The sequence below is a fragment of the Micromonospora sp. NPDC005257 genome, from assembly GCF_042872445.1.
Lineage (GTDB): Bacteria > Actinomycetota > Actinomycetes > Mycobacteriales > Micromonosporaceae > Micromonospora.
This window is the reverse complement of the sequence record NZ_JBIAKL010000002.1, coordinates 222,897-278,790: the sequence shown is the minus strand read 5'-3', so window position 1 is coordinate 278,790 and position 55,894 is coordinate 222,897. Positions and strand designations below refer to the sequence as shown.

Annotated in this window: 51 protein-coding genes and 1 pseudogene (2 of these 52 only partly in view); 35 read left to right on the top strand and 17 right to left on the bottom strand. The window is 73.4% G+C overall.

Features of this window, described 5'->3' with window-relative positions:
• Together ACFYO8_RS04850 and ACFYO8_RS04845 are read left to right on the top strand one after the other, a co-directional pair.
• On the top strand, window positions 1–1,483 hold the 3' portion of the coding sequence (locus ACFYO8_RS04850; RefSeq protein WP_387256821.1) for a fused MFS/spermidine synthase. Its footprint begins 74 nt before the window's first position; the window shows 1,483 of its 1,557 coding nt (coding positions 75–1,557); its start codon lies beyond the left edge, outside the window; it ends in the stop codon at window positions 1,481–1,483.
• Window positions 1,484–1,554: 71 nt separating this feature from the next.
• On the top strand, window positions 1,555–3,165 hold the full coding sequence (locus ACFYO8_RS04845; RefSeq protein WP_357707230.1) for a serine/threonine-protein kinase: 1,611 nt from the start codon (window positions 1,555–1,557) through the stop codon (window positions 3,163–3,165).
• 73 nt (window positions 3,166–3,238) lie between these two features.
• On the opposite strand, the gene ACFYO8_RS04840 is transcribed toward ACFYO8_RS04845, so the two are convergent.
• Both ACFYO8_RS04840 and ACFYO8_RS04835 read right to left on the bottom strand, forming a co-directional pair.
• A complete protein-coding gene (locus ACFYO8_RS04840) occupies window positions 3,239–3,907 on the bottom strand; it encodes a TrkA family potassium uptake protein (RefSeq protein ID WP_357707232.1) in 669 nt (222 codons plus the stop codon).
• Window positions 3,897–5,231 carry a potassium transporter TrkG gene (locus ACFYO8_RS04835; protein WP_357707234.1) on the bottom strand — a complete coding sequence of 445 codons (1,335 nt, stop codon included), beginning with the start codon at window positions 5,229–5,231 and terminating at the stop codon, window positions 3,897–3,899. Before ACFYO8_RS04835 ends, ACFYO8_RS04840 begins: the two co-directional genes overlap by 11 nt.
• A 106-nt stretch (window positions 5,232–5,337) precedes the next feature.
• Here ACFYO8_RS04835 and ACFYO8_RS04830 point away from each other — a divergent pair, with 106 nt between their 5' ends.
• Complete coding sequence (locus ACFYO8_RS04830; RefSeq protein ID WP_357707237.1) at window positions 5,338–6,456, top strand: glycerophosphodiester phosphodiesterase; 1,119 nt, start codon at window positions 5,338–5,340, stop codon at window positions 6,454–6,456.
• 241 nt (window positions 6,457–6,697) lie between these two features.
• The gene (locus ACFYO8_RS04825; protein WP_357707238.1) at window positions 6,698–7,453 is read left to right on the top strand and encodes a phage Gp37/Gp68 family protein; all 756 of its coding nucleotides are present in this window, start codon (window positions 6,698–6,700) and stop codon (window positions 7,451–7,453) included.
• Window positions 7,454–7,477: 24 nt separating this feature from the next.
• Here the strand turns inward: ACFYO8_RS04825 and tcmP are convergent, their stop codons facing one another.
• Both tcmP and ACFYO8_RS04815 read right to left on the bottom strand, forming a co-directional pair.
• Window positions 7,478–8,653 carry a three-Cys-motif partner protein TcmP gene (tcmP, locus tag ACFYO8_RS04820; protein ID WP_387256819.1) on the bottom strand — a complete coding sequence of 392 codons (1,176 nt, stop codon included), beginning with the start codon at window positions 8,651–8,653 and terminating at the stop codon, window positions 7,478–7,480.
• Window positions 8,654–8,880: 227 nt separating this feature from the next.
• A complete protein-coding gene (locus ACFYO8_RS04815; RefSeq protein WP_357707243.1) occupies window positions 8,881–9,111 on the bottom strand; it encodes a winged helix-turn-helix domain-containing protein in 231 nt (76 codons plus the stop codon).
• A 283-nt stretch (window positions 9,112–9,394) separates the two neighbouring features.
• Here ACFYO8_RS04815 and ACFYO8_RS04810 point away from each other — a divergent pair, with 283 nt between their 5' ends.
• The 7 genes from ACFYO8_RS04810 to ACFYO8_RS04780 all read left to right on the top strand — a co-directional run bounded on the left by ACFYO8_RS04810 (window position 9,395) and on the right by ACFYO8_RS04780 (window position 15,551).
• Entirely contained in the window at window positions 9,395–9,697 is a 303-nt protein-coding gene (locus ACFYO8_RS04810) for a DivIVA domain-containing protein (protein WP_354874235.1), read from the top strand.
• Window positions 9,698–10,020: 323 nt separating this feature from the next.
• A complete protein-coding gene (locus ACFYO8_RS04805; RefSeq protein WP_354874237.1) occupies window positions 10,021–11,223 on the top strand; it encodes a substrate-binding domain-containing protein in 1,203 nt (400 codons plus the stop codon).
• Between the two features lie 4 nt (window positions 11,224–11,227).
• A complete protein-coding gene (locus tag ACFYO8_RS04800; protein WP_184688734.1) occupies window positions 11,228–11,971 on the top strand; it encodes an ABC transporter ATP-binding protein in 744 nt (247 codons plus the stop codon).
• Complete coding sequence (locus ACFYO8_RS04795) at window positions 11,971–12,606, top strand: ABC transporter ATP-binding protein (RefSeq protein ID WP_387256817.1); 636 nt, start codon at window positions 11,971–11,973, stop codon at window positions 12,604–12,606. The genes ACFYO8_RS04800 and ACFYO8_RS04795 overlap by 1 nt, the downstream gene beginning before the upstream one ends.
• A 58-nt stretch (window positions 12,607–12,664) precedes the next feature.
• Window positions 12,665–13,555 carry a branched-chain amino acid ABC transporter permease gene (locus tag ACFYO8_RS04790; protein WP_302905485.1) on the top strand — a complete coding sequence of 297 codons (891 nt, stop codon included), beginning with the start codon at window positions 12,665–12,667 and terminating at the stop codon, window positions 13,553–13,555.
• Window positions 13,552–14,670: a branched-chain amino acid ABC transporter permease gene (locus tag ACFYO8_RS04785; protein ID WP_354874242.1), complete on the top strand. Its 1,119-nt coding sequence runs from the start codon at window positions 13,552–13,554 to the stop codon at window positions 14,668–14,670. The genes ACFYO8_RS04790 and ACFYO8_RS04785 overlap by 4 nt, the downstream gene beginning before the upstream one ends.
• 131 nt (window positions 14,671–14,801) lie before the next feature.
• The gene (locus ACFYO8_RS04780; RefSeq protein WP_354874244.1) at window positions 14,802–15,551 is read left to right on the top strand and encodes an SDR family oxidoreductase; all 750 of its coding nucleotides are present in this window, start codon (window positions 14,802–14,804) and stop codon (window positions 15,549–15,551) included.
• Between the two features lie 53 nt (window positions 15,552–15,604).
• Here the strand turns inward: ACFYO8_RS04780 and ACFYO8_RS04775 are convergent, their stop codons facing one another.
• Complete coding sequence (locus ACFYO8_RS04775) at window positions 15,605–15,949, bottom strand: hypothetical protein (RefSeq protein ID WP_387256815.1); 345 nt, start codon at window positions 15,947–15,949, stop codon at window positions 15,605–15,607.
• Between ACFYO8_RS04775 and ACFYO8_RS04770 the strand changes: the two genes are divergently transcribed.
• The 4 genes from ACFYO8_RS04770 to ACFYO8_RS04755 all read left to right on the top strand — a co-directional run bounded on the left by ACFYO8_RS04770 (window position 15,936) and on the right by ACFYO8_RS04755 (window position 20,826).
• Entirely contained in the window at window positions 15,936–17,231 is a 1,296-nt protein-coding gene (locus tag ACFYO8_RS04770; RefSeq protein ID WP_387256813.1) for a BTAD domain-containing putative transcriptional regulator, read from the top strand. The two genes, ACFYO8_RS04775 and ACFYO8_RS04770, sit on opposite strands and share 14 nt — an antisense overlap.
• A complete protein-coding gene (locus ACFYO8_RS04765; RefSeq protein ID WP_354874250.1) occupies window positions 17,228–19,348 on the top strand; it encodes a DEAD/DEAH box helicase in 2,121 nt (706 codons plus the stop codon). The genes ACFYO8_RS04770 and ACFYO8_RS04765 overlap by 4 nt, the downstream gene beginning before the upstream one ends.
• Before the next feature lie 133 nt (window positions 19,349–19,481).
• Window positions 19,482–19,712, top strand: coding sequence for a heavy metal-associated domain-containing protein (locus ACFYO8_RS04760; RefSeq protein ID WP_354874252.1), 231 nt, complete (start codon window positions 19,482–19,484; stop codon window positions 19,710–19,712).
• On the top strand, window positions 19,705–20,826 hold the full coding sequence (locus ACFYO8_RS04755; RefSeq protein ID WP_387256811.1) for a hypothetical protein: 1,122 nt from the start codon (window positions 19,705–19,707) through the stop codon (window positions 20,824–20,826). The genes ACFYO8_RS04760 and ACFYO8_RS04755 overlap by 8 nt, the downstream gene beginning before the upstream one ends.
• Window positions 20,827–20,851: 25 nt before the next feature.
• On the opposite strand, the gene ACFYO8_RS04750 is transcribed toward ACFYO8_RS04755, so the two are convergent.
• The gene (locus ACFYO8_RS04750; RefSeq protein ID WP_026268433.1) at window positions 20,852–21,271 is read right to left on the bottom strand and encodes a helix-turn-helix transcriptional regulator; all 420 of its coding nucleotides are present in this window, start codon (window positions 21,269–21,271) and stop codon (window positions 20,852–20,854) included.
• A 232-nt stretch (window positions 21,272–21,503) separates the two neighbouring features.
• Between ACFYO8_RS04750 and ACFYO8_RS04745 the strand changes: the two genes are divergently transcribed.
• On the top strand, window positions 21,504–21,893 hold the full coding sequence (locus tag ACFYO8_RS04745) for a hypothetical protein (RefSeq protein WP_354874256.1): 390 nt from the start codon (window positions 21,504–21,506) through the stop codon (window positions 21,891–21,893).
• A gap of 8 nt (window positions 21,894–21,901) precedes the next feature.
• Here the strand turns inward: ACFYO8_RS04745 and ACFYO8_RS04740 are convergent, their stop codons facing one another.
• The 4 genes from ACFYO8_RS04740 to ACFYO8_RS04725 all read right to left on the bottom strand — a co-directional run bounded on the left by ACFYO8_RS04740 (window position 21,902) and on the right by ACFYO8_RS04725 (window position 26,435).
• A complete protein-coding gene (locus ACFYO8_RS04740; protein WP_354874258.1) occupies window positions 21,902–23,050 on the bottom strand; it encodes an SAM-dependent methyltransferase in 1,149 nt (382 codons plus the stop codon).
• Between the two features lie 181 nt (window positions 23,051–23,231).
• Entirely contained in the window at window positions 23,232–24,908 is a 1,677-nt protein-coding gene (locus ACFYO8_RS04735; RefSeq protein WP_354874260.1) for a DEAD/DEAH box helicase, read from the bottom strand.
• A 595-nt stretch (window positions 24,909–25,503) separates the two neighbouring features.
• Window positions 25,504–25,731, bottom strand: a complete 228-nt coding sequence (locus ACFYO8_RS04730; protein ID WP_013288692.1) for a DUF3107 domain-containing protein — start codon at window positions 25,729–25,731, stop codon at window positions 25,504–25,506.
• A gap of 65 nt (window positions 25,732–25,796) precedes the next feature.
• Window positions 25,797–26,435 (bottom strand): TetR/AcrR family transcriptional regulator, encoded by a 639-nt coding sequence (locus ACFYO8_RS04725; protein ID WP_354874265.1) that lies wholly within the window; start codon window positions 26,433–26,435, stop codon window positions 25,797–25,799.
• A gap of 149 nt (window positions 26,436–26,584) precedes the next feature.
• On the opposite strand from ACFYO8_RS04725, the gene ACFYO8_RS04720 reads away from it, so the two are divergent.
• The 6 genes and pseudogenes from ACFYO8_RS04720 to ACFYO8_RS04695 form a co-directional block, all read left to right on the top strand.
• Window positions 26,585–29,494, top strand: a complete 2,910-nt coding sequence (locus ACFYO8_RS04720) for a hypothetical protein (protein WP_355014796.1) — start codon at window positions 26,585–26,587, stop codon at window positions 29,492–29,494.
• 41 nt (window positions 29,495–29,535) lie between these two features.
• The gene (locus ACFYO8_RS04715; protein ID WP_354874269.1) at window positions 29,536–30,537 is read left to right on the top strand and encodes an alpha/beta hydrolase; all 1,002 of its coding nucleotides are present in this window, start codon (window positions 29,536–29,538) and stop codon (window positions 30,535–30,537) included.
• A 5-nt stretch (window positions 30,538–30,542) separates the two neighbouring features.
• Window positions 30,543–31,382, top strand: coding sequence for a DUF3152 domain-containing protein (locus ACFYO8_RS04710; RefSeq protein WP_354874271.1), 840 nt, complete (start codon window positions 30,543–30,545; stop codon window positions 31,380–31,382).
• Between the two features lie 78 nt (window positions 31,383–31,460).
• Complete coding sequence (locus tag ACFYO8_RS04705) at window positions 31,461–32,285, top strand: DUF3152 domain-containing protein (RefSeq protein ID WP_354874273.1); 825 nt, start codon at window positions 31,461–31,463, stop codon at window positions 32,283–32,285.
• A gap of 41 nt (window positions 32,286–32,326) precedes the next feature.
• Window positions 32,327–33,574 (top strand): adenylyltransferase/sulfurtransferase MoeZ, encoded by a 1,248-nt coding sequence (moeZ, locus tag ACFYO8_RS04700; RefSeq protein ID WP_354874275.1) that lies wholly within the window; start codon window positions 32,327–32,329, stop codon window positions 33,572–33,574.
• A 119-nt stretch (window positions 33,575–33,693) separates the two neighbouring features.
• Window positions 33,694–34,563 (top strand): annotated as a pseudogene (locus tag ACFYO8_RS04695) (hypothetical protein); the annotation flags it as partial.
• Between the two features lie 560 nt (window positions 34,564–35,123).
• Here ACFYO8_RS04695 and ACFYO8_RS04690 read toward each other — a convergent pair.
• Together ACFYO8_RS04690 and proB are read right to left on the bottom strand one after the other, a co-directional pair.
• Window positions 35,124–36,365 (bottom strand): glutamate-5-semialdehyde dehydrogenase, encoded by a 1,242-nt coding sequence (locus ACFYO8_RS04690; protein WP_387188792.1) that lies wholly within the window; start codon window positions 36,363–36,365, stop codon window positions 35,124–35,126.
• A gap of 42 nt (window positions 36,366–36,407) precedes the next feature.
• Window positions 36,408–37,565, bottom strand: coding sequence for a glutamate 5-kinase (gene proB / locus ACFYO8_RS04685; protein WP_354874279.1), 1,158 nt, complete (start codon window positions 37,563–37,565; stop codon window positions 36,408–36,410).
• 13 nt (window positions 37,566–37,578) lie between these two features.
• Between proB and ACFYO8_RS04680 the strand changes: the two genes are divergently transcribed.
• From ACFYO8_RS04680 to ACFYO8_RS04670, 3 genes are read left to right on the top strand one after another with little or no spacing between them, the layout of a single operon-like run.
• Window positions 37,579–37,890, top strand: a complete 312-nt coding sequence (locus ACFYO8_RS04680) for an MGMT family protein (protein ID WP_354874281.1) — start codon at window positions 37,579–37,581, stop codon at window positions 37,888–37,890.
• Between the two features lie 32 nt (window positions 37,891–37,922).
• Window positions 37,923–39,296 carry an MFS transporter gene (locus tag ACFYO8_RS04675; RefSeq protein WP_357707264.1) on the top strand — a complete coding sequence of 458 codons (1,374 nt, stop codon included), beginning with the start codon at window positions 37,923–37,925 and terminating at the stop codon, window positions 39,294–39,296.
• Between the two features lie 31 nt (window positions 39,297–39,327).
• On the top strand, window positions 39,328–40,806 hold the full coding sequence (locus tag ACFYO8_RS04670) for an aminotransferase class V-fold PLP-dependent enzyme (protein ID WP_357707266.1): 1,479 nt from the start codon (window positions 39,328–39,330) through the stop codon (window positions 40,804–40,806).
• Window positions 40,807–40,854: 48 nt separating this feature from the next.
• Here ACFYO8_RS04670 and ACFYO8_RS04665 read toward each other — a convergent pair whose 3' ends face one another.
• The 3 genes from ACFYO8_RS04665 to ACFYO8_RS04655 all read right to left on the bottom strand — a co-directional run bounded on the left by ACFYO8_RS04665 (window position 40,855) and on the right by ACFYO8_RS04655 (window position 43,637).
• On the bottom strand, window positions 40,855–41,796 hold the full coding sequence (locus ACFYO8_RS04665; RefSeq protein WP_355014801.1) for a hypothetical protein: 942 nt from the start codon (window positions 41,794–41,796) through the stop codon (window positions 40,855–40,857).
• A 100-nt stretch (window positions 41,797–41,896) separates the two neighbouring features.
• Window positions 41,897–43,087 (bottom strand): hypothetical protein, encoded by a 1,191-nt coding sequence (locus tag ACFYO8_RS04660; protein ID WP_355014802.1) that lies wholly within the window; start codon window positions 43,085–43,087, stop codon window positions 41,897–41,899.
• Window positions 43,080–43,637, bottom strand: a complete 558-nt coding sequence (locus ACFYO8_RS04655) for a SigE family RNA polymerase sigma factor (RefSeq protein WP_354874291.1) — start codon at window positions 43,635–43,637, stop codon at window positions 43,080–43,082. The genes ACFYO8_RS04660 and ACFYO8_RS04655 overlap by 8 nt, the downstream gene beginning before the upstream one ends.
• Before the next feature lie 135 nt (window positions 43,638–43,772).
• Here ACFYO8_RS04655 and ACFYO8_RS04650 point away from each other — a divergent pair, with 135 nt between their 5' ends.
• From ACFYO8_RS04650 to ACFYO8_RS04640, 3 genes are all read left to right on the top strand, one after another.
• Complete coding sequence (locus ACFYO8_RS04650; protein WP_354874293.1) at window positions 43,773–44,330, top strand: NADH-quinone oxidoreductase subunit B family protein; 558 nt, start codon at window positions 43,773–43,775, stop codon at window positions 44,328–44,330.
• 85 nt (window positions 44,331–44,415) lie between these two features.
• Complete coding sequence (locus tag ACFYO8_RS04645; RefSeq protein ID WP_355014803.1) at window positions 44,416–46,329, top strand: carboxypeptidase-like regulatory domain-containing protein; 1,914 nt, start codon at window positions 44,416–44,418, stop codon at window positions 46,327–46,329.
• A 101-nt stretch (window positions 46,330–46,430) separates the two neighbouring features.
• A complete protein-coding gene (locus ACFYO8_RS04640; RefSeq protein WP_354874297.1) occupies window positions 46,431–47,747 on the top strand; it encodes a DUF2252 domain-containing protein in 1,317 nt (438 codons plus the stop codon).
• Between the two features lie 32 nt (window positions 47,748–47,779).
• Here ACFYO8_RS04640 and ACFYO8_RS04635 read toward each other — a convergent pair whose 3' ends face one another.
• On the bottom strand, window positions 47,780–48,826 hold the full coding sequence (locus ACFYO8_RS04635) for a glucose 1-dehydrogenase (protein WP_355014804.1): 1,047 nt from the start codon (window positions 48,824–48,826) through the stop codon (window positions 47,780–47,782).
• Between the two features lie 103 nt (window positions 48,827–48,929).
• Between ACFYO8_RS04635 and ACFYO8_RS04630 the strand changes: the two genes are divergently transcribed.
• Entirely contained in the window at window positions 48,930–49,811 is an 882-nt protein-coding gene (locus ACFYO8_RS04630; protein WP_387188789.1) for an NADH-quinone oxidoreductase subunit C, read from the top strand.
• The gene (nuoH, locus tag ACFYO8_RS04625) at window positions 49,811–50,773 is read left to right on the top strand and encodes an NADH-quinone oxidoreductase subunit NuoH (RefSeq protein WP_354874301.1); all 963 of its coding nucleotides are present in this window, start codon (window positions 49,811–49,813) and stop codon (window positions 50,771–50,773) included. The genes ACFYO8_RS04630 and nuoH overlap by 1 nt, the downstream gene beginning before the upstream one ends.
• Before the next feature lie 131 nt (window positions 50,774–50,904).
• On the opposite strand, the gene ACFYO8_RS04620 is transcribed toward nuoH, so the two are convergent.
• Window positions 50,905–51,948 carry a glutathione S-transferase family protein gene (locus tag ACFYO8_RS04620; protein WP_387256808.1) on the bottom strand — a complete coding sequence of 348 codons (1,044 nt, stop codon included), beginning with the start codon at window positions 51,946–51,948 and terminating at the stop codon, window positions 50,905–50,907.
• Window positions 51,949–52,042: 94 nt separating this feature from the next.
• Between ACFYO8_RS04620 and ACFYO8_RS04615 the strand changes: the two genes are divergently transcribed.
• The 5 genes from ACFYO8_RS04615 to ACFYO8_RS04595 form a co-directional block, all read left to right on the top strand.
• A complete protein-coding gene (locus tag ACFYO8_RS04615; RefSeq protein ID WP_354874305.1) occupies window positions 52,043–52,465 on the top strand; it encodes an ester cyclase in 423 nt (140 codons plus the stop codon).
• A gap of 70 nt (window positions 52,466–52,535) precedes the next feature.
• Window positions 52,536–53,126 carry a NuoI/complex I 23 kDa subunit family protein gene (locus ACFYO8_RS04610; RefSeq protein ID WP_387256807.1) on the top strand — a complete coding sequence of 197 codons (591 nt, stop codon included), beginning with the start codon at window positions 52,536–52,538 and terminating at the stop codon, window positions 53,124–53,126.
• Complete coding sequence (locus ACFYO8_RS04605; RefSeq protein ID WP_354874309.1) at window positions 53,123–53,647, top strand: NADH-quinone oxidoreductase subunit J; 525 nt, start codon at window positions 53,123–53,125, stop codon at window positions 53,645–53,647. The genes ACFYO8_RS04610 and ACFYO8_RS04605 overlap by 4 nt, the downstream gene beginning before the upstream one ends.
• Window positions 53,644–54,024 carry an NADH-quinone oxidoreductase subunit NuoK gene (gene nuoK, locus ACFYO8_RS04600; RefSeq protein WP_354874311.1) on the top strand — a complete coding sequence of 127 codons (381 nt, stop codon included), beginning with the start codon at window positions 53,644–53,646 and terminating at the stop codon, window positions 54,022–54,024. The genes ACFYO8_RS04605 and nuoK overlap by 4 nt, the downstream gene beginning before the upstream one ends.
• Window positions 54,021–55,894 carry the 5' portion of an NADH-quinone oxidoreductase subunit L gene (locus ACFYO8_RS04595; RefSeq protein WP_387256805.1) on the top strand. 52 nt of this gene lie beyond the right edge of the window, so only the first 1,874 of its 1,926 coding nucleotides appear in the window; the start codon lies at window positions 54,021–54,023; its stop codon lies beyond the right edge, outside the window. Before nuoK ends, ACFYO8_RS04595 begins: the two co-directional genes overlap by 4 nt.

The following is a 55,894-nucleotide window of genomic DNA, read 5'->3' as shown; positions in this document are numbered from 1 at the left end:
CGGGCTCGCCGCGTTCCTCGTCTTCCTCTCCAGCGGCGCGGTGCTGGTGCTGGAGACCGTCTCGTTGCGCCTGGTCGGCCCGTACGTCGGGGTGACCCTCCAGGTGACCAGCTCGGTGATCGGCATGGCGCTCGCCGCCATCGCGTACGGGGCGTGGTTCGGCGGGTGGCTCGCCGACCGGCGTGACCCGCGCACGCTGCTCGCCCCGGCGCTGGTGCTGGCCGGCATCGCCACCGCCGTGACGCTGCCGATCGTCAGGTACGCCGGCGAGGTGCTGCGCGGCGGCGCGGCGAGCGCGGTGCTCCTGCTGACCGCGGTGACCGTCCTGCTGCCGGCCGCGTTGCTGGCCGGGATCACGCCGCTCGTGGTGAAACTCCAGCTCGCCGACCTGCGCCGGACCGGGCAGGTGGTGGGCAAGTTGTCCGGCATCGGCACGCTCGGCGGCATCACCGCCACGCTCGGCACCGGTTTCGTGCTGGTGGCCGCGCTGTCCAGCACCGTCATCGTGCTGGGGCTTGCCGCCGTGCTCGGGGTGACCGGGCTGGCGCTCGGCTTCTGGCTGCGCCGGCAGGCGGGTGCCGCGAAGCTGTCCGCGCCGGGCCGGGTCAAGGCCGCGCTGGCGTTGCTCGGCCTCGCCGCCGCCGGGCTCACGGCCGCGGCGCCGAACCCGTGCGACGTGGAGACCGCGTACCACTGCGCCCGGGCCGAGGTGGACCCGTCGTGGCCGCAGGGGCGCACGCTCTACCTCAACTCGGCGGAGCACTCGTACGTCGACCTGAACGAGCCCACCCACCTGAAGTACGCGTACACGCAGTGGATCGGCCTGGTCGCGGACGCGGCGCGGCCGGCGAAGCAGCCGATGGACGCGCTGCACCTGGGCGGTGGCGGCTTCACCGTGCCGCACTACCTGGCCGCGACCCGGCCCGGCACCGACAACCTGGTGTTCGAGCTGGACGGCGGCCTGGTCGAGCTGGACCGCCGGGAACTGGGCCTGCGTACCGGCCCGCTGATGCGCGCCGAGGTGGGCGACGCGCGGGTGCTGCTGCGCGGCGAGCCGACCGACAGCCGGGACTTCATCGTCGGTGACGCGTTCGGCCACCTCGTGGTGCCGTGGCACCTGGCGACCCGGGAGATGGCCGCCGACATCCGGCGGGTGCTGCGCCCGGACGGCATCTACGTGCAGAACGTCATCGACTACCCGCCGGGCCGGTTCATCCGCGCCGAGCTGGCCACCGTGAAGGCCGAGTTCGCGCACGTCGCGCTGATCGCCCCGCCCGGCGCGATCGACGGGAGACAGGGCGCCAACTTCGTGATCGTCGCCTCGGACGCGCCACTGCCGCTGGCCGCGATCCCGCCCGGGCTGAAGCTGCTGCCCGAGCCGGCCGAGTTGCTGGACGAGGCGAAGGTGACCGAATGGGTCGGGGACGCGATGGTGCTCACCGACGACTACGCGCCGGTGGACCAACTGCTGGCGACCGCCTGAACGGGTGACTTTCCTGACCGATTCCGACCGTTGAGGTGTACCGGAGCCCACATCGGGCAACAGGACCGACCATGGGTGGACCGGTCAGGAACGGCGTACAACTGCTCGGCGAGCGATATCGCTTGGTCGAGCAGTTGGGTGCGGGCGGCATGTCGGTCGTCTGGCGCGGCTACGACGAGGTGCTGGGCCGGCAGGTGGCGGTCAAGGTGCTGGCCTCGCGGCTGGCCAGCGACAAGGCGTTCCGGCACCGGATCCGGGTGGAGGCGCAGGCGGCCGCGCGGCTGTGCCACCCCAACATCACGAACGTGTACGACTACGGCGAGTCCGTGCAGGTCGGCCTGACCGTGCCGTACGTCGTCATGGAGCTGGTCGACGGCGGCCCGCTCAGCGGCCGGCTCGGCCGCGACGGGCAGCTCCCCTGGCGGGAGGCCATGACCATCGGCGCGGAGGTCGCCTCGGCGCTGGCCGCCGCGCACGCGCGGGGCGTGGTGCACCGGGACGTGACCCCGGGCAACGTGATGCTGACCCCGACCGGGGTGAAGGTCGTCGACTTCGGCATCTCGGCGCTGGTGGGGGAGAGCGACAAGGGGCCGGACGGCGCGCTGCTCGGCACGCCCGCCTACCTCGCTCCGGAGCGGCTGGACAACGGCCACGTCTCCCCGGCCACCGACGTGTACGCGGTCGGGCTGCTGCTCTACCGCATGCTGACCGGCCGCCTGCCGTGGCAGGCCAGCACCACCACCGAGATGCTGCGCGCGCACATGTACCGCGACCCGGACCCGATGCCCGCCGTGCCGGGGCTGCCCGAGCCGGTCGCCGCACTGGTGCAGCGGTGCCTGGCCAAGCGGCCCGAGGACCGCCCGGCCACCGCCGAGGTGGCCCGTACGCTCGCCGAGGCGGCCGGCATCGCGGCGATCGTGCCGGTGTCACCGGCGTTCGGCCGGATGGACCCGGCGCTCGCCGAGAACGCCGGCACCACCATCCTGCCGTGGTCGGCGGAGACCGACGCGCTGCCGTTCTCGGTGGTGCGTACCCGCACGAGGCGGGCGGTGGTGCGGCGGCGCAAGGTGGAGGCGGGCGTGGCCGCCGTCGGCTTGATCGCGGTGACCGCCACCCTGTGGGGGCTGACGTCGCGCAGCCCCGCGAGCGGCGGGGTGGAGCCGACCGAGGCGCGGATGAGCATGCCCGAGTCGATCCCCTGCGCAGTCGACTACTCGCTGCGCCGCGACACCGGCAAGGACTTCGCCGCCGAGCTGACGCTCACCAACACCAGCGACCGGGAACTGCGCGGCTGGACCATGAACTTCACGTTCCCCGGGAAGCAGACGGTCACCACGGCTCAGCCCACGGCACGTCAGGTGGGGCGTATCGTCTCGATCGCCGCACCGGCGGCGGACCCGGCGCTGGCCCCCGGCGCGTCGACGAAGCTGACGCTGGCCGGCCGCTACACCGGGAGCAACACGCTGCCCGTGGAGTTCCGCGTCGGGGACAGCTCCTGCGGGGTGCAGGTCTCCGGCATCGCCGGCTCGGCGCCGACCACCGCGCCGGCGGTGAAGACGCCGGTCAAGCCGGCCACCAAGACCACCACCAAGAGTGGGCCGGCGAAGGCCAAGCCGAAGCCGCCCAAGGCCGCGCCGAAGCCGCCCAAGGGCAAGGAGGGCCCCAAGGGAAAAGCAAGGTAGACCGGCCGAAGGGGGGTGGGCCCGGCAAGGGCAAGGGTCCGAAGAAGGGCTGACGGTCAGGCCAGCGCGGCGGTCAGGTCAGCGCGGAGAAGCGCTGCACCTGGATGATGCCGCCCTCCACGATGAGCACGCTGTCCGACTCCAGCACCGTGTCCGGCCCGGCGTACCGGAACGGCTCCCCGGACTGCTTCGCGCCCACCACCATCACGCCGTACCGGTCCTGCGGGGCGATGTCGCGCAGTGAGCGCCCGACCAGCGGCGCGGGCACCTTGATCTTGGCGATGGCGAAGTCGTCGTCGAACTCGATGAAGTCGAGCATCCGGCTGACGATCAGGTGTGCCACCCGCTCCCCGGTCTCCGCCTCGGGGAAGACCACATGGTGCGCGCCGACCGAGTGCAGGATCTTGGCGTGCTTCTCCGAGACGGCCCGCGCCCAGATCTGCTCGATGCCCAACTCCGCCAGGGCCAGCACGGTGAGCACGCTCGCCTCCAGCGACGCGCCGATCGCGACCACGACCCGGCGGAAGTCCGCCATTCCGAGCTGGCGCAGCACCGCCTCCTCGGTGCTGTCCGCCTGCACCACCCGGTCGAGGTCGGACGACCAGTGCTGGACCCGGGCCGGGTCACGGTCGACCGCCAGCACCTCGTGACCGAGGCGCGACAGGGAGTTCGCCAGGCGCGAGCCGAACCGGCCCAGGCCGATCACCGCGATGCCCGTCTCGTCCGGATGCCTAGCCGACAATGGGTTGCTCCTCCGGATAGCGGTACAGCCGCCGACGGGTGTTCAACGCGATGGCGGAGCCGAGGGTGAGCGGCCCGACCCGGCCGATGTACATGAGCGCGGTCAGCACGTACTGGCCCGGTGGGGAGAGCTGCCCGGCCACCCCGACGGTCAGGCCGGTGGTGCTGAACGCGGAGGTGACCTCGAACAGCGCGGCCGAGAACGATACGTGCGAGGTCATCGCGATCAGGCCGACCGTACCGCCGGCCACCAGCGCCACGCTCAGCAGCGCCACCGTCAGCGCCTGCCGCTGGCTGGCCGCAGCCACCCGGCGGCGCCCGACCGTGGTGTCCCGCTCGCCCCGCAGCTCGGCCCAGATGGCGAAAGCGAGCAGGAAGAACGTGGAGACCTTGATGCCACCGGCGGTGCTGGCGCTGCCGCCGCCGATGAACATCAGTCCGATCAGCATGGGGTAGCTCTCGTCGGTGAGCCGCCCGACGTGGATCACGTCGAAGCCGCCGGTACGGCTCAGCGCGATCTGGGTGAACGACGCCAGCAGCTTGCCCGGCACGTCGTAGGCGCCGATCGTGAACGGGTTGGCCCATTCGGCCAGCAGCAGGTAGGCGACGCCGAAGACGATCAGCACCAGGCTGCCCCAGACGGTCAGCTTCGTGGCGACCGCCCAGCGCGCCGGCCGCCGCCACTCGCGTACCGCCTCGAACAGCGCCGGGAAGCCGAGCCCGCCGATGATCGCGCCGAGGCTGAGCGGCAACGCCACCCAACCGTCGCGGGAGAACGCGATCAGCCCGTCGGAGTAGAGCGCGAACCCGCCGTTGTTGAACGCCTGGACCGAGTGGAACACCGCCGACCAGAGCGCCCGGCCCGGCCGGTAGTCGTACGCCAGGAACAAGCGCGCGGCGATCACCGCCGTCATCAGGGCCTCGGTGGCGAACACGGTCGCCGCGATGCGCACCAGCAGCCGGCGTACGTCGCCGAGACCGAACTCGGCGGTCTCCGCCTGCACCAGCAGCCGGTTGCGCAGGCCGAGCTGGCGGGAGACCGCCAGGATCACCAGCGACGCCCCGGTCAGGATGCCCAGACCGCCGAGCTGGGTCAGCACGGTGATCATGACGAGCCCGAAGCTGTTCCAGTAGTTCGGCGTGTCGGTCACCGCCATCCCGGTCACCGACACCGCCGACGCGGACGTGAACAGCGCGGTGACGAACGGCGTGTAGCGCTGCTCGCTGGCTGCCCAGGGCAGCATGAGCAGGCCCGTGCCGGCCAGGATCACCGCCAGGAACCCCAACGGCACCAGCCGTACGGGCTTCCGGAGCAGGCGGCGCACCCCGTCATCTTCCGTCCGGAGATTCACCGGCAGGTCAGGAACCGACCAACTGGCGGTCAACCACACCCGGTCTGCTGTGCGTACCCATCGACGACAGGAGACGGCGTTGCGACGTACCCTTTCCACCCTCGGCGTGGCCGGCGCGCTGCTCGCGGCGGCGGCAGTGGTGGTGCCGGCAGTGGCCGCCCAGGCCGGCCCGGACCACCATGCCGAGCGTGCCCACGCGCCCCAGCGGCCGATCGTGATCGGCCACCGCGGGGCGAGCGGCTACCGCCCGGAGCACACCATCGAGGCCTACCGGCTCGCCATCCGCCAGGGCGCCGACTTCATCGAGCCGGACCTGGTCTCGACGAAGGACGGCGTCCTCGTCGCGCGGCACGAGAACGAGATCTCCGGTACGACCGACGTGGCCGCCCGCACCGAGTTCGCCGCCCGCAAGGCGACGAAGACCATCGACGGGGTGACGGTCACCGGCTGGTTCACCGAGGACTTCACGCTGGCCGAGCTGAAGACGCTGCGGGCCAAGGAACGCCTGCCGCAGGTGCGGGTCGCCAACACCGCGTTCGACGGCAGGTTCGAGATCCCGACGTTCCAGGAGGTCATCGACCTGGCGCGGGCCGAGTCGAAGGCGCGGGGCCGGACCATCGGGGTCTACCCGGAGACCAAGCACCCGAGCTACTTCGCGGCGATCGGCCGCCCGCTGGAGGAGCCGCTGGTCGCGGTGCTGCGCCGCAACCGGCTCACCCACCGCGCCGACCCGGTGTTCGTGCAGAGCTTCGAGACCGCCAACCTGCGCAAGCTCGACAAGATGATCGACGTGCGGCTGGTGCAGCTCATGGACGCGACCGGCGCCCCCTACGACTTCGTCGCGGGGGGCGACAAGCGGACCTACGCGGACCTGGCCACGCCCGCCGGACTGGCCTGGATCTCCCGGTACGCCGACGGCGTCGGCCTGAACAAGAACCTGATCGTGCCCCGCGACTCCGCCGGCCGGCTGCTCGCGCCGACCCCGGTGATCCGCGACGCGCACCGGCAGAAGCTCGCGGTGCACGCGTGGACGTTCCGGGCCGAGAACCAGTTCCTGCCGGTGGACTTCCGCATCGGCACCGACCCGAACGCGCGTGGTGACATCACGTCCGAGTACGAGCTGTTCCTCGACCTGGGTCTGGACGGCGTGTTCAGCGACCACCCCGACACGGCGGTGGCCGCCCGAGCCGGCCGCTGACCACCGCGTCCGTGCGGGAGATTCGCTGATCCGGTGACTCGAAGGGGTGAGGGTGTCCGGAAGTGTCCGGGCACCCTCACTGCTTCTCCTCTCGGCAATCACGCCCAGCGCCCCCGCGACCCGGCCACCGGGAATTCGTTCAGCACAATGAAGGCGAGAGATCGGTCGGAAAGCTGCCGCGCCCTTCCCATGCGTACGGATGTTCGACAGGATGGGCACTTCGCGACCGGAAGGAGGGCGCATGGCCGACAAGAGCGCCATCGAATGGACGGAAGCAACCTGGAATCCCACCACCGGTTGTGACCGCATCTCCGACGGCTGCGACAACTGTTACGCGTTGACGCTCGCGAAGCGCCTCAAGGCCATGGGCTCCACGAAATACCAGACCGACGGCGATCCGCGCACCTCTGGTCCCGGGTTCGGTGTCGCCCTGCACGCCGATGCCCTGGACATTCCTCGCCGCTGGCGTGACCCGCGCACCGTTTTCGTCAATTCCATGTCAGACCTTTTTCATGCCCGGGTCCCCCTCGACTATGTGCAACAGGTGTTCGCCGTGATGCGCGAGACGCCACGGCACACCTTCCAGGTGCTCACCAAGCGCGCTGCGCGACTGGCGAAGGTCAGCCACCACCTCGACTGGCCGGCGAATGTCTGGATGGGTGTGAGCGTCGAGAACGGCACGTACCGAGAGCGAGTCGATCAGCTGCGGGAGGTGCCGGCTGCGGTGCGCTTTATCTCGGCGGAGCCGTTGCTCGGTCCGTTGTCAAACCTAGATCTCGACGGCATCGACTGGTTGATCGCAGGAGGAGAGTCCGGGCAGGGCTGCCGCCCGATGGATCCGGCGTGGGTCCGTGACCTACGGGACCAATGCAGGTCCGCCGGCACTGCCTTCTTCTTCAAGCAATGGGGCGGGCGCACGCCGAAGGTTGGGGGTCGGTTGCTGGACGGCCGCACCTGGGATGAGATGCCATTGCCCCGCACGCTCGCGTCAGCCTAGGGGCGCAGAGGCCGGGCCACCACGTCACGGGCGCCAGACGACTTCTTTCCAAAAGTCGCCCGTGCCAGGGCAGCTGATCTGTTCTCGCCGGTACAGCGCCTTGACGGCTTGCCGCACGTGAGGGGCCCAGGCCTGTCCGAGCACCTCACCGTAGACCTCAGGCACGTGATCAACGATCTTGCAAGACCTATGCCGTTCCAGCAGTTTCATGAGGTTCCGCTCGATCGTCCCGGACCAGCGCTGGGCGTTCTCGGCCTTGTACTGCTCGGCATCGAAGACGGGGCCGTCGCCGAACAAGGTGTCAGCCAGGTGATCGTTTCGGCGTAGCTGTTCCTTCACCCAGGCCTCCTCCCACTCGACGCCGGCCTTACCCAGGGTGTCGGCAAAATGCCAGGCTCCTTCGCCGTGCCTTGTGAACAGGGTGAGGACGTACTTCGGCGCGAGGCCGGGCCGTGGCCGCACGGGCATCCGCACCGCCTGATAGTCCGATCCCTCGGCGAGGTTTCGGGCGTACCTGTCCGCGACCCGCAATGCGACGTCCGTGGCGCGCTCGTCATCTTGCGAGTCGGACACCTGGGCGAAGTAGCTGCGCCACCAAGCCCCGCCGAGGAACCGATCCAGTCGCGCGGCGGTCTTCGGCTCGCTCCCCGACAGGCCGCCCGGCCTTTGACCTGCGACGTGGACGGCACGCCCCATGCGCGCCACCGTGGAGACGCTGAAATGGAGCAATACCTCGGTGGGGGGCCAACTGGGCCGACCGAGCAGCCGGGTGCGAATCAGGTCGAAGTCGAGGGCTGGGCCGAAGGGATCGAGAAAGGCGAAGAGTGAGGCGCCCTTGGCCCGAGCCAACAACTCGGGGAGGTGCTGGTCGAGGCTGCCCTGACGCAGTTCACGTTGGACCGGGCCACCCTTCTCGCGGAGGACCTGCTCCAGGTTCGCGTAGCTGTCCGGGTCTTGCTCTACAAAGAATCCCAGTACGTCGCGGAAGCCCTGAACGAACTCGGCACACCGGGACAGGAGCAGGGGTGAACCCGGCTCCCCGCCGTCGTACTCGCCCCTGCCGGCGTAGCCGTCCAGGAAGACGATCGGGTTGCCCTGGCCCGTCTTGGACGCGAACACCACTGGATAGCGCTTGAGGATGCCGTGCTTGAGGACGGCGGCTGCCTTCTTGGAGCGGAAGAATTCGTCGTTTGCGGACAAGAGCCCTCCCCGCAGCACTCGCTTTCAGTGATGCGAAGATAGCGCTACGTAACTGCTCTCGTGGGCCGTGCTTTGGTCGCTCGAGGGTGCTCGAACCGCCAAGCATGCCCAGTGAGCAGCCGTGATGTCCTTGGCCGGATGCGCAAGGCGGCGGGACGGAGTCCATGATCTGACTAAACGGTGGTCGGCTGCCCCGGTGGTGCGAGATTCAAGATCCGGTGCGAGGCCTAGCGGGTAGGCGGCTCGGCTACATACGTGCCGCGGCCGGGCTGGCCGGTGATCAGCTCGCGATCGTGCAGCAACGACATCGCGCGGTAGGCCGTGTTCATGTGGACGCCGTAGGTCTCGGCCAACTCACGGGTTGAGGGCAGCCTGTCGCCCGGCTTCAGCTCGCCGCTTTTGATCTTCGCGGCGATGTCGTTGGCGATGCGGCGGAACGGTGCTTCTGCTGTGGGCATGGTGGGGACTCCGGTTGGTTCGGCGAATCCGATCCTGCCCTACCTGCACAAGTAACTGCAACAAGTTGCCCAGCGCATCGACAGTGGAGTCTCGCGCATAACCAGATACTGGTGTAGGTTGAGTCGCGTCCGGCTCCGGTTGGTTCGGCAAACCTCGGGAGCCGGACCCGGATTGGGCTCCGGGGCCGTACCGCCGGACGGGCTGCGGTCTCGGGGTCGGCGGCCCGCCCGCGTCCCCTGTCTGCGGGCGGGCCGCCTCCACGGCTCGGTGAGGAGGATCGGCGTGCGTAACGTGCTCAACCTGTTCCAGCCAACCCGGCGACGCGGCAAGGGCGGGCTGCCCAACCACGGCTGGTACCGCTCGGAGTCGTGCCGGCCGCTGAGCGTCGGGCAGATCCGCGAGCGGAGATTCCGCACCGTGCGGCACGGGCTCGACCCGGCCGAGGTGCACGCCTTCCTCTATCGGGTGGCGGGCGACCTGGCGCTGGCCCGGCGTGACGCGTCCCGGTACGCCGAGGAGAACACGCGGATCAAACAGGCCCTCAAGAACTGGCAGTCCCGGTTCACTCCCGGCGCACAGCGGTGAGCCGGGAGCGATTCGTCGTACACCTGCCGGTTCTCGCGGCCGACCTCGACGGCGCGCGGGGGTTCGCGCGGGCGGCCGACCATGACGGGGCGTGCGGCGGGCGGTGACCGGGGCGCGATGGCGTGGGCCGACACTGCCGGCGGTGTGTGCGTGGTGAGTGCGGCCATCCGGGGTCGGCGCGGTTACGTGGCGATGTCCGGCGTTGTAACGAGCGGCCATCCCGTCACGGGTACTTGTGTGCGCCGACCACATAGCCCGTGGGTGACGTCACTTCTAGCGTGAGCCGACAACTGACATTCCCCCTGTCCTCACCTGGAGTCGCTATGACGATCCGGCACACGCGACGGGTGTTCCTTACCGCAGCCACCTCGGTGGCGGTCGCTCTGGCCGCCACCGCCTGTGGCAGCCCGCAGGACACCGCATCCGGCGGCGGCGACGCCGCCCCGGTCAAGGTCGGTCTGGTCTACTCCCAGTCCGGGCCGCTCGCCAGCTACGGCAAGCAGTACATCGAGGGTTTCAAGGCCGGCCTCGACTTCGCCACCAAGGGCACCGGCAAGGTCGGTGACCGCACGATCGAGGTGACCGAGGCCGACGACGCGGGCGACCCGGCCAAGGCCGTGTCCGCCGCGAAGGACCTGATCGGCAAGGGTACGAAGATCATCGCCGGGTCCACCTCGTCCGGGGTGGCGCTCCAGGTGGCGCCGATCGCCGCGCAGAACAAGGTGCTGTTCATCTCCGGCCCGGCCGCCACCGACGCGGTGACGGGCGCGAACAAGTACACGTTCCGTTCCGGCCGCCAGTCCTGGCAGGACGTGGTGACCGCCCGGTCGTTCATCGGCGACGCGGGCGGCAGGAAGGTTGTCGTGTTCGCGCAGGACGGCGCGTTCGGCGACGCGAACGAGGCCGCCGTCAAGGCCGTCATCGGCGGCGCCGGCGCGAACGTGAGCAGCGTCCGGGCCCCGGCCAGCGCCACCGAGTTCACGCCGTTCGCCAGCCAGATCAAGGCCGCCAAGCCGGACCTGCTCTTCGTCGCCTGGGCCGGCACCACCGCCGGCGCCATGTGGCAGACGCTCGACCAGCAGGGCGTCCTCGCGTCCACCACTGTCGTCACCGGCCTGGACATCCGCGCCTCCTGGCCGACGTTCGGCGCGGCCGGCAGCAAGATCTCGTTCCTGTCGCACTACTTCGACGGGGCCAGCGACACCGAGGCCGCCAAGGCCGCGAAGGCGAAGGTGCCGGGTGGCACGCTCGACCTGTTCCACCCGGACGGGTTCGCCGCCGCGCAGATGGTCGTCCGCGCGGTGCAGGAGGGCGGCGACGACGTGGAGAAGATGGTGAAGGCGCTCGAAGGCTGGGAGTTCGAGGGCGTCAAGGGCACCATGAAGATCCGCGCCGAGGACCACGCCCTGCTCCAGCCGATGTACCAGGCGAAGCTCTCCGGCAGCGGCACCACCTTCACGGCGACCGCGCAGAAGTCGCTCACCGGTGACGAGAGCGCGCCGCCGGTCGCGCAGATGAAGGGCTGAGGAGGTGCTCGCCACCCGCGGTCTGACCTGGCGGATCGGTGAGGTCGCCATCGTCGACTCCGTCTACCTCGATCTGGCGCCGGGGGAGTTCCTCGGCGTGATCGGGCCCAACGGCGCCGGCAAGACCTCCCTGTTCAACCTGATCACCGGCCTGCGCCGGCCCACCGAGGGCACGGTCCTGCTGGACGGCGCGGACATCACCGCGCTTGCGCCGCACCGGCGGGCCCGGCTCGGCCTGGGGCGTACCTTCCAGGCGTCCTCGGTCTTCGGCTCGCTGACCGTGCGGGAGAACGTCCGGCTCGCCGTACAGGCACACCGGGGTGGCTCGATGAAGCTGTGGCGGCGGGCGGCGGCCGACCGGGAGGTGGCCGCCGCCGCCGACGCGGCGCTCGACCGGGTCGGCCTGCACCACAGGGGTACGGCGCTCGCCGGCACCCTGGCCCACGGCGAGAAGCGCAAGCTGGAGATCGCGCTGCTGCTCGCCGGTGAACCCCGGGTGATGCTCCTGGACGAGCCGATGGCCGGGGTGAGCGCCGAGGACGTGCCCGAGCTGGTCAGCGTGATCAAGTCGTTGACCGGCGACAGCGGCCGGGCGGTGCTCATGGTGGAACACCACATGGACGTGATCCTGGAGCTGGCCGACCGGATCGCCGTGATGCACCACGGCGCGCTGCTGGCGTGCGACACCCCGGAGACGGTGATGGCGAACGCCACCGTGCAGGAGGCGTACCTGGGGGAGGCCCTCTGATGGTGGAACCTGTCCTGTCCGTCGAGGGCCTGTCCGTGCGGATCGCCGGACTGCACATCCTCCAAGGGGTGTCGTTCGAGGTCGCGCCCACCGGCGTCACGGTGCTGCTCGGCCGCAACGGCGTCGGCAAGACCACCACGCTGCGCGCGATCGTCGGGCTGACGCCGCGCGGCGGCGAGGTGCGCGGGACCGTGCGGATGGGCGCGCGGAGCCTGCTCGCCCGCCCCACCCACCGGCTGGTCCGCGACGGCCTCGGCTACGTGCCGGAGGACCGCTGCGTCTTCGCCGCGCTCACCGTCGCGGAGAACCTGCGGCTCGCCGAACGGCGGGGCGTCGCGCCCGCGTACGACAAGGTCTTCGCGCTCTTCCCGGAGCTGGAGCGGCGCGGACGGCAACGGGCCGGCTCGCTGTCGGGCGGGCAGCAGCAGATGCTCGCGATCGGCCGGGTGCTGCTGAACGACAACCGGCTGCTGCTCGTCGAGCAGAACCTGGCGGTGGTTCGGCGGCTGGCGACCGACGCGGTGGTGCTCTCCGCCGGGAAGGTCGCCTGGACCGGCGACGCCCAGGAGTTGCTGCTGGAGACGGCGCTGACGAAGTCGCTGCTCGGTGTCGGTTCGGCGGAGGTGCATCGGTGAGCGCGAGGAGTGAGCCGGGTTTGCGAGCCCCGCAGTCGCGAACGAAAGGTGGCACAGCGTGAACACAGTCGTCCTGCTGACGCTGACCGGGCTGGGACTGGCGGCGCTGTACTTCCTGGTCGCCTCCGGCCTGTCCCTGGTGTTCGGCCTCGCCGACGTGCTCAACTTCGCGCACGGGCTGTTCCTCGGCGTGGGCGCGTACGCGACGTGGTGGGCGGCGGGCAACCTGCCCGGCGCCGGGCCGGACGGGCTCGGGTTCGTGCTGGCAGTCGTCTTCGGCGTGCTGGCCGGTTCGCTCGTCGCGGTGCTGGTGGAGCTGGTGCTGATCCGGCCGCTCTACTCCCGCACCATCGAACAGGTGCTGGTCACCGTCGGCCTGTCGCTGGCCGGTGTGGCGCTGCTCCAGGCCACCTGGGGCGCCGATCCGCGGCCGTTCCCGCGCCCGGACTGGAGCCGGGGCGTCACATCGGTGCTCGGCGCCCAGGTGCCGAACGCCGGACTGCTGCTGATCGTCGCCGCCGCGGTGGTGCTCGGCGCGCTGCTGGCGTTCCTGCGCTGGACCCGGTACGGCCTGATCATCCGGGCCGGCGTGGAGAACCGGGAGATGGTCACCGCGCTCGGCATCGACGTGCGCAAGGCGTTCACGCTGGTCTTCGCGATCGGCGGGGCCGCCGCCGCGCTGGCCGGTGCGCTCGGCGGCGTCTACTTCGGCACGGTCTCGCCGGGGCAGGGCGGCTCGCTGCTGATCTTCGCCTTCATCGTGGTGGTGATCGGCGGGATGGGCTCGGTGGTCGGGTCCGCGTACGCGGCGGTCGCGGTGGGGCTGCTGCAACAGTTCGTCAACTACTACGGCACGTCCGGCCTGGGCGACCTGTGCGTGGTCGGTCTGCTCGCCGTGGTGCTGCTGCTGCGTCCGCAGGGCCTGGCCGGAAAGGTGGCTCACGCATGACCGAGGTCAAGAGCGCCGATGCGCCGGCACCCCCGGCGGCGGTGCCGGACGAGCTGACCCCCGGCCACGCCCGCTGGCACGGACTGCGCCCGTACCTGCCGCTGGTGGCGCTGGTGGTGGCGGCGATCCTGCCGTACTCCACACTGCACCTGCCCGGGATCTTCGAGGGGCCGCTGAACTCGCCGGGCACGCTGCAACTGCTCGCCATCTGCCTGGTCTTCGGTGGGCTCGCGGCCGGCTACGACCTGCTGTTCGGGCGTACCGGGATGCTCTCCTTCGGCCACGCGCTCTACTTCGCCGCCGGGGTGTACGGCACGGACATCCTGGTCACCAAGGCCGGGCTGCCGCTGTGGCAGGCCGGCGTGCTGACGGTGACCGGCGGCACCACGCTCGCCGCGCTGCTCGGCGCGGTGGCCCTGCGTACCGTGGGCATCGCGTTCGCCATGGTGACGCTGGCGTTCGCGCAGGTCGGGGCGATCCTGGTGGCCCGCGACTTCGGCGGCCTCACCGGCGGCGAGGAAGGGCTGCCGCTGGACGTGTCCGGGCTGCCGTCTGCGCTGGTGGGCGTGACGAACACGGTGAACCTGTACTGGCTGGCGCTGGCGTACCTGGTGATCGTGGTCCTCGTGGTGCACCGGGTCAGCGCCTCGCCGACCGGGCGGGTGCTGGCCGGGCTGCGCGACGACGAGCGGCGCATCGGGGTGCTCGGGCTCGATCCGTACCGGTTCAAGCTGGTCGCGTTCACGCTCGCCGGTGGTCTCGCGTCCGCCGGTGGGGTGGTGTACGTGCTGATCGTCGGCGGCGCCAGCCCGCACATCACCTCGTCGGAGCTGACGCTGTCGCTGCTGGTCATGGTGGTGCTCGGCGGACCCGGCACGCGGTGGGGGCCGGTGCTGGGCGGTGTCCTCTACATGTACCTGGATCACCGGCTCACCGCGTTCGGCAGCAGCGACGCGGTGAACAGCCTGCCCGCGTTCCTCAGCCAGCCGCTGAGCCAGCCGCTGTTCGTCCTGGGCACCGTCTTCATCCTGGCCGTCTACTTCTTCCCCGGCGGCCTGGCCAGCCTGCGCTCCCGCCTGACCCCCCTCCTGACCGCCCTCCGCCGCCCCCGCTGACCCCTCCCGCCTCTGCCCCACCCCTGCCCCGGCGATCATGAAGTTAACGCCGCGACACGCCGTGCCCGATGGCGCTAACTTCATGATCGCCCGGGGTAGGGCCGGGACGGGACGCGGGAAGGGGAGACCTCATGGGGGATCGGCGGCTTGCGGTTGTCAGTGGGGGTGGGACCGGGATCGGGGCTGCTGTGGCGCATGGGCTCGTCGGGGACGGGTTCGACGTTCTTGTCGTGGGGCGGCGGGCCGGCGTGCTCGAATCGGCTGCGCGGCGGATCTGTGACGAGAGCGGGCGGGACGGGGCGGTCACCGCTGTCGCTGCCGATCTGACCGAACCGGGGCAGGTCGGTGCGGTGGTGGAGGCCGTGGGGGAGCGCGCGGTGGACGCCGTGGTCAACAACGCCGGGGGCTACCTCGGCGGGGCGACCGACTCGCTCGGCGGGGTGGCGGACTGGTGGCGGGCCAACCTGGACGCCAACGTGCTGACCGCCGTGCTGCTCACCGAGGCGCTGCTGCCCGCCCTGCGCCGTCCCGGCGGCCGGGTGGTCCTGCTCAGCTCGATCGCCGCGCAGCGCGGTGGCGCCGGGCCGTACTCGGCCGCGAAGGCCGCGCTGCACGGCTGGGCGTACGACCTCGCCGCCCAGCTCGGCCCGGAACAGATCACTGTGAACGTGGTCAGCCCCGGCTACGTGGCCGAGACCGAGTTCTTCGGCGACCGGATGACGCCGGAGGGGCACGCCAAACGGGTCGCCGCCACGCTCGTCGGCCGGGCCGGTGTGCCGGACGACATCGCGGCGGCCGTCCGTTACCTGGTCGGCCCGTCCGCCGGGTACGTCACCGGGCAGGTGCTCGGCGTCAACGGCGGCTCGGTGCTCGGCCGCTGACACGCCGAAGGGGCGGCGGCCCCCCGTGTGGCCACCGCCCTCGTCCGTCGTCGTCAGCCGTTGAGCATCTCGTACGCCGTCGCCGGCGCCTTCTGCACCTGCGCGCCGGTCGGCGCGCTGATCTTCGGCGCCTTGCCGAAGTCGTAGTACTTGGCGACCAGCTTCATCGCCTTCTTCTTGCCCGCGGCCGGCACGTTCAGGGTCAGCGAGGTGAGGTTCCCGTCCGGCCCGACCACTGCCGTGAACGGCACCTTCTTGGCCGCGTCACCGAGCGCGTCCACATCCACTGTGGTGAAGCTCTCGCGGATGTCGGCGTTCGCGGTCAGGTCGGCGAGCCCGGTGTACTTCCCGTCGCCCTGGTCCTCGACCGTCTCCGCGGTCCGGATGACCGCGGCCATGTTGGCCGGGTCGGCGGTCGCGCTGGAGACGCGTACCGACCTGGAACTGGCCGCCGGCCGGCACGGCGAGCTGGTCGGCCGCCTGGTCGAGCTGGTCGCCGAGTTCCCGGTCCGGGAGCGGCTGCGTCAGCAGCTCATGCTGGCGCTGCACCGCAGCGGGCGGCAGGCCGAGGCGCTGGCCGCCTACCGCGACTACGCGGGGCTGCTCCGCGACGAGTACGGCATCGAGCCGGGCGAACCGCTTCAGGATCTGCACCGGCGGATCCTGCGCGCCGACCCGGACCTTCTGGCGCGTCCGGAGCGGGCCGGACCGGGCGGGCGGTGGTCGGGCGGCCCGGAGCCGCCTCCGGCCGCCGCCGATCACCCGGCGGGCGCACCGGCCCAGCTCACCGTTCCGGCTCAGCTCACCGTTCCGGTGCAGTTCACCGTCTCGGCGCAGCCGGGCGGTCCGCTCCCCCCGGCACCCTCAGCCGAGTCGCCGACCGGCCTGCCGGCCTGGGTCTCGCCCCCTGTCGCACCGCTGTTCGGCGCCGTCCCGCAGTCCAGGCGTCCCACCGGTGTGCCCGGGTGGCTGAGCGTCGCCGCGACGGTGGGTGGCGCGCTCACCGCCCTGTTCTCGTTCGGCATGCTCACCTGGCTGGTGGTGCTGCTGTACGGCTTCTGGCGACGCGGCTGGGGCAGCGTCGTCGCCGCGGTCTGCTACCTGACCGTGGCCGTGACGTTCCTGGTGGTCGTCGGTGGCAGCGAGTCGGAGGAGGTCACCGCGCCCGAGGGCACCATGATCGCGATCTGGCTGAGCGCCTGGGTGGCGGGCGTCCCGCACGTGGTGCTGCTCAACGGTCGGCTGCTCGCCTGGGTGCGTGGCCTCTGGCGCGGGCGGCCGTACGCCGACCGCAACCGGCTGCGCCGGGAGTACGCCCGTTACCTGCTCTACCAGTACCCGTCGGCCCGCAACGACCTGCGCATCGGGCGTCCCGACCTGCCCCGCGCGTACGACGACGGCGGACTGGTGGACATCAACTCGGTGCCGGATCCGGTGATCGCCGGGCTGCCGGGACTGACCCGGTCGCAGGCACAGCACGTGGTGGTCGACCGGCGGATGCGGGGCCCGTACACGTCGATGGAGGAGCTGGCCTCGCGGTGCCTGCTGCCGGCGGCGGCGACGGACTCGTTGCGCGAGCTGCTGATCTTCCTGCCGCCCGCACCGGCGCCCGCTTCGCCGCCCACGCCGCCGCCCGGTCCGCCGGTGGCGTCGGCCGTCCCTGGTAGAAATGCCGGATGAGTCAGGATCGGATGGCCGTCCGGGAGCGCGCCGAGGCGGTGCTGCGGCGGCTGGCGGGTGACCACGCCCGGCTGCGCGAGGACCAGTGGCGAGCAATCGAGGCGCTCGTTGTCGACCGGCGGCGGGTGCTCTGCGTGCAGCGCACCGGCTGGGGCAAGTCGGCCGTCTACTTCGTGGCCACCGCGCTGCTGCGTGAGAACGGCGAGCACGGGCCGACGGTGATCGTCTCGCCGCTGCTGGCGCTGATGCGCAACCAGGTCGAGTCCGCCGCCCGGGCCGGCATCCGGGCGCGCACCATCAACTCGGCGAACCTCGACGAGTGGGACGAGATCACCGCCGAGATCCACGCCGGGGCGGTCGACGTGCTGCTGATCAGCCCGGAGCGCCTGAACAACCCGGACTTCCGCGACGGTGTGCTGCCGAAGCTGGCGGCCACCACCGGGCTGCTCGTGGTGGACGAGGCGCACTGCGTCTCCGACTGGGGACACGACTTCCGTCCCGACTACCGGCGGCTGCGCACGTTCCTGGCCAACTTGCCCGAGCGCACGCCGGTGCTCGCCACCACCGCCACCGCCAACGCCCGGGTCACGCAGGATGTGGCCGAGCAGTTGGGTGACGCGCTGGTGCTGCGGGGCACACTCGACCGGGAGTCGCTGCGCCTCGGCGTACTCGATCTGCCGAGTCCGGCCCACCGCCTGGCCTGGCTGGCCGACCACCTGGACCGGCTCCCCGGCTCGGGGATCGTCTACACGCTCACCGTGGCGGCGGCCACCGAGACGGCCGAGTTCCTGCGCGGCCGGGGCTGGCCGGTCGCCTCCTACACGGGGCAGGCCGAGGACGCCGACCGGCGGGCCGCCGAGCAGGACCTGCTGGACAACAAGATCAAGGCGCTGGTCGCCACGAGCGCGCTCGGCATGGGCTTCGACAAGCCCGACCTCGGCTTCGTGGTGCACCTGGGTGCGCCGCCCTCGCCGATCGCCTACTACCAGCAGGTCGGCCGCGCGGGCCGGGCCGTCGAGCACGCCGAGGTGCTGCTGCTGCCCGGCGTGGAGGACGCGGCGATCTGGCGGTACTTCGCCTCGCTCGCCTTCCCGCCCGAGGAGCAGGTCCGCGCCGTGCTCGCCGCGCTGGACACCGCGCGGCCGATCTCCACGCAGGCCCTGGAACCGGTGGTCGACCTGCGCCGGACCCGGCTGGAGCTGATGCTCAAGGTGCTCGACGTGGACGGCGCGGTCCGCCGGGTGCGCGGCGGCTGGCTCGCCACCGGCGAGCCGTGGGTCTACGACGAGGCCCGGTTGCGGCGCGTCGCCGACGCGCGCGCCGCCGAGCAGCGGGCCATGCGGGAGTACGCCTCGACGTCCGGCTGCCGGATGCGTTACCTGCGGGAAGGGCTGGACGACACCGGTGCGCAGGACTGCGGGCGGTGCGACAACTGCGCCGGCCCGCTGTTCGACGCCGCCGTCTCCGAGCCGGCGCTGACCGCCGCGCAGACCTTCCTCGGGCGTCCCGGCGTGCCGATCCCGCCGAAGAAGCTCTGGCCGACCGGGTTGGAGGCGGTCGGCGTACCCCTGAAGGGCCGCATTCCCCCGGCGGAGCAGGCGCTGGCCGGCCGGGCCGTGGGACGCCTGTCCGACCTGGGGTGGGGCGGGCGGCTGCGTGGGCTGGTCGGGCCGGAGGCGCCGGACGGCCCGGTGCCCGACGACGTGGTGGCCGCGGTGGTCGAGGTGCTGAAGGCGTGGGCGCACGGCGACGACCCGTGGCCCCGGCGGCCGGCGGGCGTGGTCGCGGTCGGCTCCCGGACGCGACCGCTGCTGGTGGGCTCGCTGGCCGAGCGGATCGCCGCCGTGGGCCGGCTGCCGCTGCTCGGCCAGGTCGTCCCGGCCGGTCCGGCGGGCGGCGGCGGGCCGCGCGGCAACAGCGCCCAGCGGGTACGCGCGCTGCACGGCGCCTTCCACCTGCCGGACGAGCTGGCCGGCGCGCTGCCGGGGCTGGACGGTCCGGTGCTGCTGGTGGACGACCTGGTCGACTCGGGCTGGACGATGGCGATGGTGGCGCGGCTGCTGCGCCGGGCCGGCGCCCCGGACGTGCTGCCGCTGGCGCTCGCGGTGGCCGGCTGACCCGTCGCGGCCGTGCGCGGTCCCCGCGGTTCGCCGGTCGCGTGGAAAGTTCCCGGGCCGGGCGGAATGCGAGCGTCACCACCGTCGGCGGACCGTCGTCCGGCCTGCGTCCGGGCGGCGGTACCGTGGGGCCATGACCGAGCAGCGACCCGTCGTCGAGACGTACACCGTGACCGGGATGACCTGCGAACACTGCGTCAAGGCGGTGACCGAGGAGCTGTCCGCGCTGCCCGGCGTCGACGAGGTCCGGATCGATCTGACGAGCGGCACCGCCACTGTCACCAGCGAGGCGCCGTTGTCCGTCGAGTCCGTTCGCGCCGCGGTGGACGAGGCGGGTTACGAGCTGGTCGGCGGCGGTGCCTGAGTCGTCGTCGGTCACGTCCGGCACCGGCGTCGTCCCCGACGACTCCCGGGCCGGTTCCGACGCTCCCGCGGCAGGGCCCGGTGACGCGGCTCGGTCCGGGGACGCGGCTCGGTCCGGGGACGCGGCTCGGTCCGGGGACGGCACGGACGGCCGGGCCGGGGCGGCTGCGGCCGGTCCCGTGGCGGTGGACCGGGAGACGCTGCGGCTGGCCCTGGTGGTGGGCGGCCTGGTGCTCGCCGTACTGCTCGGTTTCGGCCTCGGGCGGATGAACGCGCCGGCCGACCCGGCCCGGCCGGCGGGCGCGACGACAGGCGGGGTCGCCACCGGCGCCGACGGCGGCGCGCACGCCCACTCACCCGGGACCGGCGCGCACACGCACGACGGCGCCACTGTCACCCAGGGCGGCGGCGACGGCGCGACCGGGCTGTCGATCACCTCGGCCGGCTACACGCTCGTGCCGTCGACCGAGCTGGTCGCGGGCCGCGCCGGTGAGCTGCGCTTCCAGATCCGCGACGACCAGCGCCGGGCGGTCACCCGGTACGCCGTCGTGCACGACAAGCCGATGCACGTGATCATGGTCCGGCGTGACCTCAGCGGCTACCGGCACCTGCACCCGACGATGGCCGCCGACGGCACCTGGTCGGTGCCGGTCACGCCGCCGGAGGCGGGCCCCTGGCGGATGTACGCCGACTTCACCACCGTCGCCGACGACGGCCGCCAGGTCGCCGTGGTGCTCGGCGCCGACCTGACCGCGTCCGGCGCGTACCAGCCCCGGCCGCTGTCCGCCGCCGCCACGTCGGCCACCGTCGACGGGTTCACCGTCGCCTACACCGGCACGCCGGAGGTGGGGAAGGCGGTGCCACTGCGGTTCCGGGTCACCGGCACCGACGGCGCGGCGGCGTCGCTGGAGCCGTACCTCGGGGCGTACGGGCACCTGGTTGCGTTGCGTAAGGGCGATCTCGGCTACCTGCACGTCCACCCGGAGCCGGTGCGCGACGGCGATGACGTGACGTTCTGGCTGACCGCGCCGGGGCCGGGAAGCTACCGGATGTTCCTGGACTTCCAGGTCGGCGGCGTGGTGCGGACCGCCGAGTTCACGCTGACCGTGACCTGAGCCGCAGGCCGTCGCGCCTGAGCGGTCAGCCGGCCCGGCGGACCGGGCGGCGGGCCAGATAGCGGAGCAGATCGCGGATGTGGTGCTTCTCCTCGGCGGGCACGTTCGGGTCGGCGAGCCGGTCCAGGATGACCCGCACATCGGCCTCCACCGGGCCGTCCTCGGCGCCCCGGCGGCGGGGCACCGGCCCGGCGTCGGGCAGGCCCAGCGCGCGGAACGCCGCCGCCACCGGCAGGTCGAGGGCGGCGCAGAAGCCGCGCACCTTGGCGAGTTCGGGATAGTCCTGCCAGTCTCCGGCCAGCCAGCGGAACACAGTGGAACGGCCCACGCCGGTGTGGGTGGCGAGGTCGGTCACCGTCCAGCCGCGTTCCTCGCGCGCGGCATCGATGGCCCGGCGTACGAAGCGCGCGAAGGCCATCTGCGGCGAAACGTCTGCAGAACCCATTCCTGGTGGATCTGTCCCCTTCCTCCGGTGGCCCGGCTCGCCCATCGAGCGTAGCCCGCCCGGCGTGAGAAGTAACCGCCTGATCGGCCCGGAGGGCACGCTGGCAGGACGATCAAATGCCGAACTGCCGTTCGGGTAATACACTTCGGGCAACAGGCTGAGGGACCCTGAGAAGCGATGGAGGAGAAGTATGGCCGAGCCGGACCGTTCCGTACCGCATCGCCCTGGCGCGGTGAGTCTCTTCTTCGTTGCCAAGGCCGCGGTGTTCGCGCTCGGCTTCTGGCTCTGGCTACTGGTGCTGGCGGTACGCGGCGGCGAGGCGACAGGCGTACACCTGATCGCCGCGACCGGCGCGATCTGCACCACGCTGGTCTCGGTGGTGCTCGGCGCGCGGATGGCGTTGCAGCGCAACGCCGCCGTCCGGCACGCCGAGCTGAAGCGGCTGCTCGTCGACATCTCGTGGAACGCCTTCGCCGCCGCCGGGAACGGCGAGCAGCGCGGGAAGGTGGTGCCGTTCCCGAGCGCCGCACACGACGTCGAGCACGCCCCGAACCGCGGTTCCGGCGAGCGGGTGTCGGTGCTGGACCGGGGTGACCGCAACCGGGGTGACCTGGGACGGTAGGCCGCCGGTCAGCGCGCCTCGGCCAGCAGCGTCTCCAGCCGGGGCGTGACGCCCCACTGGTCGACCAGTTCGCGATACTCGGCCCGCTGCCCGTCGGTCGGGGCGCCGGCCGTCCGCCGCGCCCGGATCAGCAGGTTGCGCGGCGTGTGCTGGGAGTCGACGAACTCCACCACCTCGGCGCGGTAGCCGTGCAGGCGCAGCAGCGCGGCCCGCACCGCGTCGGTGAGCACGTCGGCGAACCGTTCCCGCAGGATGCCCTGCCGGGTCAGCAGCTCGTACGGCGCGGGCGCCTGCCCGGCCCGCAACTGCGCGGCCAGGTCGTGGTGGCAGCAGGGCGCGGCGAGCACCCAGCGAGCCTCCCAGCGCACCGCCCGGGCCAGCGCCTCGTCGGTGGCGGTGTCGCAGGCGTGCAGCGCCAGCACCAGATCGGGCACCGGTTCGACTGCCGCCTCGGCGATGGTGCCGGCCACGAAACCGACCCGGTCGGACCAGCCCAGGCGCTCGGCCAGCTCGGTGTTGCGGCGGCGCTGGTCCTCGCGTACGTCCACCCCGACCAGTGTCACGTCCAGGCCGCGCTGGTCGAGGTAGCGGTAGGCGGCGAAGGTCAGGTACGCGTTGCCGCAGCCCAGGTCCACCACCCGCAGTGGGCCGGTGAGGTCGTCGGGCAGCGTGGCCGCGAGCGCGCGCAGGAAGGCGTCGACCTGGCGGCGCTTGGCCGCCGAGCCGCCGATCTCGCGGAACAGGGGATCACCGGGGTCGAGCAGCCATTCCTTGGCCCGGTCGTGCCCGCCCGGCTCGGCGGCCGGACGGCTGGCCGCCGCGCGGTGCACCTGCGCCTCGCCGGACTTGGTGACCCGGAGCTGGAGCGTGGTGTCGGCGGTCTCGACGTGCCAGTTGCCGAACGGCTCGGCGAGCAGCTCGTCGACCGCCCCGCCGGCCTCCGTGCCAGGCGCCACGTTGCGGGTGTGCGGTCGTGAGCCGTCGGTGACGGCGATCTGCAACCGGGGGCCGGCCTTCAGCGTGACCGGGCGCAGTTCCGCGCGGGCCACCGAGGGACGCTGCCCACGGCGGCGCCCGGCGGCGACCGCGCGGGTCAGCCCCGGCGCGAGCAGCAGCGCCCGCACCTCAGCCAGCGCCGACTCCAACGCCTCAGCCATCTGTACCTACCTCTCCTGGCCCTCGCCCCACCCGCCGACAGCCCGGCGATCATGAAGTTGGCCGGTGGCGCGCACGGCGTGTCGCGCCGTCAACTTCATGATCGTCGGATGATCCGGACGGTGCCGGGACGGGGACGGCCTCCCGGGACCGGGGTCCGGGAGGCCGTTTCCGTTGCGTTCGTCAGTCGGCGTTCGTCGCCTCGGCGGGCACGCCGGTGCCGCCGCCACGGCGCCGACGCCGGCGACGCGGCTTGCTCGCCGCCTCGCCCTCCGCGGGCTGCGGTGCGTCAGCGGCGGTCTCGGTCGCGCCCTCGGTGCCGATCACCGCGGTCGGCTCACCGGCCGTCGTCTCGCCGGCCCGGCGACGGCGCCGCCGACGCGGCGTACGCGAGGTCTCGTCGTCCCCGGCGTCGGCCTGCGGGGCGGACGAACCGGCGGACGAACCGCCCTCGCCGCCCCGGCCACGGCCGCGGTCACGGTCGCGGTCCGGGCCCTCGCCGCGGTCGCGACCCCGGCTGTCGCCGCGTCGCGCGCCCCGGCGCGACCGGCCACCGCCGCCCAGGTCCTCCTCGACCTCGGCGGACAGGCCGGCGCGGGTGCGCTCGGCGGTCGGCAGCGTGCTGCTGACCTCCGTCGGGATGTCCAGGTCCGTGTAGAGGTGCGCGGAGGTGTGGTACGTCTCCGGCGGCTCGGGCATGTCCAGCCCGAGCGTCTTGTCGACGATCCGCCAGCGAGGCATGTCGTCCCAGTCGACGAAGGTCACAGCGACACCCGTGGCCCCGGCCCGGCCGGTACGGCCGATGCGGTGGGTGTAGGTGTCCTGGTCCTCCGGGCAGTCGTAATTGATCACGTGCGTGACGCCGGTGACGTCGATGCCCCGGGCCGCGACGTCGGTGGCGACGAGCGTGTCGATCTTGCCGGCCCGGAACGCCCGCAGCGCCCGCTCGCGCGCGCCCTGCCCGAGGTCACCGTGCACGGCGGCGACGGCGAAGCCACGGAAGTCGAGATCCTCGGCGACCCGGTCGGCGGCCCGCTTGGTACGGGTGAAGATCATGGTCAGCCCGCGGCCCTCGGCCTGAAGGATGCGCGCCACGATCTCGACCTTGTTCATCGAGTGCGTGCGGTACGCGAGCTGCTTGGTCTGCGGCGAGGGGCCGGTCTCGGCGGTGTGCCCGGCGTGGATGGTCACCGGGCGGCGCAGGAAGCGCCGGGACAGCGCGACGATCGGGTCCGGCATGGTGGCCGAGAACAGCATGGTCTGCCGGTCCTCCGGCAGCATCGCCAGAATCTTCTCGACGTCGTCCAGGAAGCCCAGGTCGAGCATGCGGTCGGCCTCGTCGAGGACGAGCGCGCGGACCCGGTCGAGGCGCAGGTGCTTCTGCTTCTGCAGGTCCAGCAGGCGGCCCGGGGTGCCGACCAGGACCTCGACGCCCTTGCGCAGCGCCTCGATCTGCGGCTCGTACGCCACGCCGCCGTAGATCGGCAGCACCCGGACGCCCCGGGTGCGGCCGGCGGCGTCGAGGTCCTTGGCGACCTGGATGCCCAGCTCACGGGTGGGTACGACGACCAGCGCCTGCGGGACGCCGTCGCTGCCCTCGGACGGGGCGAAGACCCGCTCCAGCAGCGGGATGCCGAAGCCGAGCGTCTTGCCGGTGCCGGTCGGCGCCTGACCGATCAGGTCGACGCCGCGCAGCGCGATCGGCAGCGCGTACTCCTGGATGGCGAAGGCGCGGGTGATGCCGGCGGCGGCCAGCGCCTCGACGGTCTCCTGCCGCGCGCCGAGCGCGGCGAACGTGGGTGCCTCCGGGGGGACCGGAGCGGTGGGGGCCAGTGGCTGGCCGGAAATCTGCTCGCTCATATGGATCTGGGGGTGCCCTCTCGTGGTGCGCCCCTCAGGTCCTCAGGGCGCGATCGGTGTGGCGCGGGCCACGCGGTCAGGGGCGAATTCGCCGAGCCGGACCGGGCCGCACGCGCGTCGGGGACCGGCGTCGGTCAGCAAGTGACCGAATCGGTGCCCACGGCAATTATCTCATCCTACCTGAACGGTCACTGAGTCGTCCCGATTCCCAGGTGGTGGCCGTGCGCGCGGGGCATCCCGTTGTGACCTGAGTCACAGATGTGGCGCCCATGACCTGCGCTCGTGCCGGCGGCGAGCCCACCGCCCCCGACCTGCGTCGCCGCGCCGCGCTCGGCGAGATGGCCGCCGCGAGATCGCGCACCACCGGCGGCTCACCGGTCGGCTCCGCCGGCGACCGGGGCGCGCTCGTCGCGGTCATACGGGCGGACCGGTGGGGGGATGTGCCGGGGCTGCTGCGCCGGCTACCCGGGCGCATACCGGGATCTGCTCGGCGTGCGGGTTGACCGAGGCGCACACCGCGCGGACGGCAACCGCCGGGTAGAACAACTGAGCCGCCGTGGCGGGAGGCCCGCCACGGCGGCCGGTGCCGCGGGAATCAGCGAACGGTGAACCCGACGGCGCGGGGCGACGCCTCGGCGATCTCGACGTAGGCGACCTTGCCGACCGGCACGATCACGCGCCGGCCCTTCTCGTCGGTCAGGGAGAGGGTGCCCTCACTCTTGGCGAAGGCGTCGGTCACGATCTGCTCGATCTCGGCCGGCGACTGCGCGCTTTCCAGGACCAGCTCCCGCGGCGCGTACTGCACGCCGATCTTGACCTCCACTGTGCCTCCTCAACTGGGGCGAAAAAGCCACCGTGGGAAGGCTATCCGATCCGGTGGGCCGATGTTCAGGCTGACTCACCTTGCAGCGGGAAGCTGGCGATGCCACGCCAGGACAGGGCCGCGACCAGCGCCTCGGCCTCTCCCTTGGGCACCTGCCGGCCACCGGCCAGCCAGAACTGGGCGGCCGTCTCGGCGGCGCCGACCAGGCCCGAGGCGAGCAGTTCGGCGCGCGAGCGGCTGACCCCGGTGTCCGAGATGATCGTGTCGGTGATGGCCGCGATGCAGCCCTGCTCGACCCGCTCCACCCGCTGCCGCACCCCCGGGTCGTTGCGCAGGTCCGACTCGAAGACCAGCCGGAACGCCTCGCTCTCGTGGTCGACGAAGTCGAAGTACGCGCGCACCGCGGCGCCGACCCGCTCCTTGTTGTCGTTGGTGCCGCTCATCGCGGCCTGCACGTTGGCGACTATCGCGTCACAGTGCGTGTCCAGCAGTGCCAGGTACAGCTCCATCTTCCCGGGAAAGTGCTGGTAGAGCACCGGCTTGGAGACACCGGCCCGCTCGGCGATGTCGTCCATCGCGGCGGCGTGGTAGCCCTGCGCGACGAACACCTCCTGGGCGGCGGCGAGCAGCTGCTTACGGCGCGCCGAGCGGGGCAGGCGGGTGGGCCGACCGGCGGTCTGTGCACCGTTCCCCACTGCGGTCATCGGATCCTCCGAGTATCTGCGTACGAGCCGGCACGTATCACCCGAACCGGTCCGGGTCCGTGAACCCGTCGCGGAATTGGCCCGCCGCTGTAACTTATCGCCACTGTCACCACACGGTAGCCTCAGCGGGGGCGACCAAGGAGCGCGCGGTGAGTGAAACAGGGCAACCCGGAGCCGCCACCCCGGGAGAGCACGGCGACGGGACGGGCCAGCAGGACGACCCGGCCCGTACCGGCGGCGGTTGGGCGCCCCCGCCGAACGGCTGGTCCCGCGGCGCTCCGGCGCCCGGCGGCTGGCCCTACGGCGACCTCGGCGGCTGGGCCGCCTCCTCGCCCCGGCACGGCGACCTGCCCGCCCCGCTGCCCGGCCACTCCGCGCCGGAACCGGGCCGCGCCAACGGCCGCCACGTCAACGGCGTGCACCACGCCGGTGAGGAGTCACCAGTGACCCGCCAGGCGCCGGTCAGTGCCCCGCCCGCGGACGAGCCGCCCCGGCCCGTCGACGGCGAACGGCTGGCCGTCCCGGCCCCACGCCCGGCGCCGACGATCGAGCAGCAGACCGACCCGGGCGACGTCGCCGGCTCCCGGCACGCCGCCGACGACCCGGCCACCCGGACGCCGCGCTGGGCCGACAGCGGGCCGACCTCCGCGCCCCCGGCCCTCCAGGTCCCGCCGGTCGGCGCCGCCGCCTCCGGTTTCGAGGTGCCGCCGGGCTTCCACGCGCCGAACACCGAATCCACCCCGTCGCTGTCCCGGGGCTGGGCCGACCGGCCGGTCACCCCGCTGCCGGCCGCGAACCGGCCGGAGGACGTACCGGGCGAGGTCCACCCGTCCGAGGGCCGGGAGGCCGCCGAGCCGCGGGCCGCCGCCGACCCTCCGGTGGCGGACGACCCGAGGGCCGCCGAACCGGACTGGTCGGGGCCGTCCTGGAACCGCCCGAGCTGGGGTGACGGCTGGGCCCCGCCCTGGGCCCGCACCGAGGAGCCGCCGGCCCACCGGTCCGAGGAGCCGCCGGTCCGAGGCGCCGAGGAGCCGCCGGCCCGCCGCGCCGAGGAGCCCGCCGAGCGGCGGGAGTGGGCGGACGACAGCGCCGCCCAGCGCACCGTCCGCGGCGACCGCGCGGCCGAGTGGGCGCCCGAGCCGGTGCGGCCGTACGAGCCGGCCCGCGTCGAGCCGCCCGCCGCCTACGAGCCACCCCGGCCCGAGCCGGTACGGGCGTACGAGCCGTTGCGCGTCGAGCCGGCCGCCGCGCCCGAGGCGGCGCGGCAGTACCAGCAGTCCGCCGGTCCCGATGCGGCGCGGTCGTACCAGCCGTTCGCCGAGTCCGAGGGGCCCCGGCAGCACGAGCCGGGTACCGGGCCGGAGCCGGCGCGCGGGTTCGAGCCGCCGGCCGGGCCGGAGCCGACGCTCGAGGCGACTCGGCCGTTCCGGCTGGCCCGGGGCGACGCCGAGCCGCCGCGCGGCTACGAGCGCCCCTCCTGGGCCGCACCGCCGGTGCCGGTTCCCCCGCTGATCACGCCCCCCGGTCCCGGGCCGGCGAGTGCCCCGCCCGCGCCCGGTGCGCCACCCGTGCCCGGTGCCCCGACCCTGCCGGCCGGTGGATACGCCCCGGCGCCCCCCGCCGAAGCGGCTACCCCCGCCCCGCCGGTCTCCGGCGCTCCCGCCGCGAGCGGCACGCCGCGCCCCGACCACACACCCGCGCCCCACCCGACGAGCGCCCCTCCCTACGCGGCCCGCCGGTCCGCACCGGAACCGGTGCCGGCCGCCGACGCGGTCGCCGAGCCCTCACCGGAGGAACCGTTCCCCGTGCTGCCGCAGCGCGTCCCCTCGGAACCGGACGTGCCAGTCGTGCCGGAGCCACCGGCAGTGGAACCGTCCGCCGAGACCCCCGAACTCGCCCGCATCGCCACCCATCTGCGCCGGGACGACGAACCCGCCCCGCTGCGGGAGCGGCCGGAGGGCTTCGACGTCAACGCGATCCTCGACGCGGTCCGCGAGGTGGCGGGCGTACGCGACGCAGCGCTGCGCCGTACCCCGGCCGGCGCGCACAGCCTCCGGCTCGACCTGGCCGACGGCGCGGACCCGGCCGAGGTGAGCCGCATGGTGGCCCGGCTGCTCCAGGATCGGATGGGCCTGGCCGCCGCCCCGCAGAACCTGCCCGGCGCACCCGCCGTGCCGCCGCCGGCCCCGCTGCGCCGCCGGTCGGCCCGGCTGGACCGCTCCGGCGAGACGCGCGCGGGCGAGACCCGGGCGCCCGGGGCGCAGTCCACCCCGGGCGAGGCCTGTGCCGCGCAGCCCGAGCCGGGCGAGCCCCGTATCCAGGCGCCGCGTAACGGCGACGAGCCGGTCGGCGACGAGACGCCGGCGCGTACCGGCGTGGCACGTCCGGCCGCGAACCGCTCCGGAGACGCGCGGTTCGGTGCGGACCGGCCCGTGCGTCCGGCCGAGGCGCCCGGCGACGGCGACGAGCCGCCGCGCCGCCGCCGGCAGGCCACCCACCGGGGCCGGGCCACGGTGGACGAGACGTCGCTGGCCGCCGCGCCGACCGGCACGTCGACCGGCAGCCCGGTCACGCTCGGCACGTCGTACTCCGGTGGGCAGATGACCACGACGGAGACCGCGCCGTCGCGGCCGCTGGACACCGGCGGCGTTCTGGGGCCCCGGGTGGTGATCGAGCACGTCCTGGTGAGCACGTTCGGCCTGGACGCCACCACCGAGGTCCGCCTGGTCGCGGGCGACCGGACGGCCGAGGGCCACGCGACCGGGCCGGCTGTCGACGGGTACGTGCTGCGGCTCTGCGCGGTGGCCGCCGCCGCCGCGGTGGACGAGCTGCTCGGCGGGAGCGTCCCGGCCGGTGAGCGGGGCCGCTGCTTCGTGGAGCACGCCGCCGTGGTGCCGTTCGGCAACTGTGAGGTGGCGACAGTCGTGGTGCTGCTGGTCTGCGACGGCTGGGTGGAGCAGTTGGCCGGCTCGGCGCTGGTGGCCGGGGATCCCCGGCAGGCGGTCGTGCGGGCCACGCTCGCGGCGGTGAACCGGCGGCTGGAGGCACTGCTGTCCTGAGCGACGCTGTGCGGTACGGCCCGGGCGGGGAGACTGGAGACATGAAGCGCGCCGCACTCTGGCCGGAACACAGCCTTCCCGCACACCAGGTCCTGCCGCCGCCCTGGCCCGGCCGGCATGTACGCCTCGACGGCACGCTCGTGCACGTCCGCGACACCCCGGCCACCGGGCCCGGCGCGGAGCCCGCGCTCTACGTGCACGGTCTCGGCGGGTCGGCGCAGAACTGGACCGACCTGGCCGGCCTGCTCGCGGACCGGCTCGACGGCCAGGCGATCGACCTGCCCGGGTTCGGGCGCAGCGAGCCCGGGCCGCGCTACACCATCCCGTCCTTCGCCGAGCGGGTGATCCGCTGGATCGAGCACAGCGACAGAGGGCCGGTGCACCTGTTCGGCAACTCGCTGGGCGGCGCGATCTCGGTCCGGGTGGCCGCGCTGCGCCCCGACCTGGTCCGCACGCTCACCCTGGTCTCGCCCGCCCTGCCCTTCCTGGACTTCCGGCGCTCGTTGCAGGGGCGGATGCTGCCGCTGCTGGCGATCCCCCGGGGTGAACGCCTGGCCGCCTGGCGGCTGGCCCAGTTCAGCCCGGAGGTGACGGCGCAGCAGGTGATGGAGGCGTGCGTGGCGGACCTGACCCGGATCAGCGAGCAGCGCCGGCAGGAGTCCATCGACGAGATCCGGGTCCGGTACGAGGCGGCCCACTACGCCGCCGCGTACGTGCGGACGTTCCGGGGCCTGGTCGCCAGTTTCCTGCGCTCGTACCTGCCGGGTGAGGGCGCGCTCTGGCGGCAGGCGGCGGCGGTACGGGCGCCCACGCTGGTGGTGGGCGGGCGGCAGGACCGGCTGGTCGACGTGCGGGTGGCGCCGCAGGCGGCCCGGGTGATCCCGGACAGCCGGCTGCTGATGCTCGACGGCGTCGGGCACGTGGCCCAGTTGGAGGTGCCCCGGACCGTGGCGCGGGCGGTGCTGGGGCTGCTCGCCGAGGCGACGCCGTCGCTCGCCACCGGCACGGGGGAGAGCGGAAGGGAGCATGACGTGGCAGGCTGAGCCGGATGCCCCGCTCCCGTTCCTCCTTCCCTCACTGGCGTTCCGCCCTCGTGGTCTGTGCCTTCGTCGCCGCCGCCGCGATCGGTGTCGGCGTGGCGGTGCAACTGCCGTCGGCGGGCGCGGGAACCCGGGCCACCGACGGGTTCGCCGCCCAGCCTCCGGCCCCGACGCGGGAGCCGTCCACGCCGAGCGTCTCGCCGCCGCCCCCGGTGGTGACGTCCAGTTCGCCGGCCGCGCCGGTGCTGAGGCTGTCGGCCCCGGGGCCGGCGAAGGGCCGGGGCAGCTTCGCCTACGACGACCGCACCAGCGGCGTGCTCGGCCGCTCGGGGACGCTGCACCGTTACCGGGTGGCGGCGGAGAACGGCTCCGGCGAGGAGGCCCGCGCCTTCGGCGAGACGGTGCAGCGCGCGCTGGCCGGCCCGGGTGGCTGGGCCGGTGGCAAGCTGCGGTTGCAGCGGGTCGGCCCGGACGGCGGGCACGACTTCACGATCTACCTCGCCACCCGGGAGACGGCCAGGCGGCTGTGCGGGGCGGGCGGGATCGACATCCGGATCGGCGGGGTGCCGTACACGTCGTGCCGGGTGCCGGGCAAAGTGGTGATCAACCTGGACCGGTGGCGGACCTCGGCGCCGCACCTGGTCGCCGCCGGGATGCCGCTGGACACCTACCGGTTCTACGTGGTCAATCACGAGGTGGGACACCAGCTCGGGCACCGGCACGAGGGGTGCCCCGGCGCGGGCCGGGCGGCGCCGGTGATGCAGCAGCAGACGCTGTTCCTCAAGGGGTGCCGGCCGAATCCGTGGCCCAACGTGGGCGGGAAGCGGTACACCGGACCGGGCCTCTGATCGTCCGATCGTGAGGAACATTCGCGGCATAGGCGGCAAAAGCAGCTAAATGCCCGAATTGCATGGCACGCTGAGGTCATGACCTCGTCGTACCCCTACGACAGACCTGCCGCGCCGCCGCCCGAGCGTCCCACCCTGCGCCGGATGCGCCGTCGCCGTCGCCGCTCGGTGCTGCTGCTGGCGATGCTGCTCGCGGCCGTCAGCGGCGCGATGGGCATCACCCGGCTGAGCGCCCCGCCGGCCGACAGCGCCCAGGCGCCGCTCGCCGCCGAACCGTCGCTGGCGCGCGGTGCCGAGCCGGACGTCCCGGCCGCGACGCCGACCGGCTACCCCACCGCCGGCCCCGGCACGTTCGCGGTGGCCCAGGGCCGATCTCCGGTACGCGGACACGAGGGCCCGCTGCGCCGCTACCGGATCGAGGTCGAGCAGGGTACGGGGCAGGACGCCGACGGCTTCGCCGCCACCGTGGACGCGGTGCTGGGCGACCCGCGGAGCTGGATCGCCTCTGGGGAGCTGCGGGTGCAGCGGGTGCCCGAGGCGGCGGCGGCCGACTTCACCGTCTACCTCGCCACCCCGGTCACCTCCGAGCGGATGTGCGCCGAGGGCGGCCTGCGCACCGACCGGTACACCTCCTGCCGGCTGCCCGGCCGGGTCGTGCTCAACCTGGCCCGCTGGATGACGGCGGTGCCCGACTACGGCGCCCCGATCGGGGTCTACCGGACGTACGTGATCAACCACGAGGTCGGACACGAGTTCGGCGAACTGCACCAGGCGTGCCCCGCGCCGGGGGCGCCCGCGCCGGTCATGCAGCAGCAGACGTACGGGCTGGACGGCTGCGTGCCGAACGCCTGGCCGTACGTCGGCGGGGTCCGGTACTCCGGCGAGCCCATCGACGGCGTCTGAGTTATTCCCGGTCCCGCAGTTCGGGCGCAGTGTCCCTCATCATGGCCGATCCCCGCTCCGGCGAGCGACAATGGCGCGGTCACACCGCCGATCCCGGGGAGTCCACCGTGTCGTTGCCCCCGCTCGTCGAACCCGCCGCCGAGCTGACCGTAGACGAGATCCGCCGCTACTCACGCCACCTGATCATCCCGGACGTCGGGGTCGAGGGGCAGAAGCGGCTGAAGAACGCCCGGGTGCTCTGTGTGGGCGCCGGTGGCCTCGGCTCACCCGCGTTGCTCTACCTGGCCGCGGCCGGTGTCGGCACGCTCGGCATCATCGACTTCGACACCGTCGACGAGTCGAACCTCCAGCGCCAGGTCATCCACGGCGTCTCCGACGTGGGCCGGTCCAAGGCCGAGTCCGCCGCGGCGTCGATCCGCGAGATCAACCCGCTGGTCAACGTGGAGATCCACAACACCGCGCTGGACCGGGAGAACGTCCGGGACATCTTCTCCCGGTACGACCTGATCGTCGACGGCACCGACAACTTCGCCACCCGCTACATGGTCAACGACGCGGCCGTGCTGCTCGGCAAGCCGTACGTCTGGGGTTCGATCTACCGCTTCGACGGCCAGGCGTCGGTGTTCTGGGCCGAGCACGGCCCCTGCTACCGCTGCCTCTACCCGGAGCCCCCGCCGCCCGGCATGGTCCCCTCCTGCGCCGAGGGCGGCGTGCTCGGCGTGCTCTGCGCCTCGATCGGGTCGATCCAGGTCAACGAGGCGATCAAGCTGCTCGCCGGCATCGGTGAGCCGCTCGTCGGCCGGCTGATGGTCTACGACGCCCTGGAGATGAGCTACCGCAAGATCAAGGTCCGCAAGGACCCGAACTGCGTGCTCTGCGGCGAGAACCCGACCCTCACCGACCTGATGGAGGACTACGAGGACTTCTGCGGCGCGGTCTCCGAGGAGGCCCAGGAGGCGGTGGTCGACTCGACCATCACGGCGCTGGAGCTGAAGGACTGGCAGGACTCGGGCAAGGACATCTTCCTGGTCGACGTGCGCGAGCCCGCCGAGTACGAGATCGTCCGGATCCCCGGCTCGACGCTCATCCCCAAGGGCGAGATCCTGTCCGGCGAGGCGCTGGCGAAGTTCCCGCAGGACCGGCAGATCGTGCTGCACTGCAAGTCCGGCGTCCGGTCCGCCGAGGCACTGGCCGCGCTGAAGGCGGCCGGCTTCGGCGACGCGGTGCACCTCCAGGGCGGCGTGCTCTCCTGGGTCAAGCAGGTCGACCCGTCGCTGCCCGCGTACTGAGTCGTGTCGATGGGCCCGCCCGGTGTTCCCGGGTGGGCCCGTCGTGCTTTCCGAGGGCTCCTGGCGTGGGCATACGCCGGGTCTCGTGACCCGGCGGCGGCCGGTGGGCCGGGGCGGTCCTGGCCGAGCTACCGAGGCGTAACCCCGGCCGCACCAGTACCGTCAGTGCCGTGGTGGACTTGGACGCGGCGATCGGATTCGTCGTCGCTCACGGTGACGCGGTGGACCGCGCCCGCCTCTCCCGGTTGCGTACCGGCGCTCCGGTGCCCTCCGGCGTGCTCGACGCCGCCGAGACCGGGCAGGCGCCCGGCGGCGGCTGGCCCGCCGTCCTCGACGGCGAGGTCGCCTCGATCGACGCGACCTGCTTCCGCCTCGCTGAGCTGGACGACCTCGGCGCGCTGGGCCGCCCGGCCGCCCGGCACGCGCTGGACTGGCTGGCCGCCCGGCAACTGCCCGACGGCGGCTGGGACGAGGACCCGTCGCTGGCCGGGCTCGCCCCCGAGTGGGCCACGCCCGGCGATCCCGAGGCCCGGCTCTACCAGACCGCGAACGCGGGGTTCTGGCTGACGGTGGCCGGGCTGGACGCCCGCGCCGCCGGGCCGCTGGACCACCGGGTCGGCGGCGCGTACGCCGGTGTGGTGCAGGCGGCGGCGCAGGCGCTGGCCGCGCAGCTCGCGCCGGACGGAAGCTGGCCGTCCTTCCTGCCCGCCGGCTGGCTGGCCGCCGCGGTGCTGCACCGCCAGCGGATGTACTACGAGTCGGCGCGCATCCAGGCGGTGCTGGCCGACCGGATCCCCGGGATGTCCCCGGCCGACGTGGCCTGGCTCGCCGCCACGCTGCGCCGGGCCGACGTGGGCGAGGAGCAGTGGCTGCTGGTCTCGGCGCGCCGGCGGCTCGCCGAGACCCAGCGCAGCGACGGTGGCTGGGACAGCGACGACGGTCACCAGTTCGACGTGCACACCACGCTGCGGGCGATCCGCGCGTGCCGCCCGCACGCGCCGGAGGCCCCGGTGTCCGGAGCGCCGTTCGTGGCGCCGCAGACCGCCGAACTGTCCGCGCCGCCGGCCGTGCCGGCCCCACGCCCGCGCCGGCTCCCCGCACCGCCGCCTGCGACTGCGCCGCCCTCTTCCGCGCCTGCGCCGCCCGCCCCGGCTCCCGATCCCGAGCCGCCGCACCGCCTCGGACCCGAGCCGTCGGCTGGGTCGGGGGGCGCGTTGTCGACCGGGCCGCGGATCGCGCCCGCGTCGTCGGCCGGTCCGGACGGCGGGCAGGGGCCGTGGTCCGCCTGGATCGTCGCGCCCGACCTGCTCCCCGACGAGAGCACCGGGCCCACCGCGCCGTCAGCGCCGGACCCGCCGTCCGCCGCGCCGGCGTCGCCGGGGCTGCCTCCGCTCGCCATACCGCCATCGGCCGACGGTGATCCACTCCAGATCGCCTAGCTTCCAGCACGTTGATCAACGCCAGTTCGGCGAGGTGGCGGCATCGGAGGCAGCGGGACGCCGACGTGGCGCCCCAGCGCCAGGCGAGATCGGGGCCGGCACCGGATCGATCAGCGCACGTGACCGTCCCCGGTGACCACATACTTGGTGCTGGTCAGCTCCGGCAGACCCATCGGGCCGCGGGCGTGCAGCTTCTGCGTCGAGATGCCGATCTCCGCGCCGAAGCCGAACTCGCCGCCGTCGGTGAAGCGGGTGGACGCGTTGACCATGACCGCTGCGGCGTCCACCCGGGCCACGAACTCCCGGGCCGCCCGCTGCGAGTCGGTGACGATCGCCTCGGTGTGGCCGGTGCCGTACCGGCGGATGTGCGCGACCGCCGCGTCGAGCGAGTCGACCACGGCGACGGAGATGTCGGCGGAGAGGTACTCGGTGCCGAAGTCCTCCTCGGTGGCCGGGACCACTGCGGCGGAATGGGCGGCGACCTCGGGCGTGCCGTGCACTGTCACCCCGGCGTCGACGAACGCGGCCAGCACGGCCGGCAGGAACGCGTCCGCGACGTCGCGGTGCACCAGCAGCGACTCGGCCGTGTTGCAGGTGGACAGGCGCTGCGTCTTGGCGTTCAGCGTGACCGCCAGGGCCTTGCCGAGGTCGGCGGCGGCGTCCACGTACACGTGGCAGTTGCCCACGCCGGTCTCGATCACCGGCACCGTGGACTCCTCCACCACGGCGCGGATCAGTGACGCGCCGCCGCGCGGGATCAGCACGTCGACCAGGCCGCGGGCGCGCATCAGCTCCTTCACCGAGTCGCGGGTGCTGGAGTCGAGCAGCTGCACCGCGTCCGCCGGCAGCCCGGCGCCGGCGACCGCGTCGCGCAGCACCGCCACCAGCGCCGCGTTCGAGTGCGCGGCCGACGAGGAGCCGCGCAGCAGCGCCGCGTTGCCGGACTTCAGGCAGATCCCGGCGGCGTCGACTGTCACGTTCGGCCGGCCCTCGTAGACGATGCCGACCACCCCGAACGGCACCCGGATCTGGCGCAGTTCCAGGCCGTTGGGCAGGGTCGAGCCGCGTACCACCTCACCGACCGGGTCGGGCAGCGCGGCCATCTGGCGCAGCGCGTCGGCGATGGCGGCCACCCGGCCCTCGTCGAGCGCGAGCCGGTCGAGCACGGCCGCGGACAGCCCGGCGTCGCGCCCGGCCGCCAGGTCCGCCGCGTTCGCCGTCAGGATCTCCGGGGTACGCGCCACGAGCGCGTCGGCCATCGCGTGCAGCGCGGCGTCCTTGACGGTACGGGTGGCCGTGGCCAGGGCTTCCGCCGCGTCCCGGGCTCGCCGGGCCTGCTCGACGACGCTCATGGTGCGTACTCCTTCGGAGGTGTTTTAAGGAGGGGCCCTTGCTTACAGCAGGACCAGGTCGTCGCGGTGGACGACCTCACGTTCGTACGCCGGGCCGAGCGCCGCGGCGAGTTCGGAGGTGGACCGGCCGAGCAGGCCGGGCAGCTCCACCGCGTCGTAGTTGACCAGGCCCCGGGCCACCGGCGCGCCGGCGCTGTCGACCAGGTCCACCGGGTCACCGGCGGTGAACGCGCCGTCGACTGCGGTGATGCCGGCGGGCAGCAGCGACTTGCGGCGGCCGACCACCGCCTGCACCGCGCCGGGGTCGAGGTGCAGCCGGCCGCGGGGGGCGGTGGCGTGCGCCAGCCAGAACAGACGGGCGGCGGGACGGCGGCTGCTCGGGTGGAAGTACGTGCCGACCGGCTCCCCGGCCAGCGCCGACGCGGCCAGCGGCGCGGCGGTGAGCACCACCGGGATGCCGAAGCCGGTGGCGATCCGGGCCGCCTCGACCTTCGTCACCATGCCGCCGGTGCCCACCCCGGCGCGGCCGGCCCCGCCGACGTCCACGCCCGCCAGGTCGCCCTCGCCGTGCACCTCGGTGATCCGGGTGCTGCCCGGCCGGGAGGGATCACCGGTCCAGAGCGCGTCGACGTCGGAGAGCAGCACCAGCAGGTCGGCATCGACGAGCGCGGCCACGAGCGCGGCGAGGCGGTCGTTGTCGCCGAACCGGATCTCCTCGGTGGCCACCGTGTCGTTCTCGTTGACGATCGGCACGGCGCGCAGGTCGAGCAGCTTGCGCAGCGTCCGGTACGCGTTGCGGTAGTGCGCCCGCCGGGTCACGTCGTCCACGGTGAGCAGCACCTGCCCGACGGTGCGGCCGTGCCGGGCGAACGCGGCGGCGTACCGGCCGATCAGCAGGCCCTGGCCGACGCTGGCGGCGGCCTGCTGGGTGGCCAGGTCACGCGGGCGCCGGGGCAGCCGCAGCGGGGCGAGCCCGGCGGCGATCGCGCCGGAGGAGACCAGCACCACCTCGCGTCCGGCGGCGGCCAGCCCGCCGAGCGTGTCGACGAGCGCGTCGACCCGGGCGTCGTCGAGGCCGCCCGTCGCGGTGGTCAGCGAGGACGAACCGATCTTGACCACGATCCGCCGGGCCGAGGTGACTGCTTCACGCACCCGACCATTCTGCGCGCTGCGGTCTGCCGCGCCGCGGCGCGTTCCCATATCGTGGCAGCTCGTGACACCTGACGAGTACGTCGAGGCGGTGCTGGCGCTCGTCGAGCGGATTCCGCCGGGGCGGGCGATGTCGTACGGAGCGGTGGCCGACGCGCTCGCCGACCGCTCGGGGCGGGCGTCGCCACGGCTGGTCGGCTCGATCATGGCGCGGCACGGGGGCGGGGTGCCCTGGCACCGGGTGGTGAACGCGGCGGGGCGGCTGCCGCCGGGCCACGAGCGCAAGGCCCGGGAACGGCTGCTCGCCGAGGGGTGCCCGCTGCGCGGCGACCGGGTGGACCTGGCGGCGGCGTCCTGGTCCCCGGAGGGGATGTGACGCGGGCCATAACGTGAGTAGCATTCGGCTCCATGACGGTCTCGGCCCTGCCCCGCCGGGTGCACCTCGGGTACGCGCTGGGTTCCCTGGTCACCGGCGCCTTCGGCACCGTGCCCGGGCTGCTCCTGCTGCCGTACCTCACCGACACGCTCGGCGTCGCCGCCGGGCTGGCCGCGCTGCTGGTGCTGCTGCCGAAGGCGTGGGACGTGCTGGTCAACCCGGTCGCCGGGCGGATCTCCGACCGGACCCGGTCCCGCTGGGGCGCGCGCCGGCCGTACCTGCTCGGTGGCGGGCTGGCGCTCGCCGTGCTGTTCGCCTCGATCTTCGCCGCGCCGTTCGCCGACGGTCCGGCCGCCGCCGCGTACGTGGCGCTGGCGTTCCTGGCGACCGCCACCGCGTTCGCGTTCTTCCAGGTGCCGTACGTGGCCATGCCGGCCGAGCTGACCGCCGATCCGGCGGAGCGTACCCGGATGATGACCTGGCGGATCGCGGTGCTGGCGCTGGCCATCCTGGTCTCCGGCGCGGTGGCCCCGGCGGTGGTGACCGCCGGCGGCGAGGGCGTGCCCGGCCACCGGTGGATGGGCCTGTTCGTCGCCGCGCTCATCGTCGCCGGCACCGTCGGCGTCTTCCTCGGCACCCGGTCCGCGCCGACCGGCACGGTGGGGGAGAGCGAGCCGAGCCTGCGCGCCCAGCTCGCGGTCGCCACCGGCAACCGGCCGTTCCGGGTGCTGCTGATCTGCTTCGTGATCCAGTCCGCCGGGGTGGCCACCGTGCTGGCCGGGGTGAAGTACTTCGCCGACCAGGTGCTGCGCGAGCCGGACAGCGGCCCGACGCTGCTGTTCGCGTGTTTCGTCGCGCCCGCGCTGCTGGTCATGCCGCTCTGGTCCCGGGCCGGTGCCCGGCTGGGCAAGCGGACGTCGCTGGTCGCCGCGTCGCTGATCTTCGCGGTCGGCGCGCTGGCCCTGGTCGCCGCGCCCGCCCTGCCCGCCGCCGCGGCCTACGCGGTGGTCGCGGTGATCGGCGTCGGGTACGCCGGCCAGCAGGTCTTCGCGCTGGCCATGCTGCCGGACTGCATCGCGTACGACACCGCGCGCACCGGACGGCGGCAGGCCGGGGTGTTCACCGGGCTGTGGACCGCCGGGGAGACGTTCGGGCTGGCGCTGGGGCCGGGCGTCTACGGCCTGGTGCTCCAGCTCTCCGGCTACGTCTCCTCGTCGACCGGTACCGCCGCCGTCCAGTCCGACTCGGCACGGCTGGGCGTGCTGCTCGGCTTCACCGTGCTGCCCGCCCTGCTCGTGGCGATCCCGCTGGTGCTGCTGCGCGGCTACACACTGACCCCGGCCCAGCTGGCCACCGCCCCCGGGGCCACCGCGCCCGAGGGCGCCACGCCGGCCGCGCGGGCATGAGCGCCGGACCAGCGACGAGAGGAACCACCCGATGACCGACACGGCAGACGTGAGCGTGCTGCCCGCGCGGGGGATGCCCGCGGCGGACGTGCTCGACGAGATCCGTGCGCTGCGGGCCGCCGACCGTCCGACGCACGGCGGGCGGCTGTTCGCCTACGTCTACGACCCCGGCGTGGCCGGGCTGGACGCGCTGGCGCAGGCCGCGTACGCGGAGAGCGCACACGTGAACGGGCTCGACCCGACCGCGTTCCCGTCGCTGCTGGCGATGGAGAACGCGCTCGTCGGTGCCGCCGCCCGGCTGCTCGGCGGCGGCCCCGGCGCCGGCGCGCCGGACGTGGTCGGCAGCGTCACCAGCGGCGGCACCGAGTCGCTGCTGCTCGCCGTCAAGGCGGCCCGGGACGCCCGACCCGACCTGACCGAGCCGCGGATCGTGGCGCCGGCGAGCGCGCACGCCGCGTTCGCCAAGGCGGCGCACTACCTGCGGGTCGCGCTGGACACCGTGCCGGTCGACCCGGTGACGTTGCGCCCGGACGCGGCAGCCGTGGCCGCCGCGATCCGCCCGGAGACCGTGCTGGTGGTGGCGTCCGCCCCGTCGTACGCCCACGGGGTGGTCGACCCGGTCGCGGAGATCGCGGCCGTCGCGCAGGCCGCCGGGGTGCGGTGTCACGTGGACGCCTGCTTCGGCGGCTGGGCGCTGCCCTGGCTGCGCCGGCTCGGCGCGCCGGTGCCGCCGTTCGACTTCGCCGTACCGGGGGTCACGTCGATCTCGGTCGACCTGCACAAGTACGCGTACGCGCCGAAGGGCGTCTCGGTGCTGCTGCACCGCGATGCGGCGCTGCGCGCCCCGCAGTTCTTCGCGTACGCGGACTGGCCCGGCTACACGATGGTCAACCCGGTGATCGCCTCGACCCGGTCCGGCGGGCCGATCGCCGCCGCGTACGCCACACTCCGCCACCTCGGCGAGGACGGCTACCTGCGGCTGGCCGCCGCGACCCGGGACGCGGTCGCCGGGCTGGCCGACGCGGTACGGGCCACCGCCGGGCTGCGGCTGATGGCCGAACCGGAGACCACAGTGGTCTGCTTCACCAGCGACGATGCGGGGCTCGACCTGTTCGTGCTCGTGGACGAGCTGACCGCGCGTGGCTGGCACACCCAGCCCCAGCTCACGTACGCCGATCTGCCGGCCAGTGTCCACCTCACGGTGACCGCGGCGGTGGCGCCCCGGGTGGCCGAGTTCGGGCCGGCGCTGGCCGAGGCGGTCGCGGCGGCCCGCGCCGCCGGGCCGGTCGTGCTGCCGCCGGAACTGCTGGCGCTGGCCGGCAGCCTCGCGCCGGAGGCGCTCACCCCCGAGCTGGTGGCCGGCCTGGCCGACGGGCTCGGCCTGGCCGGCGGCGCCGGGGTGCCGGACCGGATGGCGGTGGTGAACACGCTGCTCGACGCCGCCCCGGCGCGGCTGCGGGAACGGCTGCTCGCCGAGTTCGTCGGGTTGCTCCAGCGCCCGGCCTGGTGACACGGCGACGCCCGGCCGGCGCGTGGGCGCCGGCCGGGCGGGCGACTGTCAGCTCGCGGCGGCCGCGGTCACCGTGAACGACGTGGTGTTGTCCGACGGGTCCACGTCCTGCGGGTCGTCGGCCCCGTAGAAGTAGCTCCCGGTCACGGTGAGGCTGCCGGTACCCAGCTCACCCGCGGCCGTGCCGACGGGCGCGCTGAGGAACACGTCGAAGGTGCGCTCCTCGCCCGGCACGAACCGGCCGCCCGGCACGGAGAACCCGTACGGGAAGCTCGGCATGTCCTGCGGCTCGATGTGGTCGACCTGCACGCCCGCGGGCAGGGTGGCCCCGACGTTGAGAGCGAAGGTCGGCGCGTCGTTGCCGTAGCGCACGGTGACCGGCATCCGGCCGAGCAGGGTGCCGTCCGGCTGCGGGGTCAGCGTCACCGCGCTGCCCCGGATGCTGAGGTCGGTGTCGACGGCCTGCACGTACGGGCGCGGCTTGCGCAGGCTGCCGCTGGTGGAGCGGAAGACGGTGGTGAAGCCGGTGGCGTCGGAAGCCGCGGCGCCGTCCGGGACGACCTCGATCCGCCCGCCGGTCGCGACCATCGGGTAGCTGCGCGCGGTGGTCCAGACGTGGAACCCGAGCCGGAAGGTGAGGCTCTTGCCGGCCTCGATCTGCTCGCCGCCGCAGCTGATCACCAGCCGGTTCTCCACCAGGCGGTTGTAGAAGCAGCCGCCGCCGGGCTCGATCGTGGTGAACGAGGCCCCCGCCGGCTCGGTGACGACCAGGCTCACCGACGTCGCGGTCGCCCGCCGGTTGGTCACCGTCGCGGTGAGCGTCCCGACGTACCCCCTGTCGGTCGGGTCGAGAACGAGCCGCTGCGCCGTGACGTCGACGCGGCCGGCGGTGGCGGCGCTCGGCGCGGCGGCGGCCGGCGTGGCCAGGGTGATCAGTGCGGCGGCCCCACCGAGTAGTGCGGTGGCGATCCGTGCCGTACGTGTGGTCATTGCTGTTCCTCCCGTGATTCCCCGTTGCCGGACGGCGGTGTTTCCGTCCGTCCGATGCCTGTCACACGTCCAATTAGGACGGTCGGTTGCACTCTGTCGGTCAGCCGACTGAGGTCAGCTCGACCGCGTTGTCCTTCCAGTTCAGGTCTTTCCAGTACCGCTCCTGCGAGTCGATGTGGATCACCCGCAGCGTCGGCGGCTCCTCGGCGGTCGCCGGATGGTCGAACGTGAACGTGTACGTCCTGCTCGCGCCCACCGACAGGGTGTCCAGCACGCAGGCGATGCCCCCGTCGAGCCGCACGTTCCGGCACCGGTCCAGGGCGGACCCGTTCGGTCTCGTGTAGTCGTACCAACCGGTGAACCCGAGCTGACGCACGCTCACGGGGCCGCGATTCACCACCGTCACGGTGACCGTGACCTTCCGGATCCCCTTCTTGTCCGGCGGCCCGGCCACGACGTCGCGGGCGGTCATCGTGAGGTCGGTCAGACGGGGGTCGGTGCCGAACTTCGTTGGTCCGGCGACCTGCCGGAACCGTTCGCCGTTCCAGGAGTACGTCCGCCACTGTCGTTGCGGCGCCCATTCGGGCGTGTCGCAACAGGGCTGGATGTCGGCGACGTATGCCCGGATCTCCCCGCCGTCCCGCACCGCGAACTCGGTGATGTCACCCATGCCCTCACGTGTGCCGACGACGCGGCCCATGGTGACGATCCGGCCGTCGTCGTCCCGATCGAAGGCGAGCACCTGCTTGCCCGATGCCTCGCCGTAGCGGCAGGCGACGAGGACGACCGTCTCGGTCGCGCCGTCACCGTCGAGGTCGGCGTACTCCGGCCCGGCGAGCAGCGTCGGGACCGATTCGTTCTGCGGGCCGGACCGGAGCCGGACGTCGTCGCTGATGCAGGTCTTCGGTGCGTCCGGCCAGGACACGAGGTCGAGCCGGGCCGCGAGCAGCTGGGACCGGGTGATCCGCCCGTCCGGAGCGGCCGGGGTCGAGCTGGCCGTGCTCGGCGGCGGCGTCGACGGTGGCGGCGACGTGCTCTCGGACGGAGCCGGGGTGACGGTCTGCGCGGGCGCCGGGGGCGGCCCGGGCCGCCGGTCCAGGGCGGCGTTCGCGCCCACCGGGATCACCACGGCGAGCACCACGGCCGCCGCGGTGACCACCGTGGTCCGCCGGCGGCGGTGCCGGACCGTGCGCCGGACCGCGGCCGTCCCGGCGGGGTGTACCACCGGGGCGTACGCCGCGCGGAACCCGGCGAACTCGCCGCCGACCAGGATGTCGTCGGGCTCAGCCATTGTGGTTCACCTCGTTCGTGCTGGTGAGCTTCGCCGCCAGCGCGGTCCGCCCTCGGTACAGCCAGGACTTGACGGTGCCCTCCGGCACGTCCTCCTGCGCCGCGATCTGCGCGACGCTCATATCGGCCAGGTAGTGCAGCACCACGGCGCGGCGCTGATGGGGCGGCAACTCGGACAGCGCGGCGGTCAGCGCGACCCGGTCCGGGCCGGGCCCCGGCACGTACTCCTCCCGCTGGCGGTGCAGCCACGCCTGGGCCGTCCGTAACCGCCGCCACCGGCTGGTGGCCAGGTTCCAGGCCACCCGGCGGACCCAGGCCACCGGGTCGTCGTAGCGGGACACCCGGGACCAGCGGGCGAACGCCCGGCAGAACGCCTCCTGCACCATGTCCTGCGCCTGGGACAGGTCCCCGCAGTAGGCGGTGAGCTGAAGGGTCAGGGACCGGAAGTGTGCGTGGTAGAGCCCGTCGAAGTCGACGGCCTCGCCCGGCTCGGCGCGGCTCGCTGTTCCCTCGGGTGGCTGGTCGAGCACCGGCTCCCTCGTCACCGTCATCTGGTCCTCCCCGTGTGCGTGCCGCCGACGCGGTCACGTCGGTCACACGCCCTGACGCCCGCACCGGTTGCGAGGGTTGCCGGTCCGGGCGCTGTGGTTGACTGTCGGTTCGGGGACAGCGGAGGGAGGCCAGAGATGCAGGTGCCGGCCGTGCTCGGCGAGCCGATCCGGTTCGTGCTGAACTGGGGCCGCCGCTACTCGCTCTGGGTCTTCAACTTCGGCCTGGCCTGCTGCGCCATCGAGTTCATCGCGACCAGCATGGGCCGGCACGACTTCATGCGGCTCGGCGTCATCCCGTTCGCCCACGGGCCCCGGCAGGCCGACCTCATGGTGGTCAGCGGCACCGTCACCGACAAGATGGCCCCGGCGGTCAAGCGGCTCTACGACCAGATGCCCGAGCCGAAGTACGTGATCTCGTTCGGGGCCTGCTCCAACTGCGGCGGCCCGTACTGGGACTCCTACTCGGTGACGAAGGGCGTCGACCAGCTCATCCCGGTCGACGTGTACGTGCCCGGCTGCCCGCCTCGGCCGGAGGCGCTGCTGCACGGCATCCTCCGCCTCCAGGAGAAGATCGCCGCCGAGCAGTCCGGCGTCGGCGGCGTGTCCCGCCCCGACGCGCTCACCTCCCCGGCGGACGCTGTGGCGCGGCCGGTCGAGTCCCTGACCGCACCCCCGGTACGTCCGCCGGCCTGAGCGCACGCCGTGCGGGGTGAACGGCGACCCGGTTCACCTCTTTAGGTGATCTTAAATGTTGACGGTCGCCGTTATGTTTGCTGGCATGATACGACTGCGGGCTGCGGGGGCCGCCCTTCTGGCGGCGCTCGCCACGATCTCCCTCTCTGCCACGCCGGCGGCCGCTGAGGCGGTCGGCTACACCGGGCTGGTCACCGACGCCGACGGTGCGCCGGTCGCGAACGCCTGTTTCGCCCTGCACACCTCACCCGAGGAGGTGGCCGCCGAGTACTGCTCGGACGCGCAGGGGCGCTACACCATTCCCGGCGTCGCCGACGCCCCCGACTACAAGATCCGGGTGCACGCCGCCGGCTTCCGGACCGAGTGGTGGTACTCCGCCCCGGACTACCTGAACGCTGACCGGATCAGCCTTCCCGCGTACGACCTCGTCGAGCGGGACGTCACGCTCGGGCAGGGCTCGGCGGGGATCAAGGGCCGGATCACCGACGAGACCGGCGCGCCGGTCGAGGCCACCGTCACCATCTACGGCGAGGACTCGAACTACGAGGCCATCGCCTACACCTGGGACCTCGGCGACGGGCGTTACCAGATCGACAACGTGCCCCCCGGCCGGTACCGGATCTCCGTCTACGACAACACCCGTGGCTACCAGTGGGTGCCGGGTCAGGAGAGCCGGGACAGCGCCACCGTGTTCGAGGTGGCCGACGGCGCGACGCTCACCGTCGACGAGCAGGTGCTGCCGCTCGGCGAGATCGAGGCCCGGGTGACCGATTCGGTCACCGGCAAGCCGGTGCCGCGTCCCTGCCTGTACGTCATCGGAGGGCGCGACGAGTTCGTCTGCGGCACGAACGGCCTGGTCCGGGTCACCGGTGTGCGTCCGGGCAGTTGGACGACCGAGGTGACCGGCGGCGCCTCGTACTTCCCCGCCGACCCCCAGCCGACCGTCGACGTGCGGCGTGGTGCGGTCACCGAGGTCTCGTACGCGTTGCGGCCCGGCGCGGCCTTCACCACCACCGTGCGGGACGCGGCCACCTCTGCCCCGATCAGCGGGATCTGCGTACACCTGGTCCAGCCCAAGTGGGGTGGACAGTCCGCCCACATGCGGCAGTACTGCTCCGGCACGGACGGCCGCCTGGAGGTCGGCCCGTTCGAGGCTGACGAACTCCAGACCTTGAACGTGTACGCCTACCAGGCGGACAACCCGTACGACCCGCCGGTGCGCCGCTACGGCGACCAGTGGGTCACCGCCGACGGCGGCAGCGGCGACCAGCGTGTGGCGCTGGCGGTGACCTTGAAGGCGGCGCGCACCATCACCATCCCGGCCATCCGGATGGACCAGCCGGGCACGATCACCGGTACGGTCCGCAACGCCGCGGGCGACGTGGTCCCGGGTGTCTGTTCCTACCCGTACGCCTTCCACCCCGGCCAGGGCTCCATCTTCGGGAAGAACTGCTCCGACGCCTCCGGCCGCTACACCATCAACGACCTCGGCCCCTACCGCTGGCCGGTCGAGTTCGCACCCACCGCCAACAGCGGCTACGCCTGGCAGTGGTCCGGCAATGTCGCCGACCGCTTCGCCGCCACGTACACCCAGGTCACGTCGGGTGGCACGGCAACCGTCAACGCCAAGCTGGTCGCCGGTGGCGTGCTCGCCGGCAAGGTGACCGACCCGGCCGACCCGTGGGCCAGCGGTTACGTCTGGACGTACAACGCGCGCACCGGCGACATCGCCAGCGCCTCCTACGGGTACTTCGACAGCGGCAGCGGTGGGTCGTTCACCGTCAAGGGGCACCGCACGCAGGACGTCTACGTGCAGTACTGGGTGAACAAGGACTGCTGGTACGGCAGCCGACAGGCCCAGACCGTGCGGGTCAAGGCCGGCACCACCACCACCGTCGCGATGAACACCGGCTCCACCTGCGGGGCTCCCCCCACGGGCGTGGCCCGCGCCGCCGCGGCTCCGCTGGGCATCCGACCGGACTCACGCGCCGGGCGCTGACGGCCGACGAGTGCCCGGTACGGCGGCGACCGCCGTCGTACCGGGCACCGGGCCGAGCCGGAACGGGCCGGCGACTGGCGCCGGGTGGCTAGCCTGCGGACATGACCGGCCTCGCGGAGGAGCGCTCCGCATTCATCATCGACGTGCTGACCGAGGAGTTCGGCGCGTCCATGGCCATCGACCCGGCGGCGTTCCGCCGCAAGTTCCGCAAGATGGCGGCGTCACCGTTCGCCTTCTACCGGGGCAGCGCCGCGCTGTTCTACGCCGACCAGCGCGGCGACTTCGGCAGCGACCGGTTCCTCGACGACCGGACCAGCCGGGTGTGGATCCACGGCGACCTGCACGCCGAGAACTTCGGCACCTACATGAACGGCTCCGGGCAGCTCGTGTTCAACGTCAACGACTTCGACGAGGCGTATGTCGGGCCGTTCACCTGGGACCTGAAGCGCTTCGCCGCCAGCGTGGCGCTGCTCGGCTACGCCAAGGCGCTCTCCGACCGGGTGATCGGCGAGCTGGTGGCGGGCTTCGCGCGGTCGTACCTGGCCGAGCTGCGGGCCATCGCCGCGGGTGGGGACGACGCGATCGGCTCGATCACGCTCGACAACGCCGACGGCGTGCTGCGCCGGGTGCTCCAGCAGGCACGGATGAACACCCGGGTGGACCTGCTCGCCGGGCAGACCACCGTCGACAACTACGAGCGCCGGTTCTCCCTCGGCGACGGCGTGTACGAGATCGACGACGCCACCCGGGAGAAGGTCTGCGCGGCGTTCGCCGACTACCTGCACACGCTGCCGGAGTCGGCCACCCGGATGCGCCCGGTGGCCACCGGCATCAAGGACGTGGTGCTGCGCAAGGGCGTCGGCATCGGGTCGGCCGGGCTGCCGTCGTACAACCTGCTGCTGGAGGGGCACACCCAGGCGCTGGAGAACGACGTCGTCATCTACATGAAGCAGGCGCAGGTGCCGGCCGTGGCGCGGTACGTCGACGACGAGCGGGTCCGGTCGTACTTCCGGCACCAGGGGCACCGCACCGCCGAGTCGCAACGCGCGTTGCAGGCGCACGCCGACCCGTGGCTGGGCTTCACCGAGCTGGACGGCGTCGGGCAGCTCGTCGCCGAGGTGTCCCCGTACGCGGCGGACCTGGACTGGGCCGACGTGAACGAGCCGGAGGAACTGTCCGGCGTGCTCGCCGACCTGGGCCGGGCGGTGGCCCGGATGCACTCGGTCGCCGACGACGAGTCCAGCCACGACCTGGTCGACTACTCCACCGAGGAGGCGATCGTGGCCGTGGTCGACGCCGACCCGGAGGCGTTCGTCGGCTACCTGGTCGACTTCGGGCACCGGTACGGGATCCGGGCCCGCGAGGACCACCAGCTCTTCGTGGACCTGTTCCGCAACGGCCGGCTACCCGGCATCTGAGGGGCCGGGGCGCTGCGATCCGCCGCCCCGCCTCACTGCGTGAAGTCCAGCACGGCCTTGATGTCCTCACCGACCGAGGCGTACGCCTCGCGGTAGCTGGTCAGCGGCACCCGGCGGGTGATCAGCGACGTCAGCCACGACCGGTCGGCCTGGGCGAGCGCCTCGGCGGCCATCTCCCAGTGCCGCCGGCCGGCGTTCACCGAGCCGAACACCACGGTGTTCTCCAGCACCAGCTCCCGGTTGAGCGCCCCGGCGTCGAAGTTGATGGTCCGGCCGCCGCTCGACACACCGGTCAGGCAGACGATGCCGGTGGGCGCGGCCTTGCACATGGCGTCCAGCACCACAGTGGGAGCGCCGGTGCACTCGATCACCACGTCCGGTTTCACGTCCAGCTCCGGCACCGGCGCCGTGTGGTAGGTCGCCCCGAGCGCGCGGACCAGCTCCGGCTTCGGCCCGGTGGTGGTGCGGTCCAGCACGTGCACCGACAGCCCACGCTGGCTGCCGAGCAGCGCGGCCAGCAGCCCGATCGGCCCGGCGCCGGTGACCAGCACGGTCATCGGTTTCCACTCGGCCCGGCGGCCGATCCGCTCGATGTGGTCCCACGCCTTCGCCACCACGCTCGTCGGCTCCAGCAGCACGCCCACCGACGCGAGCGCCGGGTCCAGGCCGACGGCGAACCTGGGCTGCAACCGCCAGCGTTCCCGGGCGAAGCCGGGCAGCGCCTTGATGCCGTGCTCGGTGTACCGCCCGTTGCGGCACATGTCCCACTCGTCAACCGCGCAGTTCGCGCAGGGCACCGGGTCCGGGTGGCGGACCACGCCCGCAACCAGGTCGCCGGCCTGCAACGTGCCGGTCGGGTCCTCCAGCACGCGACCCAGCGACTCGTGCCCGAGAACCAGCCGGTCCTGGCCCGGCGGCGCCTCGCCGTACTCGCCGGACACGATGTCGTGATCGGTGCCGCACACCCCCACCGCCAGCGCCTCGACCAGGATCGCGCCCTCCTCGGGCGGCGGCTCGGGCCAGTCCTCGGCGAGCCGCAGCGAATCCGGGACACCGGGGGTCACAGTCACAGCGCGCACGGACCCCATCTTTCCGCGCGCTCCCGCCGCGCGTCCGGCGAAGCGACGATCCCGGCACGGGCGGCCCGACCCGGCCCGCAGCCGTCGGCCATAGGATCAGCGCATGACTCCGGAAGAGGTCGGCTTGCGAGTGGTCGCGCTGCTCGCGCCCGTCGAGGCTGCCGCGTCGGTGTCCGGCGGTCAGGGGTACGCCCGCGCCACCGTCGACGTACCCCCGGCGAGCTGGGCGGACGCGGTGCGTGCGGCACGCGACGACGCCGAGCTGGGTCTCGATTTCCTGGACTGGCTGTCGGCGGTGGACGAGCTGGCCGACGGCTTCGACGTGGTGCTGCACCTGTGGTCGGTCCGGTACCGGCACGGGCTGCTGCTGCGCACCCGGGTGCCCCGGGACGCGCCGGTCGTCGCGTCGGTGGTCGGCCTGTTCCCCGGCGCCGCCTGGCACGAGCGCGAGACGCACGAGATGTTCGGCATCGACTTCGCCGGCCACGGCGAGCTGCGCCCGCTGCTGCTGCCGCCGGAGTTCGAGGGACACCCGCTGCGCAAGGAGTTCGTCCTCGCCTCCCGGGTCGCCAAGCCGTGGCCCGGCGCGAAGGAGCCGGGCGAGTCGGAGGCCGGCGGGGGACGCCGTCCGGTCCGCCCGCCGGGCGTGCCCGCGCCGGGGGAGTGGGGCACGACGCCCACGCCGGCGGGTGCGGCGGGTGCCGGCGAGGGCCCCCGCGGGGGTACGCCGGCACGCCCGGCCCGTGAGCGCCCGGCGCGGCCCGCCCCGGGTGATCGTCCGGCGCGGCCCGCTTCCGGGGCGGGTCCGGAACGGCCGGCTTCCGCCGAGCGCCCGGCTCGGTCCGCTTCGGCGGAGGCCGGGCCGGGGTCGGCCGCTGCCCCGGCGGCCGGTGAGCCGGGTCCGCTCGGACGGCCGCTGCCGGGGGAGCGGCCGACCGGGCCGCCCCGCCAGGAGCCGGAGCCCGACGCGGCGGGGGAGAGCTGATGCCGGAGTGGCTGGAGCTGGTCCTGCGGGTGGCCGGGGTGCTGGTCGCGTTCCTCACCCTGCCGCTGATCGTGGGCCAGGCCGAGCACAAGGTGATGGCGCACATGCAGGGCCGGCTGGGCCCGATGTACGCGGGCGGCTTCCACGGCTGGGCCCAACTCGTGGCGGACGGCATCAAGTTCGTGCAGAAGGAGGACGTCACCCCGCGCGACGCGGACCGGCCGGTGTTCCGGCTGGCGCCCGCGGTGGCGCTGGTGCCGTACCTGCTCGTGCTGCTCGTCATCCCGCTCGGGCCGGGTGACCTGGTCGCCCAGCCGCTGGACATCGGCCTGTTCTTCGTGCTCGCCGTGGTGGGCGTCGGCGTGCTGGCCGTGCTCATGTCCGCGTGGGCGTCGGCGAACAAGTACAGCCTGCTCGGCGGGCTGCGCGGCGCGGCCCAGTTGCTCGGGTACGAGCTGCCGCTGGTGCTGGCCGCCGCCTCGGTGGCGATGGCGGCGGGCACGCTCAGCCTGCCCGGCATCGTGGAGGCGTGGCAGCCGTGGTGGCTGCTGTGGCAGGCGCCGGCCATGGTGATCTTCTTCGTGGCCGGGCTGGCGGAGATCCGCCGCCCGCCGTTCGACATGCCGGTGGCCGACTCCGAGCTGGTGTTCGGCTACATGACCGAGTACACCGGCCTGCGGTTCGCGTTCTTCCTGCTCGCCGAGTACGTCGGCATCGTGGTGATCGCGGCGCTGACCACGGTGCTGTTCCTCGGCGGTTGGCAGGGCCCGTTCGCCGACGCACAGCTCGGCTGGCTGTGGACGCTGCTCAAGGTCTTCGCCGTCGCCTTCGTGATCATCTGGCTGCGGGTGAGTTACCCGAGGCTGCGCGAGGACCAGCTCCAGCGCCTCTGCTGGCTGGTCCTGGTCCCCCTGGCCCTGGCCCAGCTGGTCCTGACCGCCGCAGTCCGCCTGGCTCTGTAACCCCTCTCTCCCCGCCCCTCCCGCCCTCGGCGATCTTGCACTTTCTGCCCTGGCAAAAAGGGGCAAGGCGCCCAGGTTCGGGGCCCAAAGTGCAAGATCGCCGGCGCTGGGCGGCGCGGGGCGGGGCGGGGTCAGCGCAAGGGGGTGTGGGCCGGGTCTACGCGCTCGGACTCGGGTGGGGGCGGGGGTGGGGTGCCGTCGCCGAAGGGGCGACCGCCCAGCTCCTCCCGGCCGTGCGGGGTGAGCCAGTTACTCAGGTCGGGACCGAGCGGCACGATGCCGGTCGGGTTGATGTCCCGGTGAACCTCGTAGTAGTGCCGCTTGATGTGGTCGAAGTCGATCGTGTCGCCGAAGCCGGGCGTGGTGAACAGGTCCCGGGCGTACGCCCACAGCACCGGCATCTCGCTGAGCTTCTGCCGATTGCACTTGAAGTGCCCGTGGTAGACCGGGTCGAAGCGGACGAGCGTGGTGAACAGCCGTACGTCCGCCTCGGTGATGGTGTCGCCGACCAGGTACCGCTGCCCGGCCAGCCGTTCGCTCAGCCAGTCCAGCCGGTCGAAGAGCCTGTGGTACGCCTTGTCGTACGCCTCCTGACTGCCGGCGAAGCCGCACCGGTAGACGCCGTTGTTGACGTCGGCGAAGACCAGCTCGTTCACCTCGTCGATCTCGCCGCGCAGCGGTTCCGGGTAGAGGTCCGGCGCGCCCGGCCGGTGGTACGCCGTCCACTCGGTCGACAGGTCCAGGCTCATCTGCGCGTACTCGTTCGTCACCACCTGCCCGGTGGGCACGTCGACGAGCGCCGGCACGGTGATGCCGCGCTCGTAGCCGGGGAAGCGGGCGAAGTACGCCTCGGCCAGCCGCTCGATGCCGAGCACCGGGTCCTTGCCGTCCGGGTCCAGGTCGAACGTCCAGCTCCGCTTGTCGTGTGTCGGCCCGGCCACTGCCATCGAGATGGCGTCCTCCAGGCCGAGCAGGCGGCGGACGATGATCAGCCGGTTGGCCCAGGGGCAGGCCCGGCTGACCGCCAGCCGGTAGCGGCCCGGCTCCACCGGCCAGTCGTCCCGCCCGTCGGCGGTGATCCGGGTGGCGATGTAGCGCTGGTCCCGGGTGAACTCGCCACCCGGTTCCACGTACTTGCCACCGGTCCGGTCCAGGACCTCGTTGTCGCTGCCCACACCCACCTCCGAGTTCGCTTTTCGCTCCCATCATGGTCGCTCCGGCGGCTCCCGGCAGGAGGAGTGCGTCACAGAGGGGCATAGGCTGCCCGCCGTGACCGATGTGGAGGCGGCGGCCCGGCGTTTCGTCGCCGACGTGTGGAACGCCGGGCGCGAGGAGAGCGCGTACGAGCTGGTGGCAGCGGACTGCCCGGGGCTCGGCGGCGCCGGCCCGGCGGCGGTGCTGGCGTGGCACCGGGACCGGCGGGCGTCGTTCCCCGACCTGCGTTACAAGATCGTCGAAGTGGTGGCGACCGGTACGCGGGTGGCGGTGCGCTGGCGGGCGGCCGGCACCCAGGCCGGGCAGTTCGGTCCGGTGCCGCCGACCGGCCGCGTGGTCAGCTACTCGGGCGCGACGTTCCTGCGCTTCGACGACGAGGGCCGGATCGTGGACGTGTGGAGCGTCAACGAGCTGTTCCAGCTGCTTCAGCAGCTCGGCGTGGAGATGCTGCCCCCGCTCACACCCGGCGAGGCGTGATCCGGCTGATCGTCGGCAAAGCGACGGGTGGTGGTCGCGCTCGCCGGGGCCACAGGGCAGGATGGGCGGCATGAGCGAGCACGGTGGAGTGCCCGGCACCGGGTTGGTCAAGGGCCTTGCGGTCACGTTGAAGACGATGACCCGCCGCTCGACCACCCAGCAGTACCCGGACGTCGCGCCCGAACTGCCGCCCCGCTCCCGCGGCGTGATCGCGCTGCTGGAGGAGAACTGCACGGTCTGCATGCTCTGCGCCCGCGAGTGCCCGGACTGGTGCATCTACATCGACTCGCACAAGGAGGAGGTGGCGGTGCCCGGCGCCGCCCGCCCCCGCCAGCGCAACGTGCTCGACAAGTTCGACATCGACTTCTCGCTCTGCATGTACTGCGGCATCTGCGTCGAGGTCTGCCCGTTCGACGCGCTCTACTGGTCGCCGGAGTTCGAGTACGCCGAGTACGACATCAAGAACCTGCTGCACGACAAGGACCACCTGGGTGAGTGGATGGCCACCGTGCCGCCGCCGCCGGCCCACGACCCGCTCGGCGACCCCGCCAAGGAGGAGGTCACCGCCGCCCGGAAGGCGGCGGGTCCGTCGGCCCGTCCGGCTCCTTCCCGGGTACGCCCCGACGCCGCCACCGATCCGGGCGGAGGCGCTGCCACATGACCGGTGCGGACGTGCTGCTGCTGGCGCTGGGCGCGGTGGCGGTGGGCGCCGGTGCGCTGGTGGTCGCCACCCGGCACCTGGTCCGGGCCGGGCTGTGGCTGGTGGTCTGCCTGGGCGCGCTCGCCGGTGACTACCTGGTGCTGACCGCCGAGCTGGTGGCCTGGGTGCAGGTGCTCATCTACGTCGGCGCGGTGGTGGTGCTGCTGCTGTTCGCGGTGATGCTGACCCGCGCCCCGATCGGCCCGTCGGACGACCTGGACCGGCCGGGCTGGGCCGCCGCGCTCGTGGGCGCCGGCAGCGGTCTTGGCCTGGCCGTGCTGCTGATCGACGCGTTCCGCTGGTCCCGGGTGGACCTGCCCGCCGCGGGCACCGCCGAGCGCATCGGCGAGCAGGTGTTCCGCTCCTGGGTGCTGCCGTTCGAGGTGCTGTCGGTGCTGCTGCTGGCCGCGCTGGTCGGCGCGATCGTGCTCTCCCGCCCTGACATCGGCCGCCGGGCCGCCGACGAGGGTGGGCGCCGGTGAGGCCGGTCATCCCGTACGTCACCGCCGCGCTGCTGTTCGGCCTCGGCGTGTACGGCGTGCTGCGCCGCCGCAACGCCGTCCTGGTGCTGATGGCGGTGGAGCTGATGCTGAACGCGGTGAACCTGGTGCTGGTCACCGCCGACACCACTGTGAAGGCCGTGCTGCCGCACTCCGGTCAGGTGTTCGCGCTGTTCGTGATCGTGCTGGCCGCCGCCGAGATCGGTGTCGGGCTCGCCATCGTGCTCCAGCTCTACCGGCTACGCGCCAGCGTCACCGTCGACGACGTGCCGCTGGCCGAGCCGGCGCCCGCCGTCGCGGTGACCCCCGTCGGGCAGCCGACGACGGCAGCGCCGGGTGCGGAAGGAGCGGTCCGGTGAGCACGCCGACACTGTGGCTCGCGGCGGTGCTGCCGGCGGCGCCGCTCATCGCCGGGCTGCTCGGCCTGCTGCTGCCGCCCGCTCCGCGCCAGGACCGGGCGTCGGCCCGGCGGCTGGCGGTCGCGCTGGGCGTGGCCGGGGCGGCGGTGTCGCTGCTGGCCGCGCTGGCGCTGCTGGTCCGCGTGGACGCTCCGGTCGAGGCGTCCACCACCTGGGTCGACCTGGGCGGGCTGCGGGTCACGCTGGGTCTGCGGCTGGACGGCGTGGCGGTGCTCGTCGCCACCGCGGTCACCGCTGTGGCGCTGGCCGTGCAGGTTTACTCGATCGGCTACCTGCGCCGGGGTCCGCACGACGACGTGGACGTCGACCACCGCTACCCGCCGTACGCGGCGCAACTGAGCCTTTTCACCGCCGCCATGCTCACTGTGGTGGTGTCCGGTGACCTGATCATGCTGCTGGTCGGCTGGGAGGTGATGGGCGTCTGCTCGTACCTGCTCATCGCCCACGACCGGCGGCTGCCCGAGGCGCCCGGCGCGGCGGTGAAGGCGTTCCTGGTCACCCGGGTGGGTGACGTCGGCTTCCTGCTCGGCATCGCGCTGCTCGGCGTGGGCGCCGGGAGTTTCCGGATCGCCGACGTGCTGGCCCACGACTACGGCAGCGGCACGCTCACCGCCGCCTGCCTGCTGCTGCTCGCCGGGGTGGCGGGCAAGAGCGCTCAGTTCCCGCTGCACACCTGGCTACCGGACGCGATGGCCGGCCCGACGCCGGTGTCCGCGCTGATCCACGCCGCCACCATGGTCGCCGCCGGGGTGTACGCGGTGGCCCGGCTGTTCCCGCTGTTCGAACGCGCCCCGGCCGCGCTCGCCGTGCTGGGCGTGATGGCCGCGATCACCATGCTGCTCGGCGCGTTCGCCGCCACCGCGCAGGACGACATCAAGCGGGTGCTGGCCTGGTCGACGGTGTCGCAGATCGGCTACATGACCGGGGCGCTGGCGGTCGGCGCACCTGCCGCCGCGCTGTTCCACCTGCTCACCCACGCCGCGTTCAAGGCGCTGCTGTTCCTCGCCGCCGGTGCGGTGATCCACGCCGTGGGCACCACGCTGATGTCCCGGATGGGTGGCCTGCGTGCCGGCATGCCCGTGACGTTCTGGTGCATGGTGGTCGGCCTGGGCGCGCTGGCCGGCGTACCCCCGCTCTCGGGTTTCTGGAGCAAGGACGGCGTGCTCGCCGCCGCCGAGGCGGCCGCGCTCGACGGCGCCGGGCCGACGCCGGCCTGGGTGGGCTGGCTGGTCTGGCTGGCCGGGCTGGTCGGAGTGGCGGTGACCGCTTGGTACGCGACCCGCCTGCTGCTTCGCACCTTCCTCGGCCAGACGCGCACGCCGCTGCTGCGACCGCACGACCCGCCCGCGCTGCTGCGCTGGCCGGTGCTGCTGCTCACGGTGCCGGCCGCGCTGCTCGGCCTGGCCGCGTTCGCGCAGTGGTTCGCCGACCGCCTGCGAGTGCCGGGTGACGCCACCGGCGAGGCCGTCGAGCTGGTGCACCTCGCGCCGAACCTGGTCCTGCCGTTCCTGCTGCTGCTCGTCGGCGCGGGCGTCGCCTGGGCGGGCTGGCGCCGCGACCCGGCCGCCGACCCGGCCCGCTTCCTGGGCCCGCTGCGGCCGGTCTTCGCCCGGGCGTTCCGGCTCGACGACGTCCAGCACACCCTTGTCGTACGCCCGGCGGGCGCGCTCGCGCGGGCCGTCCGTACCGGTGACGAGCTGGGCGTGGACGGGCTGGTCGAGGGCAGCGGCCGGGCGGCGGTCGAGGTGGGCGGCGGCCTGGCCGCGCTGCACCGGGCGGCGCTGCCGCGCGCGGCGGCCGCGGTGCTGGC

Coding starts and splice junctions, on each gene's coding strand:
- ACFYO8_RS04845 (WP_357707230.1), top strand. CDS start 1,555: ATGGGTGGACCGGTCAGGAACGGCGTACAACTGCTCGGCGAGCGATAT.
- ACFYO8_RS04825 (WP_357707238.1), top strand. CDS start 6,698: ATGGCCGACAAGAGCGCCATCGAATGGACGGAAGCAACCTGGAATCCC.
- ACFYO8_RS04815 (WP_357707243.1), bottom strand. CDS start 9,111: ATGCCCACAGCAGAAGCACCGTTCCGCCGCATCGCCAACGACATCGCC.
- ACFYO8_RS04805 (WP_354874237.1), top strand. CDS start 10,021: ATGACGATCCGGCACACGCGACGGGTGTTCCTTACCGCAGCCACCTCG.
- ACFYO8_RS04795 (WP_387256817.1), top strand. CDS start 11,971: ATGGTGGAACCTGTCCTGTCCGTCGAGGGCCTGTCCGTGCGGATCGCC.
- ACFYO8_RS04785 (WP_354874242.1), top strand. CDS start 13,552: ATGACCGAGGTCAAGAGCGCCGATGCGCCGGCACCCCCGGCGGCGGTG.
- ACFYO8_RS04780 (WP_354874244.1), top strand. CDS start 14,802: ATGGGGGATCGGCGGCTTGCGGTTGTCAGTGGGGGTGGGACCGGGATC.
- ACFYO8_RS04770 (WP_387256813.1), top strand. CDS start 15,936: ATGACCGCGGCCATGTTGGCCGGGTCGGCGGTCGCGCTGGAGACGCGT.
- ACFYO8_RS04775 (WP_387256815.1), bottom strand. CDS start 15,949: ATGGCCGCGGTCATCCGGACCGCGGAGACGGTCGAGGACCAGGGCGAC.
- ACFYO8_RS04765 (WP_354874250.1), top strand. CDS start 17,228: ATGAGTCAGGATCGGATGGCCGTCCGGGAGCGCGCCGAGGCGGTGCTG.
- ACFYO8_RS04760 (WP_354874252.1), top strand. CDS start 19,482: ATGACCGAGCAGCGACCCGTCGTCGAGACGTACACCGTGACCGGGATG.
- ACFYO8_RS04750 (WP_026268433.1), bottom strand. CDS start 21,271: ATGGGTTCTGCAGACGTTTCGCCGCAGATGGCCTTCGCGCGCTTCGTA.
- ACFYO8_RS04740 (WP_354874258.1), bottom strand. CDS start 23,050: ATGGCTGAGGCGTTGGAGTCGGCGCTGGCTGAGGTGCGGGCGCTGCTG.
- ACFYO8_RS04735 (WP_354874260.1), bottom strand. CDS start 24,908: ATGAGCGAGCAGATTTCCGGCCAGCCACTGGCCCCCACCGCTCCGGTC.
- ACFYO8_RS04725 (WP_354874265.1), bottom strand. CDS start 26,435: ATGACCGCAGTGGGGAACGGTGCACAGACCGCCGGTCGGCCCACCCGC.
- ACFYO8_RS04715 (WP_354874269.1), top strand. CDS start 29,536: ATGAAGCGCGCCGCACTCTGGCCGGAACACAGCCTTCCCGCACACCAG.
- ACFYO8_RS04710 (WP_354874271.1), top strand. CDS start 30,543: ATGCCCCGCTCCCGTTCCTCCTTCCCTCACTGGCGTTCCGCCCTCGTG.
- ACFYO8_RS04705 (WP_354874273.1), top strand. CDS start 31,461: ATGACCTCGTCGTACCCCTACGACAGACCTGCCGCGCCGCCGCCCGAG.
- moeZ (WP_354874275.1), top strand. CDS start 32,327: ATGGCCGATCCCCGCTCCGGCGAGCGACAATGGCGCGGTCACACCGCC.
- ACFYO8_RS04690 (WP_387188792.1), bottom strand. CDS start 36,365: ATGAGCGTCGTCGAGCAGGCCCGGCGAGCCCGGGACGCGGCGGAAGCC.
- proB (WP_354874279.1), bottom strand. CDS start 37,565: ATGGGAACGCGCCGCGGCGCGGCAGACCGCAGCGCGCAGAATGGTCGG.
- ACFYO8_RS04675 (WP_357707264.1), top strand. CDS start 37,923: ATGACGGTCTCGGCCCTGCCCCGCCGGGTGCACCTCGGGTACGCGCTG.
- ACFYO8_RS04670 (WP_357707266.1), top strand. CDS start 39,328: ATGACCGACACGGCAGACGTGAGCGTGCTGCCCGCGCGGGGGATGCCC.
- ACFYO8_RS04665 (WP_355014801.1), bottom strand. CDS start 41,796: ATGACCACACGTACGGCACGGATCGCCACCGCACTACTCGGTGGGGCC.
- ACFYO8_RS04660 (WP_355014802.1), bottom strand. CDS start 43,087: ATGGCTGAGCCCGACGACATCCTGGTCGGCGGCGAGTTCGCCGGGTTC.
- ACFYO8_RS04655 (WP_354874291.1), bottom strand. CDS start 43,637: ATGACGGTGACGAGGGAGCCGGTGCTCGACCAGCCACCCGAGGGAACA.
- ACFYO8_RS04650 (WP_354874293.1), top strand. CDS start 43,773: ATGCAGGTGCCGGCCGTGCTCGGCGAGCCGATCCGGTTCGTGCTGAAC.
- ACFYO8_RS04645 (WP_355014803.1), top strand. CDS start 44,416: ATGATACGACTGCGGGCTGCGGGGGCCGCCCTTCTGGCGGCGCTCGCC.
- ACFYO8_RS04640 (WP_354874297.1), top strand. CDS start 46,431: ATGACCGGCCTCGCGGAGGAGCGCTCCGCATTCATCATCGACGTGCTG.
- ACFYO8_RS04630 (WP_387188789.1), top strand. CDS start 48,930: ATGACTCCGGAAGAGGTCGGCTTGCGAGTGGTCGCGCTGCTCGCGCCC.
- nuoH (WP_354874301.1), top strand. CDS start 49,811: ATGCCGGAGTGGCTGGAGCTGGTCCTGCGGGTGGCCGGGGTGCTGGTC.
- ACFYO8_RS04610 (WP_387256807.1), top strand. CDS start 52,536: ATGAGCGAGCACGGTGGAGTGCCCGGCACCGGGTTGGTCAAGGGCCTT.
- ACFYO8_RS04605 (WP_354874309.1), top strand. CDS start 53,123: ATGACCGGTGCGGACGTGCTGCTGCTGGCGCTGGGCGCGGTGGCGGTG.